Origin of the sequence: Shewanella sp. TB7-MNA-CIBAN-0143, from assembly GCF_040310065.1 — a bacterium.
Lineage (GTDB): Bacteria > Pseudomonadota > Gammaproteobacteria > Enterobacterales > Shewanellaceae > Shewanella.
In genome coordinates this window covers 57,672-115,342 of sequence record NZ_JBEOPL010000011.1, presented here as the reverse complement: position 1 = coordinate 115,342, position 57,671 = coordinate 57,672, and the positions used below count along the sequence as shown (strand labels likewise).

General features: G+C 42.5%; 45 protein-coding genes and 1 pseudogene (2 of these 46 cut by a window edge). 18 read left to right on the top strand and 28 right to left on the bottom strand.

The window, feature by feature from the left end:
• Positions 1–359 carry the final stretch of an SDR family NAD(P)-dependent oxidoreductase gene (locus AAEY97_RS10875; protein ID WP_101086686.1) on the top strand. 385 nt of this gene lie to the left of the window's left edge, so only the last 359 of its 744 coding nucleotides appear in the window; its start codon lies beyond the left edge, outside the window; it ends in the stop codon at positions 357–359.
• Positions 360–435: 76 nt separating this feature from the next.
• On the opposite strand, the gene ompW is transcribed toward AAEY97_RS10875, so the two are convergent.
• From ompW to phhA, 7 genes are all read right to left on the bottom strand, one after another.
• Complete coding sequence (gene ompW, locus AAEY97_RS10870) at positions 436–1,083, bottom strand: outer membrane protein OmpW (RefSeq protein WP_101086685.1); 648 nt, start codon at positions 1,081–1,083, stop codon at positions 436–438.
• A gap of 246 nt (positions 1,084–1,329) precedes the next feature.
• Positions 1,330–1,995 (bottom strand): nucleotidyltransferase family protein, encoded by a 666-nt coding sequence (locus AAEY97_RS10865; RefSeq protein ID WP_350998804.1) that lies wholly within the window; start codon positions 1,993–1,995, stop codon positions 1,330–1,332.
• A complete protein-coding gene (gene maiA, locus AAEY97_RS10860; protein ID WP_350998801.1) occupies positions 1,982–2,632 on the bottom strand; it encodes a maleylacetoacetate isomerase in 651 nt (216 codons plus the stop codon). Before maiA ends, AAEY97_RS10865 begins: the two co-directional genes overlap by 14 nt.
• Before the next feature lie 98 nt (positions 2,633–2,730).
• The gene (locus AAEY97_RS10855; RefSeq protein ID WP_102037636.1) at positions 2,731–3,717 is read right to left on the bottom strand and encodes a fumarylacetoacetate hydrolase family protein; all 987 of its coding nucleotides are present in this window, start codon (positions 3,715–3,717) and stop codon (positions 2,731–2,733) included.
• Positions 3,718–3,954: 237 nt separating this feature from the next.
• A complete protein-coding gene (tyrR, locus tag AAEY97_RS10850) occupies positions 3,955–5,493 on the bottom strand; it encodes a transcriptional regulator TyrR (protein WP_011636804.1) in 1,539 nt (512 codons plus the stop codon).
• Between the two features lie 164 nt (positions 5,494–5,657).
• Positions 5,658–5,996 carry a 4a-hydroxytetrahydrobiopterin dehydratase gene (locus tag AAEY97_RS10845; protein ID WP_059747329.1) on the bottom strand — a complete coding sequence of 113 codons (339 nt, stop codon included), beginning with the start codon at positions 5,994–5,996 and terminating at the stop codon, positions 5,658–5,660.
• 82 nt (positions 5,997–6,078) lie between these two features.
• The gene (phhA, locus tag AAEY97_RS10840; RefSeq protein ID WP_101086680.1) at positions 6,079–6,876 is read right to left on the bottom strand and encodes a phenylalanine 4-monooxygenase; all 798 of its coding nucleotides are present in this window, start codon (positions 6,874–6,876) and stop codon (positions 6,079–6,081) included.
• A 353-nt stretch (positions 6,877–7,229) separates the two neighbouring features.
• Between phhA and galE the strand changes: the two genes are divergently transcribed.
• The 3 genes from galE (at position 7,230) to AAEY97_RS10825 (ending at position 9,672) form a co-directional block, all read left to right on the top strand.
• A complete protein-coding gene (galE, locus tag AAEY97_RS10835) occupies positions 7,230–8,255 on the top strand; it encodes a UDP-glucose 4-epimerase GalE (protein ID WP_162023469.1) in 1,026 nt (341 codons plus the stop codon).
• Between the two features lie 460 nt (positions 8,256–8,715).
• Positions 8,716–9,201, top strand: a complete 486-nt coding sequence (napF, locus tag AAEY97_RS10830) for a ferredoxin-type protein NapF (RefSeq protein ID WP_335691403.1) — start codon at positions 8,716–8,718, stop codon at positions 9,199–9,201.
• A 111-nt stretch (positions 9,202–9,312) separates the two neighbouring features.
• Positions 9,313–9,672, top strand: coding sequence for a bactofilin family protein (locus tag AAEY97_RS10825; RefSeq protein ID WP_335691401.1), 360 nt, complete (start codon positions 9,313–9,315; stop codon positions 9,670–9,672).
• On the opposite strand, the pseudogene AAEY97_RS10820 reads toward AAEY97_RS10825, so the two are convergent.
• The 8 genes and pseudogenes from AAEY97_RS10820 to AAEY97_RS10785 form a co-directional block, all read right to left on the bottom strand.
• Positions 9,669–10,082: pseudogene (locus tag AAEY97_RS10820) on the bottom strand (GFA family protein). The gene AAEY97_RS10825 and the pseudogene AAEY97_RS10820 overlap by 4 nt on opposite strands.
• Positions 10,083–10,113: 31 nt before the next feature.
• Positions 10,114–10,821 (bottom strand): DUF2982 domain-containing protein, encoded by a 708-nt coding sequence (locus tag AAEY97_RS10815; protein ID WP_350998798.1) that lies wholly within the window; start codon positions 10,819–10,821, stop codon positions 10,114–10,116.
• Positions 10,822–10,891: 70 nt separating this feature from the next.
• A complete protein-coding gene (locus tag AAEY97_RS10810) occupies positions 10,892–11,650 on the bottom strand; it encodes an ElyC/SanA/YdcF family protein (protein ID WP_350998795.1) in 759 nt (252 codons plus the stop codon).
• A 142-nt stretch (positions 11,651–11,792) separates the two neighbouring features.
• On the bottom strand, positions 11,793–12,698 hold the full coding sequence (mak, locus tag AAEY97_RS10805; protein WP_101086673.1) for a fructokinase: 906 nt from the start codon (positions 12,696–12,698) through the stop codon (positions 11,793–11,795).
• Positions 12,699–12,771: 73 nt separating this feature from the next.
• Positions 12,772–13,572, bottom strand: a complete 801-nt coding sequence (gene cysQ, locus AAEY97_RS10800; protein WP_182744530.1) for a 3'(2'),5'-bisphosphate nucleotidase CysQ — start codon at positions 13,570–13,572, stop codon at positions 12,772–12,774.
• A gap of 344 nt (positions 13,573–13,916) precedes the next feature.
• On the bottom strand, positions 13,917–15,008 hold the full coding sequence (locus tag AAEY97_RS10795) for a glycoside hydrolase family 16 protein (RefSeq protein ID WP_350998791.1): 1,092 nt from the start codon (positions 15,006–15,008) through the stop codon (positions 13,917–13,919).
• A 136-nt stretch (positions 15,009–15,144) separates the two neighbouring features.
• Positions 15,145–17,763, bottom strand: coding sequence for a glycoside hydrolase family 3 protein (locus AAEY97_RS10790; protein ID WP_502959455.1), 2,619 nt, complete (start codon positions 17,761–17,763; stop codon positions 15,145–15,147).
• A gap of 33 nt (positions 17,764–17,796) precedes the next feature.
• Entirely contained in the window at positions 17,797–19,104 is a 1,308-nt protein-coding gene (locus AAEY97_RS10785) for a sugar MFS transporter (RefSeq protein WP_350998785.1), read from the bottom strand.
• 382 nt (positions 19,105–19,486) lie between these two features.
• On the opposite strand from AAEY97_RS10785, the gene AAEY97_RS10780 reads away from it, so the two are divergent.
• The 10 genes from AAEY97_RS10780 (at position 19,487) to AAEY97_RS10735 (ending at position 35,819) form a co-directional block, all read left to right on the top strand.
• Positions 19,487–20,818: a GH1 family beta-glucosidase gene (locus AAEY97_RS10780; RefSeq protein WP_101086668.1), complete on the top strand. Its 1,332-nt coding sequence runs from the start codon at positions 19,487–19,489 to the stop codon at positions 20,816–20,818.
• Positions 20,819–20,909: 91 nt separating this feature from the next.
• Positions 20,910–22,238, top strand: a complete 1,329-nt coding sequence (locus AAEY97_RS10775; RefSeq protein WP_350979061.1) for a glycoside-pentoside-hexuronide (GPH):cation symporter — start codon at positions 20,910–20,912, stop codon at positions 22,236–22,238.
• Positions 22,239–22,293: 55 nt separating this feature from the next.
• Positions 22,294–23,307: a LacI family DNA-binding transcriptional regulator gene (locus AAEY97_RS10770; RefSeq protein WP_350998781.1), complete on the top strand. Its 1,014-nt coding sequence runs from the start codon at positions 22,294–22,296 to the stop codon at positions 23,305–23,307.
• Positions 23,308–24,181: 874 nt separating this feature from the next.
• Positions 24,182–27,118 (top strand): TonB-dependent receptor, encoded by a 2,937-nt coding sequence (locus tag AAEY97_RS10765; RefSeq protein WP_162023478.1) that lies wholly within the window; start codon positions 24,182–24,184, stop codon positions 27,116–27,118.
• A 315-nt stretch (positions 27,119–27,433) separates the two neighbouring features.
• A complete protein-coding gene (locus AAEY97_RS10760; RefSeq protein ID WP_350998778.1) occupies positions 27,434–29,011 on the top strand; it encodes a tryptophan halogenase family protein in 1,578 nt (525 codons plus the stop codon).
• 110 nt (positions 29,012–29,121) lie between these two features.
• Entirely contained in the window at positions 29,122–29,844 is a 723-nt protein-coding gene (locus AAEY97_RS10755; RefSeq protein WP_011636785.1) for a SapC family protein, read from the top strand.
• 5 nt (positions 29,845–29,849) lie between these two features.
• Positions 29,850–30,869 carry a cupin-like domain-containing protein gene (locus tag AAEY97_RS10750; protein WP_350979064.1) on the top strand — a complete coding sequence of 340 codons (1,020 nt, stop codon included), beginning with the start codon at positions 29,850–29,852 and terminating at the stop codon, positions 30,867–30,869.
• A 42-nt stretch (positions 30,870–30,911) separates the two neighbouring features.
• Complete coding sequence (locus AAEY97_RS10745; protein ID WP_350998775.1) at positions 30,912–32,399, top strand: tryptophan halogenase family protein; 1,488 nt, start codon at positions 30,912–30,914, stop codon at positions 32,397–32,399.
• Between the two features lie 9 nt (positions 32,400–32,408).
• Positions 32,409–33,170 carry a DUF6445 family protein gene (locus tag AAEY97_RS10740; RefSeq protein WP_162023482.1) on the top strand — a complete coding sequence of 254 codons (762 nt, stop codon included), beginning with the start codon at positions 32,409–32,411 and terminating at the stop codon, positions 33,168–33,170.
• 15 nt (positions 33,171–33,185) lie between these two features.
• Complete coding sequence (locus AAEY97_RS10735) at positions 33,186–35,819, top strand: glycoside hydrolase family 3 C-terminal domain-containing protein (RefSeq protein ID WP_350998771.1); 2,634 nt, start codon at positions 33,186–33,188, stop codon at positions 35,817–35,819.
• Between the two features lie 75 nt (positions 35,820–35,894).
• Here the strand turns inward: AAEY97_RS10735 and AAEY97_RS10730 are convergent, their stop codons facing one another.
• A complete protein-coding gene (locus tag AAEY97_RS10730) occupies positions 35,895–36,365 on the bottom strand; it encodes a DTW domain-containing protein (protein WP_350998768.1) in 471 nt (156 codons plus the stop codon).
• Between the two features lie 242 nt (positions 36,366–36,607).
• Between AAEY97_RS10730 and AAEY97_RS10725 the strand changes: the two genes are divergently transcribed.
• Both AAEY97_RS10725 and AAEY97_RS10720 read left to right on the top strand, forming a co-directional pair.
• Positions 36,608–37,222 (top strand): LysE family translocator, encoded by a 615-nt coding sequence (locus tag AAEY97_RS10725; RefSeq protein WP_350998766.1) that lies wholly within the window; start codon positions 36,608–36,610, stop codon positions 37,220–37,222.
• Between the two features lie 9 nt (positions 37,223–37,231).
• Positions 37,232–38,236: an oxidoreductase gene (locus AAEY97_RS10720; RefSeq protein ID WP_192115272.1), complete on the top strand. Its 1,005-nt coding sequence runs from the start codon at positions 37,232–37,234 to the stop codon at positions 38,234–38,236.
• A gap of 150 nt (positions 38,237–38,386) precedes the next feature.
• Here the strand turns inward: AAEY97_RS10720 and mdoH are convergent, their stop codons facing one another.
• The 3 genes from mdoH to AAEY97_RS10705 all read right to left on the bottom strand — a co-directional run bounded on the left by mdoH (position 38,387) and on the right by AAEY97_RS10705 (position 43,178).
• Positions 38,387–40,507, bottom strand: a complete 2,121-nt coding sequence (gene mdoH / locus AAEY97_RS10715) for a glucans biosynthesis glucosyltransferase MdoH (protein WP_350998763.1) — start codon at positions 40,505–40,507, stop codon at positions 38,387–38,389.
• Complete coding sequence (locus tag AAEY97_RS10710; RefSeq protein WP_502959454.1) at positions 40,504–42,051, bottom strand: glucan biosynthesis protein G; 1,548 nt, start codon at positions 42,049–42,051, stop codon at positions 40,504–40,506. Before AAEY97_RS10710 ends, mdoH begins: the two co-directional genes overlap by 4 nt.
• A 779-nt stretch (positions 42,052–42,830) precedes the next feature.
• Complete coding sequence (locus tag AAEY97_RS10705) at positions 42,831–43,178, bottom strand: hypothetical protein (RefSeq protein ID WP_174839643.1); 348 nt, start codon at positions 43,176–43,178, stop codon at positions 42,831–42,833.
• A gap of 120 nt (positions 43,179–43,298) precedes the next feature.
• On the opposite strand from AAEY97_RS10705, the gene AAEY97_RS10700 reads away from it, so the two are divergent.
• Positions 43,299–43,571 carry a hypothetical protein gene (locus tag AAEY97_RS10700; RefSeq protein ID WP_350998757.1) on the top strand — a complete coding sequence of 91 codons (273 nt, stop codon included), beginning with the start codon at positions 43,299–43,301 and terminating at the stop codon, positions 43,569–43,571.
• Positions 43,572–43,701: 130 nt separating this feature from the next.
• Here AAEY97_RS10700 and AAEY97_RS10695 read toward each other — a convergent pair whose 3' ends face one another.
• The 8 genes from AAEY97_RS10695 to AAEY97_RS10660 all read right to left on the bottom strand — a co-directional run bounded on the left by AAEY97_RS10695 (position 43,702) and on the right by AAEY97_RS10660 (position 55,797).
• On the bottom strand, positions 43,702–46,914 hold the full coding sequence (locus AAEY97_RS10695) for a DEAD/DEAH box helicase (protein ID WP_335691368.1): 3,213 nt from the start codon (positions 46,912–46,914) through the stop codon (positions 43,702–43,704).
• A 480-nt stretch (positions 46,915–47,394) separates the two neighbouring features.
• Entirely contained in the window at positions 47,395–48,519 is a 1,125-nt protein-coding gene (locus AAEY97_RS10690) for a HupE/UreJ family protein (RefSeq protein ID WP_350998754.1), read from the bottom strand.
• Between the two features lie 10 nt (positions 48,520–48,529).
• Positions 48,530–49,696, bottom strand: a complete 1,167-nt coding sequence (locus tag AAEY97_RS10685; RefSeq protein ID WP_162023491.1) for a tetratricopeptide repeat protein — start codon at positions 49,694–49,696, stop codon at positions 48,530–48,532.
• Between the two features lie 144 nt (positions 49,697–49,840).
• Positions 49,841–50,383 (bottom strand): Ig-like domain-containing protein, encoded by a 543-nt coding sequence (locus tag AAEY97_RS10680; protein ID WP_350998750.1) that lies wholly within the window; start codon positions 50,381–50,383, stop codon positions 49,841–49,843.
• A gap of 10 nt (positions 50,384–50,393) precedes the next feature.
• A complete protein-coding gene (locus AAEY97_RS10675) occupies positions 50,394–51,980 on the bottom strand; it encodes a DUF4331 domain-containing protein (RefSeq protein ID WP_011636770.1) in 1,587 nt (528 codons plus the stop codon).
• Between the two features lie 418 nt (positions 51,981–52,398).
• Positions 52,399–53,112 carry an anti-sigma factor gene (locus AAEY97_RS10670; protein ID WP_101086650.1) on the bottom strand — a complete coding sequence of 238 codons (714 nt, stop codon included), beginning with the start codon at positions 53,110–53,112 and terminating at the stop codon, positions 52,399–52,401.
• Entirely contained in the window at positions 53,109–53,645 is a 537-nt protein-coding gene (locus AAEY97_RS10665) for a sigma-70 family RNA polymerase sigma factor (protein WP_350998747.1), read from the bottom strand. The genes AAEY97_RS10670 and AAEY97_RS10665 overlap by 4 nt, the downstream gene beginning before the upstream one ends.
• Positions 53,646–53,844: 199 nt before the next feature.
• Positions 53,845–55,797, bottom strand: coding sequence for a monovalent cation:proton antiporter family protein (locus AAEY97_RS10660; protein WP_101086649.1), 1,953 nt, complete (start codon positions 55,795–55,797; stop codon positions 53,845–53,847).
• A gap of 162 nt (positions 55,798–55,959) precedes the next feature.
• Between AAEY97_RS10660 and dgcS the strand changes: the two genes are divergently transcribed.
• On the top strand, positions 55,960–56,841 hold the full coding sequence (gene dgcS / locus AAEY97_RS10655; protein WP_101086648.1) for a diguanylate cyclase DgcS: 882 nt from the start codon (positions 55,960–55,962) through the stop codon (positions 56,839–56,841).
• 86 nt (positions 56,842–56,927) lie between these two features.
• On the opposite strand, the gene AAEY97_RS10650 is transcribed toward dgcS, so the two are convergent.
• A protein-coding gene (locus AAEY97_RS10650) for a RimK family ATP-grasp domain-containing protein (RefSeq protein ID WP_101086647.1) crosses the window boundary here: on the bottom strand, positions 56,928–57,671 show its 3' portion. 708 nt of this gene lie beyond the right edge of the window; the window shows 744 of its 1,452 coding nt (coding positions 709–1,452); the start codon falls outside the window, past its right edge; its stop codon occupies positions 56,928–56,930.

The following is a 57,671-nucleotide window of genomic DNA, read 5'->3' as shown; positions in this document are numbered from 1 at the left end:
TAGCCGCCATTAACTCAATAGCCGGTCAACGTGGAGGGCCTAATGTGGCTTATCATGCCTCCAAAGCCTTTGCTGAAAATTACCTGCAAGGCTTGAGTATGCATGCACAACGATTAAAGCTGCCTATTACCATTAGTGATATTCAATTAGGGTTATTTGATAAAGCCGTTCATTTGAATACACAATTGCTGTTGTCGCCTCTCGATAAAGTGGCTACACAAATCATCTCAGCCTTGCAAAAAGGTAAACGCCGAGTGTATGTCACTAAACGCTGGCGCATTGTCGCGTGGATAAATCGTTTATTACCAGAGTACATTTACAATACTCGCCATTGGAAACCGCGTAAAAAGTCTCCATAAGTGCCATCAACAAAAACAGGAACCCGTAGGTTCCTGTTTAATATGTTCGTTTTTCGCTAACGTATTCTACCCTAGCTTAATAAGTATAACCGACGCTGATCATGTAAACCCAAGGATCAATGTCTGTATCAACCACAACATGATCTGCCCCCATATCAAAGCTCACATCCGTTGCAATTTGAGCATACCAAACAGACGCATTAACCAACCATTTCTTATCAATTTGATAATCAAGCCCAACTTGAGCCGCCACGCCCCAAGAGTTCGATAGGCTCAAATTATCTAAGCCAAGATCTTTCGCCTCTTGAGTAAATTCACTGTCATAAAAGTTGGTAAAGTTAATCCCTAAACCAATATAGGGACGTAAAGCAGACTGTGAATCGCCAAAGTAATATTGTGCGACCAGTGTTGGAGGTAATTGCTTTGAGTCAGCAATTTTACCGAGTTCACCCAGTGACACATCGTGACTAAAAGGCGATGCCGCTAATAATTCAATGCCGATATTATCAGTTAGCATATAACCAAAATTTAGCCCTAATTGGACATCGTTATCTACGCTAAATTCAGCAATATTTGCGACTACAGGGCTTGACTCATTTGGAGCAACCATTGCCACACCAGCACGAACAATAATATCTCCTGCTTGATGGGCCGCAGCACCAAATGAAAAACCAGCAGTTAATAAAGAAGCAGCAACTAAACTTAGGGTAATTTTCTTATTCATTTTTTAACACTCCTTGGCAATGACAACTAGATGCAATTCTGTGCATCCTTAACATTTGCGGTTAACCTACTGAAGTTAATCGTTAACATCATTGATTCAGATCAACAAAACAGCAGTACCCCTATAGAGGTACCTAATTAGATCTCAGACACATGATTTAGATCACAAAGTGAGGCGGTAAAGAGATGAAAGATGTATTTAACAGTTAGGTTTTGTGAGGTTGAACAGGTGAATTATTATTGATGATTAATCTGTTACAGATAGTTTGCAGTAATGCATTAACCATCCCTTTTGGGACACGCGATGGTTAAAAATAGCTTTGTCACGCTTTGGGTTTGGACTTAATGACAAGTCAAACAAACAGCCTAAACCAAACACACTCGTCACCTGTAATTGAAACTCAGCTATTGTATGGTCATCAGAGGGGACTAATTTAACCCCAATAGCCGTTTGTTTTTCTGGCCAAAATGACATGGCATCAACACAAGAACTATAGGGCATATCACCATTTCTAAGATGCATTCTGGCTTGGTTTTTCGCCGACCATGGCAGACCTATCTGCTTAACGAGTAAAGCTTCAATCGCCTGGTCTTCTGCAGAAGATGGGGTGTTATCACACCAGTAAATGACATCAATGTCGTTTAAGGGCTGTGAGGTCATGCTGTGCAAATTATCCCAGATCAAATTGCGTATAAAACCCGCACTAATTAACCAATCTGTGATCCCTTGTTGTTGCATCACTTTCTGACACGTCATTAAGGCTGCCATTCTAAGTTCATCTTGTTGTAACCACTGCCACAACAAGAACAATGGCTTAGCCTGCCCATGTTGCAACTGATCAATGGCCACTTGGTTTAACAGGGGCGGATTTAACTGGTGCTGATTAAACAAGGTTTGATTACGTCGCGTCATGCTGTTGTTCTGGCGCGGCATCAGCAAATGCAGGTAACTTATGGCACTCATCCCAAATTCTGACAATATTAGGATACGCAGCAAGCTCTAAATTAAAGCGTTTGGCATTATACACTTGCGGGATCAGACAAATATCGGCCAGCGAAGGCGTATCACCAAAGCAGAAACGTCCAGAATATCGGCTTAACTGCTGTTCTAAAGCAGCAAAACCAAGGTGTATCCAATGGTGATACCAACGCATCTTATCAGCTTCTGATACACCCATTTCCTTAACTAAATATTGTAATACTCGAAGATTATCTAAAGGATGAATTTCACATGCTATGGCTTGAGCCATGCTGCGAACAATAGCTCGCTGCTCAACATTGCTGGGAAGTAGCGGTTGCTGAGGGTGTTTTTCGTCGAGGTATTCTATAATGGCTAACGATTGCGATAAGTTAATCTCGCCTGACTCATTATTGTCGATAAACGTCGGCACAAGATCCGAGGGGTTGAGTTGATGGTAAGCCTCAGAATGTTGCTCACCACCATTATTAACCAAATGAACTGAAATATGTTCAGCCGTTAACTGCTTTAAATTTAACGCAATACGCACGCGATATGCCGCACTTGAACGCCAGTAGCCATAGAGTTTCATGTCAATTCCCTTACTTTTGTTTTATTCAGCCTAATAAAAAAGCAATAACGATTTACCGCTATTGCCTTTATATTTCGATTTACATCGCTTTCAAAATATTAAGCTTTGTATTCAACCACTTTTTGATCGATAGAACCAAAGATGCTCACACCGTTATCATCAAACATTTCAATGCGAACAGTGTCGCCAAAATGCATAAAGGGTGTTGAGGCTTTACCGTCGGCAATGATTTCAAGCATGCGCTTTTCCGCTAAACAGCTTGAACCTGCACTGCGATCGTAGTTAGAAATAGTACCAGAACCAATAATTGCACCTGCGCCTAATGGACGTGTTTTAGCCACGTGCTCTACTAACTGGCTAAAGTTAAACGTCATGTCGACGCCGGCATTCGGGCGACCAAATAGTTCACTGTTTAAATGAGTCACTAACGGCAAATGTACTTTGCTGTCTTGCCATTTATCACCTAACTCGTCTGGGGTAATCGCAATGGGCGAAAATGCACTAGATGGCTTAGATTGGAAAAAACCAAACCCTTTACCTAATTCACCAGGGATTAAGTTACGCAGTGATACGTCGTTAACTAACATCAATAATTTGATGTGCTTAGTTGCATCTTCGCTGTTAACACCCATGGCAACATCATCAGTCACAATAGCAATTTCTGATTCGAAATCGATACCGTATTCTTCGCTGGCCATTTGAATATCCGCTTTAGGGGCGATAAAGCTGTCAGAACCACCTTGATACACTAAAGGATCAGTCCAAAACGATGCAGGCATTTCAGCGCCACGTGCTTTGCGTACTAACTCAACATGGTTAACATACGCACTGCCATCGGCCCATTGGTAGGCTCGTGGTAAAGGTGATAAACAACGTGCTTCATCAAAATCTACTGCATTGTCCATCTGACCGGCGTTTAGTGCTTCATACAACTCATTGAGTTGTGGGTATAACAAATCCCAAGCATCTAATAATTGCTGCATAGTATGGGCAATAGCGGGTACCGCGACTGTTTTGGTCAAATCTTTACTGACTAACATCAATTGGCCGTCGCGACGTCCGTTGTGATAACTTGCAAGTTTCATTACTGCTCCTAAATTCTGGGTGAGATCTGCGTCCTACTTGAGACAAGACTCTCAATCTAACCATAGAAATAACCGATCGAGACGGAAAATCCTATAGTAGGTACCAAATCACATTTTTGTGGTGCTAATCGTGATTTGTAAATTATTCGTTACAAAACATAAAAGGCCACGTCAGCACTGATTGTCAGCGTTAAAATGACCAAAATGCCAGCGCTTGGCTGGCATTAAATCGTTACATTACTTTTTCTTACTAATACTGTAATCACGCAACTTGTTAGCAATAGCGGTGTGAGACACACCTAACTTTTTGGCTAATTGGCGTGTACTTGGGTACGCGGGATATAACCGACGTAATAAACTGGCTTCATACTCTTTCATCGCCTCGTCTAACGTGCCCTCAAACTCTTCATCGAAATAACCAAATCCTTCGGCATATGAAGGTAATTTAAGTTGTTCCACAGTCAATTCTGTTGAGCCATCCCACATTGATACCGCTCTAAAAATTGCATTTTTCAATTGGCGCACATTACCCGGCCATGCGTAGGTAAATAGGTAATCGCGACAACTTGCCGATATACGCCTTAAGGGACTCGATAACTGCTGACTATAATGCTCTAAAAACATCTCAGTTAATGGAATCACATCCACACGACGCTCACGCAGTGATGGCATGTGATAACTTAAAACATGGATTCGATAATACAAATCTTCTCTAAACTCACCAGATTGGCAAAGTTCAGCTAAGTGTTTTTGGGTTGAACAAATAATTCGTACATCGGCGCGCACTTCTTCATCGCCACCAATCCGTCTAAAAGTCCCGTCTTGTAATAAACGCAATAATTTAACTTGTGCGGTTTTAGACATCTCGGCTATTTCATCAAGAAACACCGTACCGCCTTTTGCTTCTTCAAACAGACCACGTTTAACGACTGTGCCATTACTGACAAAGCCAAACAACTCTTCTTCAGCAACACTATCAGGCAAAGCGGCACAGTTAATCGCGATAAAAGGATGTTCGCGGCGCATGCTGGCGTCATGACTAGCACGAGCCATCAACTCTTTACCTGTTCCCGTTTCACCGGTGATGAGTAACGGTGCATCAAGTTGCGCCATACGTTTGGCTTGCTTGAGTATGTCTTTCATTTTGTCGCTGATAGCCAATACATTATCAAAGCCAGTAGTTTGATTTTGCAGGGCATTAAACTGTTTACCCACTCTAGCGGGTGATTTTAGCGAAATAACCGCACCCGCTAAAATGGTTTTATCATCATCATCGGGTAAGTAAATTGGCAGCATTTCAGCCAAATACTCGCTCGAGTTAATTTGTACTCGTGTGGCTTGCGCCAACACAGGTATTTCACTCATCCAACGAGCAAAGTTAAATCCTTGCACCCAATGATTAAGTGACTCACCCACCACTTCATGCTCAGCCATACCAAGCGTCAATAAAGCCGACTCATTGGCTATGCGGATCCGCCCTTTCGCGTCTGTTGAAAACACCGAATCGGGTAAGGTTTTTAGTAAGGTTTTTAGGGCGTAATGTTCTTGCTCTGAAGGCATAAAAGATACGGTACGGACATCATGCACACTTTCGACTTTACGAATTTGTGGCATAAGCTCACGTAAGGTTTCGAAACTGATTTCTGCAAACTGCAAAAACAGGAAACCTTTATTACTGGCATCAATGGCAATTAAGTTAATACCATGTTTTTCAAGCACGACGAGGATGTCTTTCGCTAAACCCACGCGATCGATACAGCTGACTTCCAAACGCATAATGTAACGATTCCCTATTTATTAATGTTTTATTGCGGAAATTTGGCATTACGTTAGAGGGATATAGCTTCGGTGGCAAGTGAAGTTTACAGTAGAATTGTAACAGAGAAACTATTTCAGCACATTACGTTAACGTAACATGCTGAAATGGATGGCGATAGTAACTAGTCTAACAACTGGTCGGTCTTGGCAGCCATAATGAAATCGTTTTTGTGTAACCCTTTAATTGAGTGTGACCACCACGTCACTGTGACTTTGCCCCATTCGGTTAAGATACCTGGGTGATGGAACTCTGCTTCAGCTAAATCGGCCAACTTATTGGTAAAGGCCATCGCTAACTTAAAGTTTTTAAATTTATATACCCGCTCTAACTGCATAATGCCGTCACGAACTTCAACGCCCCAATCAGGGATCATACCGACAAGCTCTGCTAACTCTGCATCCGTTACTTTTGGTGCATCTGCTTGGCATGCTTCACACTTCATCTCGGTTAATGCGTTCATTTGTACTCCTTGGCTTAATTAAATAGTGTCTCACTTGCAGGTTGTTGAGCTAACTTATTGGTTGCTCATCTGCAATAAATCGTTAACTGGCTTTGACTTTTAGAGCAAATTTAGGCTCAAACATGCCTAAATGACGTGCTTTTGTCACCATGCTCATAATATCCATACGGGCAATTTCGTCTAAATAGTCAATATGATCGATAACATAATAAATAGGTTGCATGATATCAATACGATACGGTGTGCGCAGTACGTCGAGTAAATCAAACGGCTTACGTTCAGGGCTGTCACTTAATGCATACATGGTTTCACCCGGTGAACTTAAAATGCCGCCGCCGTATATTTGCAGTGATTCATTTTTCGCCTGAACCAAACCGAACTCAATAGTAAACCAATATAATCGCGCCAGAAACACGCGCTCTTCTTTTGATGCCGCCAGCCCTAACTGGCCATACATATGTGAAAAATGCCCAAATGATGGATTGGTTAATAACGGACAATGGCCAAATATCTCATGAAAAATGTCAGGTTCTTGCAGGTAATCAAACTCTTCTTTGCTGCGAATAAACGTCGCGACTGGAAACTCTTTATTGGCCAGTAACTCAAAGAAACGCCCAAATGAAATCAGTGCAGGCACTGCAGCAGTTTTCCAACCCGTTGCATCAAGTAACACTTTATCGATTTCAGGCAATTGTGGAATGCGATCAACTGACATGCCTAATGCATCTAAGCCTTGTAAATAGGCTTGGCATGCGCGGCCCGGCATATTCGTCACTTGGCGCTGATACAATTGTTGCCATAATTGATTCTCATGCTCTGAGTAATCAATGTAACCTTGGGCATCAGGTTGGTGTGCAATATACTTTGTTGCTGTACTCATAGGTTCCACTTTACGTCAACTTCACTCCCTACATAGTGTGCTAAGGGTGATGTTTTGTTAACTCCTTCACAGTTTATTGTCTTGCCATAATGTAGTGCTAATCGTAAACAAATAAATACAACTACTGATTTAGCTTTCACTCAGCGCCCATTTTTATAACTACTTTTGACTCACTTTATAGGAAAGCTGACCGGTATTAATTTGAACGTGCCATCAATAATTTAAATGGCAATTGAACTGTGATAATTTACAATACATGAGAGGCTATTTATCTAACTGATCGGATAAAAGTTGATCGCCAAAAATCAACCAGCCCTATAACTTGACTCATTAATTCACAGGACGATTAAACTATGACAATTTTGGTAACCGGCGGCGCAGGCTATATTGGTACACATACCGTAGTAGAGCTATTAAAGGCCGGACAGAAAGTGGTCATCGTAGACAATCTATCAAACTCAAGTGTTGAAGCGTTGGCTCGAGTTAGAACCATTACCGGTAAAGATGTCACATTTTATCAAGGCGACATTCTAAACAAAGCCTTACTGCAAAAAGTTTTTGCAGATCACAGCATCGAATCCGTCATTCATTTTGCAGGATTAAAAGCTGTCGGTGAATCGGTCGAAAAACCATTGAAATATTACGAAAACAACGTCACCGGTTCCATCATTTTATGCCAAGTCATGGCTGAAAATAACGTCAAAAACTTAGTTTTTAGCTCATCTGCCACGGTTTACGGCGATCCCGCTAGCTTACCCATTAAAGAAGATTTTCCTACTGGCGCAACCAACCCTTATGGCCAGTCAAAATTGATGGTTGAGAATATTTTAGCTGACTTGCATAACTCGGATAACAGTTGGAATATAGCTCGTTTACGTTACTTTAATCCAGTCGGCGCTCACGAAAGTGGCTTGATTGGCGAAGACCCTAACGATATTCCTAATAACTTGATGCCATTTATTGCCCAAGTTGCTGTTGGTAAACGCCAACAATTAAGCGTTTTTGGTGATGATTACAACACACCAGATGGCACAGGCGTACGTGATTATATTCATGTTGTTGATTTAGCTATGGGTCACTTGCAAGCACTTAAAAAGCTGCAAACTAAACCTGGGCTGGTGACTTATAACCTCGGAACGGGCATAGGCTACAGCGTGTTAGACATGGTCAAGGCATTTGAAAAAGCTTGTGGCAAAACCATTGCTTATCAAATTAGTCCTCGCCGCCCTGGTGATATTGCAGCCTGTTATGCCGACCCAAGCTTTGCCGCTACAGAATTGGATTGGCGTGCAACCCATACCGTTGAAGATATGGCAAATAGCAGTTGGAAATGGCAATCAAATAATCCTGATGGTTACAATACCAACGCCATTAATTAGGTGATCTATCAGAGTCACTCAGTTTTTTCAGTTTGAGGCGCATTGTTGAAAGAATGGTTATTCCCTTATGGAACAATGTAACAAAAAATGGAAAGCCTGAGTGGCTCCCGCAGGACGAGTTTATGCACCTACTATGCTGCTTAATAGTATTTTGACGTACGACTGCATGGTCTATTTTTTTCTATAAAAAATAAGACATTGCAACCATCCATGGCGGCAAGATGCACGAGATAGAGCAACGTAGGAGCTGTTGCCGAGAGCAACTATGCCTACAATCCTATTGCTCGCCTAGAAGAATTGCTTGCCTAGAAGAATTACTTGCCTAGAAGATGCCGATTCTCTTTGAATGACCAGATAATTATTGGAATTGGTATGAATTGCCAAGCGCTTAACAATTTTGTGCTGCAGTTAATGCTAATATTGATTGCAGCAAATATATTTAAGCTCAATTGGAACCGAAATGAACCAAGGTATTAATCAAAGTCGCCGTAATCTATTTAGTCGCAGAAAATCCAATGTTACCCGCCCGCCGTGGAGCAAAACGGATCAGGAATTTACTGACAATTGCACACGCTGTGACAAGTGTATTACCGCCTGCGAAACCCAAATAATTAAACGCGGTGAAGGTGGTTTTCCTGAAATAGATTTCACTAAAGATGAATGTACCTTCTGTAAGCAATGCGTTGATGTGTGCCCAGAGCCTGTATTTGATCGCGACCAATCCTTACCTTGGTCAATTACGGCTACGATAAAAGATAACTGTTTAACCCATGAAGGGGTTTGGTGTCAGAGCTGTAAAGATGCCTGCGACCCTCGCGCAATTAGCTTTATTATGGCAATAGGACAAGTGCCTAAACCCATGATAGATACTGAGGCCTGTACTGGTTGTGGTGCTTGTGTGTCTCCTTGCCCCGCGGATGCGATACTCATTGGCAATTCAAACTGATTTATCCTCCAAAATGTAGAAAGATGTTATAAATACAGTCAGCGATTTTAGTGTTGTTTATCAACCTATCACGTTATATTACCGACATAATACCAACTTAAGAGCACTAAGATGTTTCGTCAAAAGCAACCGGCTAATCCACTCAGTTTTATCGCCCAAGAATGCCATTTAACCGGTAAACTCATTTTTAGTGGTGATGTCCTAATTGCAGGTCATGTGAGTGGTGACATCAAAGCGCAGGGCAATGTAACCATTGAAACTAATGGCACTGTCGATGGTGATATTTTATGTCGCGAGTTAATGATTGCTGGCCAATTAGCAGGTAAAGCGCGTTGTAAAAAAATCACCCTCCATGAGCAAGGGATTTTTGAAGGCGATGCTTATTGTGAAAATATTGAAATTTTAGATGGTGGCCAGTTTTTAGGTTATCGTCACAGAGAGCCTCTTACGAGTACTTCCTCAGAAAGTTAATCTGGTTTTTTAGCTGCTGTTTTACCTGCCTTATAGCGCGGGCAAGAATCATCTATCTTTAACCAACTAACCTGCTCGTCAGTGTGTATATGATAAGTCGGTCGTACTAGGTTTGGTTGGTCTAAAGAGGTTATCGACAATGAAGTGTATTATGGATAATCTAAATGTCGGTAAGTCAATGAACAGCCAAAGCACTGACAAAAACCACGTCGACTGTTATCTGAAGAGGCAAATTCAGTCACCGGTCCTTGTAACCACTGCACTTTGTCTGTATGAAAATCCATCCAGCTCATGACTACCGCACCAACGCTTTTACGACATTGATTACAATGGCAATGATCGGCTTCAAATGGCATACCGTTAACGTGATAACGTATCGCTCCACATAAACAACCGCCTTGTAATGCCATTTGAACACCTGCTACTTGATTGTTAGTCGTGTCATTCGATATCTGTCGCAGATGTTGTGTGCTGCTGAGTTTGTAGTTGGGCTTGCTGTTGCCATTGACGCAACAAAGTCACAAACTCTTTCGGTTCTCGATCTAAATTATCAATCGATAAATACACATGGTAACCCAATTGCTCGTTTAACGTTTGACAGCGATGACCAAACATTGCCAATACCCCACGGTAACGTTCACCATTGACCACTAGCGGCGTAAATTCAGCCCCCAAATAACCTTCTAAACTTTGTAAATCTTCATCTTGGGTGGCCGCAGTCATGAGTAATGGCCGCTGTTCGGTCAGTAAACCAGTGGCAAGACGGGGTGAAATACAGTCTAAAATGGGATTAATCTGTTTAAGCTTAACGCCAATATAAGGTAGCTCAATCAACTGCAAGTTTTGATTTACTCGGGCACAATCGACTCGTTGAATGTTATGCCATTCAATAAACACTTGGCCGCGGCGATGAAAAAATGCCACACCTGCAGCAGTTAGCTTAAAACTAACCGCCGGCTGATGCACTTTAGCGACACCTAAAATGAGTGCCACTGAGCCTAATGCAAAGAACAACATTCCTACGGCAAAAAAACCGTTAAGGCCGATAAAAATAATCAAGCTAGCCGTTAAACTAATGGCACCAACCACCGTTAAGGTTATGCCATTTCGTTTGGCAAAAGGGCTAATTAGTAACTCATCATTGACCACGGTTTGTCCTTTAAACTAAATATAATAAATAAGGTTTTTAATATCGCTTTACGTCTTTTAGCTAATACATTTAATCAGCAGTCATACCTTTAATATTAAGCCACAGCATGCCAACATATTCATGGATAGATTTTTGCGAAGCTAGCAGTTGATCTGCATCTAAACGCCACCAGAAACCTTGATGTGCAATAAAATCACTCGGTGCAGGCTGGGGTTGCATCCCTAATGAGGTGAATATCATCATCGCCCGCGGCATATGAGTTGCTGAAGTGACTAATCGAAATGGCTGCTGACCAATTCGCTGTTGTAAAGCATAGGCCTCTTCAATGGTGTCTTTGGGTTCATTAAAAGCCACAATACTGGCTTTGGGGATCCCTAACTCTTCTGCAGCTTGAGCCATAATGGTCGCATGAGCTGTCTTCAGATATCCGCCACTCCAACCACTCACAATTAAAGTGCATTGCTGTCCCAACCTAAACTGACGAACGCCTTCGGTTAAACGAGCCAGTGCTGTTGATGATAGTTGCTGCACTGCAGTATGGCCTTGTTGCTCACGATTGCCTGAACCTAATACCATCACAACACAAGAACCAGCAATCGGTTGATGATTAACGTTATGCTGTGATTCTAATGAATCTGCTAAAAAATAGCTCACTTGCGATTGGCTTGTTAATGTTAGCACCACGATAGCGGTAACCAAGAGCACTCGGCCAAATTGCAGTAACGTTACACGATTCGTTCGCCATAAAATGGCAGCCAGAACGAACAACATTATGCTAAAAGGAATTGGCATCACCAATTGTGACAACAGTTTTTTAAGCCAAAACATTAATTATTCACTTCGTTTATCATTATTGCGGCTAGTTTATCGTTATCGAGCACTAAAACAAACTCAAAACAAAAACGGCACCTTTAAGTGCCGTTTAATCTACTGTAATACTTAATGTATTTGCATATCGAGTAAGAAGTGATTACTTCTCGTCTTTGCCCCACAACCATGCTGCACCGCGAACACCAGATGATGCACCAAACTTATTTTTAACCACTTGGGTACCACATTCACGGCCAACAACATATTTGGGTAACACTTTAGGTAATTCAGTATAAATAGCTTCAATATTAGAGACGCCGCCGCCAAGTACAATCATGTCTGGGTCCATCATATTAATCACGTGTGCGAGTGAACGCGCTAAGCGATCGATATAACGTTCAAATGCGGCTGTGGCTAACGGATCGCCTTGTTGCATCATCTCAGAAATTTGAATACCGCTAGTGGCATCACCACCCGCTTCACGAAAATCACGAACAAAGCCTGTGCCAGAAATAAAGGTTTCAATACAGTCACGATTACCACAAAAACAAGTAGTGGTATTAAACTCATCTGCTGTCATCCACGGTAATGGGTTATGTCCCCACTCTCCGCCAATGCCATTACCGCCGCCATGGACACGACCGTTAATCGCAACACCTGCACCACAACCGGTACCAATAATGCCGCCAAATACAACCCCTTTACCAGCAGCTGCGCCATCAACGGCTTCTGATACTGCAAAACAGTTCGCATCATTAGCTACACGTACTTCACGGCTTAATACTTCACTTAAATCTTTATCCAGCGGATGACCGTTAATCCAGGTTGAATTAGAGTTTTTTACCAAGCCAGTAAACGGTGACACAACACCTGGAATGCCAACCCCAACAGAGCCGGTTTGGCCCGTTGCTGATTCTGCATCAGCCACTAAGCTGACAATGGCTTCAATGGTACCAGGATAGTTTTTTGGCGTTGGAATGCGCTTTCTGAAAATTTCAGATCCATCATCGGCTAAAGCCACTATTTCAATTTTTGTACCACCGAGATCGACGCCCATGCGCATCATAACTTGTCACTCCATTTGCTTATTATTAATTGGGGTTCCATATTGGGCTTGCAAGAGCTGATAACGATTAGCGCTATTTGCGTGCAAACCATGCCGATGAAGCAGCAATAAAATACGGATTTAAAATATTTTCTTTTTGGTTGTATTGCAGCGGTGTAAGCGCTGGATATTCAACAACCTGACCACCAGCACTTTCTAATACTGCTTGCGCTGCGGCGGTATCCCATTCACTGGTTAGGCCTAATCTTGGATACACATCTGCTTGCCCTTCGGCCACCATACAAAATTTTAATGAACTGCCGACACTTAACATTTGGTGTTCGCCAATAGTCTGTAAATAAGCGGCAACATCAGGGCTTACGTGAGAGCGGCTTCCGACTACAATAGGTGGCGATTGCAATGCTCTGTCACGAATATCTAATAACGATATTTGTCCGTTATATTCAAGCCATGCCCCTTGATCAACAATGCCGCTATAACATTTGTCTAATACTGGTGCATATACCACACCGGCAATGGCTTTACCTTGGTGAATAAGGGCGATGTTGACGGTAAATTCGCCATTGCGTTTAATAAATTCTTTGGTGCCATCTAGCGGATCGATCAACCAATACGTTTGCCACGTTTGTCGCTCTGCCCAGCTGATATCAGCCGCTTCTTCACTCATTACAGCAATATCAGCAAAATGCTGTTTAAGGCCAGCGACAATCACATTATGGCTGGCAATATCGGCTGCAGTAACAGGGCTATCGTCTTGTTTAACCTCAATCTGCAAATCAGTTTGAGCATAAACCTGCATAATCGCAGTACCTGCATCTTTAGCAATGGCGACTACCTGTTCTAGCTCAGCTAGAGAAAATGTAATGTTCGACAAATCAATTCCTTAAAATCTATAACGGCTTCAATACCATTAAGGTGCATTTGCTCCATTATGCCATTGTTGACATCATAAATTTATATAATCATTTGATCGCACTTAAACCAAAACACTCTGATCATGCCATTACATGCTTACAACATACTGACAACACCTCTAAACTTGCTCGATACTAAGCTAAACCACTCACCACTCAAAGCAAACAGTGCATCTTTGCATTCGTATTCAGTTAAAAATCAACATCATAAAATGACACTATTAGCTGGGATATCACAGTAAAAAACCATCGTCACTCACAGTGCTAGCTGATGATTATTGACTACATAAAACAAAATCCACTGTTAAAGCGCTGAGTCTAGTGACATAATTTCTGGTGCTATTTTGCCTAAGGTAACGTCAACACTGCCATCAATTGTTTCGCATCCAGCACCTGTTTTAGGTGATTTAGCACATTCATATACACGCACGTAATCCACTAACATCGACTGCGGAAAAATCGACTCATCGATACCGGTTTTATTCACGTTCGCGGCCCATGCGCCACCCACAGCAAGATTAAGTAACATGTGAAATGGCTGATTAAACGGTGCATCATAAGGTGCGTTGACCACATCACCATTATCATCGACATACTGGCTAAACCAACCCGATGCTCGTTGAGTGGCAAAATGAACATCATCGACATACCAACGGATTTCACCTTGTTGCCATTCAACAGCATACACATGGAAGTCGTCTGCAGGATTGAGGTCATGTGGTAAACGATATTCTGTGCCCGTATAAACATTGTTGGGCCATTGTTTACCGTAATGTAATGTGCCATGTACTGCAGACTCTGGCGCCTTATCGTCGGTAACAACCTTAAGGTTTACGGCCTCCATAATGTCTATTTCACCTGATCCAGCCCAAGGACCGTATACCCAATCTGTCGGTAACATCCATATCGCCGGCCAAGTCCCCTGACCTTGCGGTAATTTGGCGCGAATTTCAAAACGGCCGTATTTCCAATCACCTTTGTTTTTCGATACTAAACGAGCAGAGGTGTAATCTAATGTTTTCGATGTATCGTTTACGTCATAGCTTGGATCAGAATCATTTACTGCAGGCCCAGAAAAAGTTTCTCTTAATGCCGTAATCGCTAACAAACCATCACTAACTGCAGTATTTTCAGGCCGTGCGGTATAACACTGAGCCTCATCATTGCCACCACCATAACAATCAACGGCAAAGCTCCACCTAGCAGTGTCTATTTGGTTACCCTCAAACTCATCTTGCCAAACCAGTTGCCAACCTGATCCTGCGGTATTGGGTATCACTGTATCTGTTGCTTGTTCTGTTACATCATCAGCATTACAGCCAGACAGAAATATGACCGACAAAGTTAACGCAGTTAAGCAGGATACAAATGAATGATGCTTATTGAGCTTGTTCATTTTTGTCCTTATCCATTTATCGTTCTCTCTTTGCCGCACGCAGTAGTAAAACAACAAGCGTCGACAACCATTACTATTTAAAATTGAGTTTAACTAGCCCTATCTAATGACTCAGATAGGGCTAATTCGCTTTTAATTAGTTACATTGTATGGTGTTTTCTGCTGATGCTGCTTGAATGACCACATCACTAAAACGAATTTCCACTGCCGCGTCGGTGGCAAGGTAAAATGGCATCACAATTTTAGCAAAATCCATTGGTTCATCAGCAAAACATGCCAATGAAAAGCTTAAACGTTGCCATTCACCTAATTGAGTATTCACCTGCTTGGCAATATCTATTTGCTTACGACAATCACCTTCACATGCCATACCTAGCCATAACGGCTTTTGCAGTGCTTGTGTTGCATTAATACTCACTGATAACGTGGCATCACTATTACTGTAAGCCCTTAAATCACGAGGGAAATTACTAATTAACCCGACAGTGCCCAGCTCATTACCATTAAAAGATACCAAGCGCGCATCTTCTTGAACCACACGATCCATAGTACGAATGGTTAATGCGCTATTTTGCGCTACGCTACTGGTTAACCCTTGGCGCTCAGAAGCGTTAGCGATGAACATTGACCAAGGCGATTTCACTGCGCGCTCAAATAAAGGTAAATCTTCTAGTGTTTGAGTTGCAGCTAAATTGTCTTCCGACAAATTATCTAACACAACCGCATCACTGGCAGTAGATTGGTAAGTTAAGCCATAGCCATAAGGTATAAGCGGCTGATAATCAGCTTGTGCTTGTTTAGTGTTGTATTGGGCTAATGGCACATTAATCTGAGTTTGCTGAGGTGTCGCAGGCCATGAGAATGACAATTTACCGACAAAATCATGAGCAACTTTGCCATCAGCCTGAGTAAATAACACATCTGCAACGCCTTGCCCTTCAGAACCCGGTAACCAGGCTGCGACAAATGCATCAGAGCTGTTGAACTCAGCATTAACCCACATAGGACGGCCACTAATAAACACAGATACCACTGGAATACCTTGCGCTGTTAACTTCTGCAATAAAGCAAGATCACGCTTGTCTCCACGTTGATATTCTAAGTTATCAATGTCGCCGTTACCTTCTGCATACGGCTCTTCACCAAACACAACAATCGCAACATCTGGCTTTTGCTGTGGTTCAAATTCACCCGCAACACTTAATGTTGTTGTACCACCAGCTTGAGTGACCAATTTATCAATACCAGCGTAAATTGACGTAGCACCAGGAAAATCACTATTTTGGTTATCAGTACCCTGCCACGTAATGGTCCAGCCACCCGATTGTTTACCGATATTATCCGCGGCATCACCTGCAACCAACACCTTTGCATTAGGCGCTAAAGGTAATAAACCTTGATTGTTTTTAAGCAGTACTAAAGATTCACGAACGGCTTGACGTGCCACCTCACGGTGACTTGCTTGGCCAATTAATTCAGTTTTACCCGATAACGGCCGATTGGCAGGGCTAGGTTTGTCAAACAAACCTGCACGGAACTTAACCCGTAAAATACGTTTAACCGCATCATCAATACGCGCTTGGCTTATTTCACCATTATTCACCTGTGCAATGGTGTTTTCATATAACGGTTTCCAAGCGGCAGTTGGCACCATAAAGATATCTAAACCGGCATTGACGGCTTGCGCACACGACTCATTAGTACAATTTTCGATTTGTCCGTGACCGTTCCAATCACCCACAACAAAACCATCGAAATTTAATTTATCTTTAAGTACATCGGTTAACAGATATTTATTGCCATGATTTTTAACCCCATGCCAGCTATTAAATGATGCCATAACACTTTGTGCCCCAGCATTGAGTCCCCCCACATAGCCTTGTGCATGTATGTCATATAAGTCTTGTTCGCTGGCAATATTATCGCCTTGATCGATGCCATTTTCAGTGCCGCCATCGCCTAAAAAGTGCTTAACGGTTGAAATTACATGTTGATCAGATAAAAAGTCACCATTAACAGAACCTTGCAGGCCCTCAACGATGGCGTAAGAATAGGCTTTGACGATTTGTGGGTCTTCTGAATAACCTTCATAAGTTCGACCCCAGCGATCGTCTCTCACTACGGCAACTGTGGGTGCAAATACCCAATCGATACCGGTCACCATCACTTCTTTTGCCGTGATAGCGGCTATCTTTTCAATTAACTTAGGGTTATTAGCCGCCCCTAAACCAATGTTATGCGGGAACAAAGTCGCGCCGATAACATTGTTATGACCGTGTACGGCATCGGTGCCCCACATGGTTGGAATATTAATCCCATCAACACTGTCATCGACCGATGCTTGATACAAAGATTCCGCCAGTGCAATCCAATCTGCAGGCGTAGCATGTTTGTCATTGTTAGGGTATGCACCACCACCATTGAGATACGAGCCAAAACCATATTTACGCATATCTTCAACGGTAATATCGCGAATTTCAGGTTGGATCATTTGCGCGACTTTTTGATCTATAGTCATTTTAGCCACTAACGCATCAATTTTGGCTTCTAAAGCATCATCTTTGGCGATAGCAGGCTTAAGATCCGGCCAAATGGCTAATGACGACTTAGCTGCTGTATCACCAACCATGGCTGGGGTAACTGCAGTTTTTTTATCTTGTTGAGTGGCGTTGTTGTTCTCGCCGCACCCACTTAAGCCAAGCAATACGCCTAAGGCTATCAAGCTTGTTTTTGTCGGTGTGCTGACTTTATGCATGCACTGTAATTGAGTTAATCTCATGGTCTTCCCTTATACCTTATCTGCGAATGCTGGACGTTTTGCAGCACATCCAATCAAACCGTAATAACCAATAAATACATAACATAACAAAGGTAGAATAAAGGCTAATTGAATGCCTAAACTGTCAGCTAACATGCCTTGTAATAATGGTAAAACAGCACCTCCGACAATGGCTAAGCATAAAATACCCGAACCTTGACTGGTGTGCTGTTTTAAATCTTGTAGCGCTAAACTGAAAATGGTTGGGAACATGATTGAATTACACAAGCCGACTAGCAACAATGCCCACATGGCAACGGTACCGACACTCAACATGGCTGCTGCCACTAAAACACACGCACACAGCGCATTAAACGCGAGTACTTTGCCTGCGTTAATTTTTTGCATGACTGCAGCACCAATAAAGCGCCCAACCATCGCGCCACCAAAGTAGTAAGCAATGTAATGCGCAGCCTCCGATTCAGACACCCCGCCAATATCATCTTGAGTTAAAAAACTAATTAAAAAGCTGCCAATCCCTACTTCGGCGCCCACATAAACAAAAATACCCACGGCACCCAGCACCAAATGCGGGTATTGCCATGCGCTACCTTTTACAGCGGCATTAGACTGAGTGTCTCGTTTGCCCAGTAAAGGCAGTTTTAACAACATAAAAATGAATGCTAATACAAACAACGCACCCGCTAAAATAAGGTAAGGCGTTTGTACTGCAGAGGCTTGTTGCTGAATCGATAGCTGGCCAATCACTTCGCCAACCTCAGTGACTTTGCTGTCATGTTCAACGGTCGATAAAATTAACCAACTACCAAAAAATGGCGCCACCGTGGTGCCTAATGAATTAAATGCTTGGGTTAAGGTTAAACGAGACGATGCGGTTTCGGCTGGGCCTAATACGCTCACATATGGATTTGCTGATACTTGCAAGATGGTAATGCCCGAAGCCAGTACAAAAAAAGCAAATAAAAACATATTGTAAGAGCCATAACTGGCCGATGGATAGAACAGTAAACACCCTACACAAGCAATAACCAATCCGGTAATAATACCTTTTTGATAACCAATTTTACCGACTAGGGCTCCTGCCGGAATAGACACAATAAAATAGGCTCCGAAAAAGCAGAACTGTACCAGCATTGCTTGGGTGTAATTAAGGTCGAACATGTTTTTTAAATAAGGGATTAAAATATCATTTAAACAGGTTAAAAAGCCCCACATAAAAAATAACGAGGTTAACGCTATCAAAGCAAAACGAAAGTTGCCTTGCTGGTGAGTCGAATCGGCATTTGCCAACTCAGGTTGAAGCGGTGAAGTCGCCATGACATTCCCTTATTGTTGTTAATAGTTATCTTGGGTTGCAGTACATAACGCCATTGAATGGATACCAATAATCTCACGCCAAGAGTTAATTCCCCGTAAACCCTAGACATTTGACTGGTGATCATTTCCACACTTGAGCAAGCAGATAAGCATTCAATAATTAACCAAATCAATTATTGACCTTTGGATAATTAATCACTAATCTCAATGTAAGCGCTTTCATTTTTAACATATCGATAACTGATGTCAACGATTTTTAAACGCGAGAGCTTATTTTTTACTGCGTATCTATCACGGCGCAAGGCCTTTTATCAGGGTATTTCAACGTAATAAGTTAGTCATAAAAATAGACACAATTAAATAATACTAAGTGAATTTAAATATGAAAATTATGTTACCAGCCGATTCTAAAATGCATTCAAAAGCGTTCACCTTTGGTGTGGCGACTGCTTCTTTTCAAATTGAAGGCGCAGTGGATTCTCGTCTTCCTTGTATATGGGATACCTTTTGTGCGACTCCAGGCAAAATTCGTGATGGTTCTGACGGTTCGCAAGCATGCGAGCATGTAAAGTTATGGCGTGAAGATGTCGATCTAATTGAATCGCTAGGCGTTGACGCCTACCGTTTATCGATTTCATGGCCACGCGTAATGCATAAAGATGGCAGCCTCAATCCGCAAGGTGTGACGTTTTATACCGACTTACTCGATGAATTAAATCGTCGTGGTATTAAAACCTTTGTGACCTTATACCATTGGGATTTACCACAACATATTGAAGATAATGGTGGTTGGTTAAATCGCGAAACGGCCTATTTATTTGCAGACTACGCCGACAAAATCACTCAGGCATTCGGTGACAGAGTCTATTCATATGCAACCTTTAACGAACCATTTTGCAGTTCCTACTTAGGTTACGAAATTGGCGTTCATGCGCCTGGATTAGCAACCAAAGCGTTCGGTCGTCAATCTGCACACCATTTATTATTGGCTCATGGTTTAGCCATGAAAGTATTGCAAAAAAATAGTCCTAATAGCCAAAATGGTATCGTACTTAACTTCACGCCTTGCTATAGCGCGACAGACTCTGCAGCAGATGTTAACGCCGCAAGTAAAGCCGATCAGTACTTTAATCAATGGTACATCAAACCACTGTTTGACCGTTGTTACCCTGACATTATTAATGACTTCGCCGCTGAAGATATGCCCGTTATTGAACAAGGCGACTTTGATATTATTGCTCAACCTATCGACTTCTTAGGCATTAACTTTTACACCCGTGCGGTCTATAAAGCCGACCCAGTAAATGGCTTTAGCCAAATCGATATGGTCGACAAACCTAAAACAGATATTGGCTGGGAAATATACCCACAATCCTTCACCGACTTATTAACCTCTTTGCATGCACTTTATCCTTTACCGCCGATCTACATTACCGAAAACGGTGCGGCAATGGATGATAAATTGCAAGACGGTAAAGTGGATGATCAAGACAGACTCGAATACTATAACGCTCACTTAAATGCAGTAAATAATGCCATTGAACAAGGCGTTAATGTTGTAGGATATTTTGCGTGGAGTTTAATGGATAATTTTGAATGGGCTGAAGGCTATTTAAAACGTTTTGGGATTGTTTATGTTGATTATACAACTCAACAACGCACCCTGAAAGCCAGCGCCTATGCGTATCGAGAATTTATAAACTTAAGAAAATAATATGTTAACCAGATAAAGCCGTTGTATAAAACGGCTTTGTTCTATTCAAACAGTTGCATCATTTTAACAAATAACAACAATTGAGGCATGTATGATAAGCACCAGAGAAAAAATAGCTTACGGGCTCGGGGACACTGCCAGTAATATTGTTTTCCAAACTGTTATGCTGTTTTTAACCTTTTTCTATACCGACATTTTCGGTATTTCGCCAGCATTTGTCGGCACCATGTTTCTAGCTGTACGCTTAATTGATGCGGTCACCGACCCATTGATGGGCGCGTTGGCAGATAGAACCAATACCCGTTGGGGTAAGTTTAGACCCTACCTATTATGGTTTGCCCTACCCTTTGGTTTTATCAGTGTTTTAGCCTTTACTACTCCTGATTTAACTGAAGACGGCAAAATGATTTATGCCTTCGTTACTTATACCGCACTCATGATGGTCTACACCGCCATTAATATCCCATATTGTGCATTAGGCGGCGTGTTAACAGCCGACCCAAAAGAGCGAGTGTCAGTACAATCTTACCGTTTTGTATTTGCAATGCTCGGTGGTTTATTGGTATCAGGTTTAACCTTACCCCTAGTAGAATTTTTAGGTGAAGGCGATCAAGCCAAAGGTTACCAACTGACTATTGCCGCCATGAGCGTTTTGGGTGTTGCGATGTTTCTTGCCTGTTTTTGGGGTACTAAAGAGCGTTTACACCCGCCAGCGGATCAACAGTCTAGCTTTAAGAAAGACTTTACCGATATGCTCAAAAATGACCAATGGCGTGTGTTAGCTATTGCGGCAGTGTGTTTATTATCAGGCATGGTGTTACGCACTAGCTTAGCGATTTACTACGTTAAATATTTCCTTAACATGCCTGACTCCATCACCCTATTTATCACTCTGGGTATGGTTGGCAATATATTTGGCTGTATTTTAGCAGAACCTTTGGCTAAACGCTTTTGTAAGGTCAAAGCTTATATCACTTTGCAACTGCTTGCGGCAGCGATGTGCGTAGTGAGCTACTTTGTACCTAGCGATCAAGTCGTGCTCGCCTTTGGAATGTTTATTATCTGGGGCTTTACGTTCAACATGGCCACCCCATTACTTTGGGCAAAAATGGCTGATGTTGTCGATTATGGCCAATATAAAAATGGCGTACGCATTACCGGGATGATTTATTCCTCAGTGATTTTCTTTATCAAACTGGGTGTTGCCATTGGTGGTGCTTCTGCGGGGTGGTTATTAGCGGGTTATGGTTATCAGCCTGATACCCTGCAAACGGAGCATACTCAGCAAGGTATATTATTATCATTCACTATTTACCCTGCGATTGGATCTTTAGTCGTGGCTTTTGTAATGCGCTGGTACACTTTAGATAATCAAAAAGTGGACCAAATTCACTTAGAATTAAATAGAGAAGCAAAATAAAAGCATGTTAATCTTGGAGCCATGTGCTCCAAGACGGCTTTTTAATACTCATTATATGGCAACTATTTACGATGTATCAGTGATGGCTGGTGTGTCTCTGGCGACTGTGTCCCGAGTCATGAACAACAACACCAAAGTAAGCGATAAAACCAAACAAAAAGTACTCGATGCAATGAAAGCGTTAGGTTACCGACCTAATACGATTGCACAGTCACTCGCCTCGAACTGTTCAAACAGTGTCGGGGTTTTGGTGTCTCAGCTTGACGGTCCTTTTTACGGTCCCATGATGACCGAAATTGAAACAGCCCTTAGAACAGCTAACAAGCACGTGATTATTGCTGCTGGTCATAGTGACGAGAAACAAGAAAAAGAAGGGGTTGAGTTTTTAATGAGTCGCGGCTGTGATGCATTAATTTTGGATGTTGAAGCGGTATCAGACGATTACCTAATCGAGCTCAGTAAAGGTTCAACGCCGGTGGTATTTATTAACCGCTATATCGATTCGATTAAGGAACGCTGTGTTTATCTTGAAAATGAACAAGGTGGTTTCATGGCAACAGAACACATTTTATCTCTTGGTCATAAACACCTCGCCTATATCTCAGGGCCACTGTTTAAACTCGATGTTCGTGATCGCTTAAAAGGCCATAAAAGAGCATTACAGCAATACCATATTCCGTTTGATGACACACTTTGTTATGAAGGAGACTTTCGTGAGCTTGGTGGGAGTAATGCTATGGAATATTTGTTGTCATTGAACAAACCCATCACAGCTGTAGTGTGTGCTAATGATCAGATGGCCTCAGGCGCTATTGCTGTGTGTTTGGAGCATGGATTGCGTGTTCCGGAAGATATTTCATTTATCGGTTACGATAATATCCCTTTCCCGCAATATATTTCACCTAAATTATCTACCGTCAGTAACCCCATTAACGAGATGGGTAAAATGGCCGCTCGCTGGGTACTTCGACAAGTTTACAACAATAAAGACGTGGTAATTGAACGCTCATTTCAGCCAGAATTATTTATTCGTGATTCAGCCAAAGCGGTTAACCTAAAAAGTCAATAACTTGAATTTACAAGGCAGATAACATGAGCATATATCATTAATTGTTCATGTTATTTAGCAACGGTATTGGCTCATAATGCAGTCGCTATTAGCTAATACAGCAACTATTAACGAGTGTAATAACTATTAACATTTGATTTTTGATACGACCCACTAATAACAAGTAAGCCTCTCACATATTCACCGCTAACATAACACTCAGTATTTAAGGGAAACTCCAATACCTGCTCACGACTGACATTATTACGATTACCTGAGCTAGGTGATTACTGGCATGTTCAAGTCACTTATCAGCTCCCCTTTTCACCAAACAATATAATAGTTCAACGTCTCTAACATTCAATGTAAAACCTTCACCACCATTGTTGCTTTAATAAGGTATCTATATTGAACGAGCCAGCGCTGATGATAGTAATAGGATGAAGTCAAAGGCGAGAGTGTTAACCCTATTGATTGACAACCATGCCACCCAAATACATGACAACACCTTAGCTTATGCCTCTGAGCACACCTTATTCGAGCCCAATAATAAGATAAGTCATAAATATAATTGGTAACAATCTAACCCACAAAAGAAAGCGCTTACATTTTAGTGCGGAAATAAACATTAAATTAAAAACATTTAAAAACAATAGATAACAACATTAAGTATAAATAAATCTACATCTGAGTTAATGAAATGTAATAATTCGAACTTGTTTTTGTTGACTGCGGTCACATTTTACACTAGTTTTATGTAAGCGCTTACATTAGATGTTTTATAACCCTACAATTATAAATAATGATTACTGCGTGGATAGAGAATTAAAAAAACGATTTGCGCCTAACCCGCAATATTGAGAGAAGTAAAATCTAGTCAATGGGGATTTCCTAGATGAAAACAACAAAATTTACAAAAACTAAGCTTGCGACCAGTTTATCGCTAGTGCTTGGTGTGAGCAGTATGTTACCAGCCTATGCTGCTGATGAAGCAAGTGAAGAAAATATCGAAGTAATATCGGTTACTGGTATTCGTGGCAGTTTAATTAAATCAATGGATGTGAAACGTTCATCAAGTGGAGTCGTTGACTCTATTTCAGCTGAAGACATTGGTAAGTTTCCTGATACCAACCTAGCGGAATCGTTACAGCGTATTACTGGTGTATCGATTGACCGTTCTAACGGTGAAGGCAGTAAAGTATCCGTGCGTGGTTTTGGTCCAGACTACAACTTGATCACCCTCAATGGTCGTCAAATGCCTGTGACTACAGGTTCGCGCTCATTTGATTTTGCTAACATCGCTTCTGAAAGTATCAGTGGTGTTGAAGTACACAAAACTAGCCAAGCTTCAGATTCAACCGGTGGTATTGGTTCTACTATTGATATTTTAACGCATAAGCCATTCAGCTCTCCGGGCTTAAAAGCCACATTTGGTGTAAAAGCAGTTGATGATCAATCAACCGATAATGGCTCAGTTACCCCTGAGTTATCAGGTTTATACTCAAACACGTTTGCTGATGATAAATTTGGTATTTCACTCTCGGCCAGTTATCAAGAGCGTGAAAGTGGCAACCAACAAGCACAGGTCGGCACCGGCTGGCGTAGCTTCCCAGGTTCTGCTGACAACAGTGATTGGGGCGGCGTTGCTAAAGACAGCACCCAAGTTAATCGTCCTGGTGATAGCGATATTTATTCAGTTCCGCAAACCACTGTTTATCGTTTTGAAGAACAACAACGTACCCGTACTAACGGCCAGTTAGTATTACAGTACAGCCCTGTTGATAGCGTAGTCGCAAGCTTAGATTATACCTACATGCGTAACGACATCGACACTCAATCGAATGACGTATCAGCATGGTTTAACTTCGTTCCGTCTGAAAACGTATGGTCTGATGGCCCTATCGCCTCACCACTTATTTATTCTGAAACTTATGGTTCACCTGCTGATTTATCTATGGCGGCTGGTGATTATGGCGTACGTAACGAAAGTGGTTCTTTAGGTTTTAACCTTGAGTGGCAAGCAACAGATAACTTAAAGCTGACATTTGATGCGCACAACTCGGTTGCGGAAAACAAACCAAACAACCTTTATGGTTCAAACAACAATTTAAGTACTGCAGCGTTTGTGCGTACCAGCGCGGCAACTGACTTTAGCGGTGACTTACCAGTGCTTGCTGTTGGTGGTGGTAATGCAGTGACGCCTGCAGACATGATGCTTACCGGTTCTGTTTTTGGTAACGCACGTAATAAGTCTGAAATTGATCAATACCAATTTGACGGTGAATACTTATTTGAAGATGCAGGTAGCATCGACTTTGGTGTAGCGCTAACTAACGTTAACAACCACTCACAAAGCGTCAACGTTCAGCGTAACGATTGGGGTGGCGTAGGTTCTGCAGGTGACTTTGAAGATGCATGGTTCCCAGCTGATACCATTCATGACAAATTTGACGCTAATGGCGGCGATTTCTCTCTGTCAGACGGTAACTTCGACGTTTTAGATACCATTTTCATGTGGGATTTTGCATCAGTACGTGATTTTGCAGCAGCAAACTATGCTTCTGCAGTAAGCGGTGATTGTGGTAATGGCTTCTGCCCTTCTACTAATTATGCTGCTGAAACTGACCGTTATACTGAAGAAGAATCACAAGCCGTTTATGTACAGTACAACTACGATAATGAAATTGCCGGCATGCCATATGACGTGCATTTCGGACTTCGTTATGAGCAAACTGATGTCACCTCGACCGCTGCCGTTGCAGGATACGATGGCGCAAATTGGATTGCTGAAACTGAAATTGCATTAGTGGGTACTGGTGAACAAGTATTTGAAACTAAAACCGGTGATTACGACTATTTACTACCAAGCTTCAACTTTAATATTGAAGTAGTAGAAGATGTCATGCTTCGTGCGGCATACAGTGAAACCATTGGTCGTCCTAGCTACACAGATATTCAAGGCGGTACGGTATTAGCGACGCTTGCCAATAGAAGTAATGGTGGTGGTTCTGCAGGTAACCCTACATTATTGCCGCTCGAGTCTGAAAATATCGACTTCTCTGCTGAGTGGTATTACGCCCCATCAAGCTACGTGTCTGTTGGATACTTCCGTAAAGACACTAAAAACTTTATCAGTTCTGAAACAGTTAAAACCACAAACGGCATTTATAACCCAGCATCTGGTGATTTATATAAAGCTGCTGTGGCCGCAACGGGGACAACTGAAGCTGGCGCTGTTCGTGATTATATTTTCGCAAATTATGCTGATAATGCTGCTGTAGATGCCACCAATCAAATTATTAGCGGCAGTGCAGCTAATAATGATGAATTGTTGAACTTTAATATTTCAACGCCATCAAATAGCTCTAATAACTCAGTCATTGATGGTTGGGAGTTTGCGGCTCAACACTTCTTCGGCGAAAGCGGATTTGGTGTAATAGCCAACTACACCTTGGTTGATAGTGATCAGGCTTACGACAACTTCTCATTTGATGCACAGTCAGCATTAATCGGTATCAGTGACACTGCTAATGCGGTATTGGTGTACGAGAATTATGGTTTCCAAGCTCGTATCGCATACAACTGGCGTGATGAGTTCTTAAACTCTACAGGTCAAGGTACTGGCGCTAACCCACAGTACACAGAAGCTTACTCGCAAATCGATTTGTCTGTTAGTTATGATGTCGAATCTGTTGAAGGCTTAACCGTGTTTTTCGAAGGACTTAACATTACTGAAGAGTACATCCGTGTTCACGGTCGTGCAGAAGAGCAAGTGTTAAACCTAACCGAAACCGGCGCTCGTTATAGTTTAGGTGCTCGCTACACTTTCTAGCCTATAGCGTAATGCAATAGTCATTGAGTGATATTTCGGCTAATACCCCAGTGTTAGACGGAATTCACTCAAGTTCCCTTTCAGGTCGTTGAGGTGCCAGCCTTTGTCACCTCCTTTTATTGCAACATATTGAGTAACAAGGACGTTACTATTTTTTACGCCTAGTTGTTTGAAACCATACACGCAAAACATAAAAAAACTATTACTTGAATGTGCTGACATTTTATTGAATGCTAGTTAATGTGTTCTTTAAGCAATCAGATTTTTAGATTCATCAGAATAAAAATAATAATCACGCCAAAAGCGTAGGTAAAGATGATGCAAAAACCAATAACCGAAATAGTCATCGTTGGAGGCGGTACAGCTGGTTGGATAACTGCCGGTTTGTTGGCCGCTGAACATAATGTTGATAACGGTGTTTTAGCTCACTCTCCCAAACTCAATATTACTTTAATCGAATCACCGGATGTGGCCACTATTGGCGTAGGTGAAGGCACTTGGCCTTCAATGCGCTCAACCCTGAGCAAAATTGGTATCGATGAGAACGACTTTATTCGCCAATGTGATGCTAGCTTTAAACAGGGCTCTCGGTTTATCAATTGGTGTGCAGACCCACAAAGCAAGGTCACTGACAGCTATTTACATCCCTTTAGTTTGCCCCACGGTCACCAAAAACTCGACTTATGCCAATATTGGCTGCCTCATGCCGAACAAGTCAGCTTTGCCGAAGCCGTTTGTAGCCAGCAAGTATTAACTCAGCTTGGTTTAGCCCCCAAAAGCATTGCCACTGCTCAGTATCATTTTCAAAATAACTACGGCTACCACCTTAATGCCGCTAAGTTTAGTCAGTTACTCACAGAGCATTGCACTCAAAAACTCGGCGTCACCCATATTCGCGACCATGTCAGTCAAATTATTAATAACGATCATGGCGACATCGACAAGCTGATCACTAAACAACATGGCGAAATCAGTGGCCAGTTATTTATCGACTGCACCGGCGCAAAATCTCTACTGTTAGGTGAACACTTGCAAGTGCCTTTTTTATGTCAAAAATCGGTGCTTTTCAATGATCGCGCACTAGCGATACAAGTCCCCTACACCGATGCAAATAGCCCTATTGCGTCTTGCACACACTCAACTGCACAGTCAAACGGTTGGATTTGGGATATAGGCCTACCAACGCGTAAAGGTGTCGGCTATGTATATTCATCAAGCCATACCAATGACATAGATGCACAGCAAACATTGTTTAATTATCTCGGTGTTGATGGCGCTGCAGCTGACAAATTGGAACCGAGACAACTGACGATTAACCCTGGGTATCGTGCTAAATGCTGGCAAAATAACTGTATTGCTATCGGGATGGCAGCAGGCTTTATCGAACCATTAGAAGCGTCGGCTTTGGCATTAATAGAATGGACTGCATCTACCTTAGCCCAACAATTACCACCCAATCGTATGGTGATGGACACGATTGCTACGCGTGTTAACGAGCGCTATCAACTACACTGGCAACAAATTATCGACTTTTTAAAGCTGCATTATGTGATAAGCCGACGTGAAGCTGATGGTTATTGGCGTGACCATCGTGAGTCAAACTCAATCCCCGACAGCTTACAAGCCATGCTCGAATTATGGCGTTATCAAACACCGAGCCAACAAGATATTAGTTATAAAGAAGCCTTATTTCCGGCAGCCAGTTTTCAATATGTACTTTATGGCATGGGCTATAACACCCAATTGCCCAATCATGTGAAACCGTCAATGCAACAATTGGCACAGCGACTGTTTAATGACAATCAACAGCGCACCCAAGCGCTTGCTAAAAACCTGCCGAGTAATCGCGAGTTACTCGATAAAGTTGCGCAATATGGTTTCCCTAAGCTTTAAGACATGACATAAATAATCACGATAACAACGCAAATAAGATTACAGACAAAATTCACTTACAATAATCATAAAAATACGACGTATTTGAACGAATAAGATAGGACATTAAAATGAGCCAACATGTATTACTAAACAGCATTGAACATAAAGACGTAAAAGTGATGACTCATCGCTCTGCTGCACTAGGCGATAACCTTTGGTATAGCGTGACATTTCCGCAAGAGTTTCGCAGCGTGCAAGCCCACTACCCGATCTTTTTTCATAAAGATACTGCCACAGGTCAGTTTTACGCGGTGGCACTTTTTGGTTTTCAGCAGAATGACAACGTGTTTTTAAGCGATCAAGGTTGGAGCGCATCATACGTGCCGCTTACTGTGCGTCGCCAACCTTTTCTAATTGGCCAACAAACCGTACTAGAAGATGGTGTAGAACGTCAGCAACGCGTTATTCATGTGGACTTAGACCACCCTAGAGTCAGCGAAACCGAGGGTGAAGCCTTGTTTTTACCTTACGGTGGTAACACCCCATTACTCGATGAAGTCGGCGAAATTCTCGAGGTCATCCATCATGGTTTACAAGATGGTCAACGCTTTGTCGATGCCTTGATTGAACATCAATTGCTAGAATCCTTCACTTTAGATATTGAGTTAGACAACGGTCAAAAAAATCAGATGATCGGTTTTTATACCATCAATGAAGAAACCTTAGCCGGGTTGTCTGCTGACGCATTAGCAAAGCTACATCAGCAAGGTTACTTGCAAGCCATTTACATGACATTAGCCTCGCAAAGCAATGTACGAGACTTACTTAATCTCAAGAATGCTCAAGGTTAATAGTGATGACAACGGCCCAGACTCAGCACGTCGAACACATCAATGAATGTACATTAGAGAGTGTCATTGATTTAATCCGTGATGCCGACAAACCTATGGTATTTAAGGGATTGTGTCGCCATTGGCCGTTAGTCCAAGCAGGATTAGAGTCTACAGAAAGCGCAATGACTTACCTGCGCCAGTTTTATCAAGGTATGCCAGTAACAGCGTATTATGTCCCGCCAGAACAACACGGTAGAGTGTTTTACAATGAACAACTTGATGGTTTTAATTATCAAGCTGGCCGATTGGACTTTAATCAACTGCTTGACCGATTAAGCCAAGAAATGATTAAAGACATGCCTGCGGGAATGTACATGGGCTCGACCGACATTCACCAATGTTTACCCGGTTTAGGGGCACAAAACAGTTTAGATTTAGCGCCCATGCAACCCTTAACCAGTATTTGGTTGGGCAATCAAACCAAGGTCGCTGCTCATTATGACTTTCCGCTAAACCTAGCGTGTAACGTGGTCGGAAAACGTACCTTTACCCTATTCCCACCCGAACAAATTAGTAATTTGTATGTTGGCCCAATGGAACTGGCACCCGGTGGCCAAGACATCAGTCTCGTTGATATGGCGAACCCCGACTTTGAACGTTTCCCGCGTTTTCAGCAGGCATTAGACGCCAGCCTAACAGCAGAGCTAAGCCCTGGTGATGTGTTATTTATTCCCAGCATGTGGTGGCACCATGTTCGCGGCGTCGATGATTTTAACGTACTCATTACCCACTGGTGGCGCGATACTCCAGGCTTTTTAGGCCGCCCTAACAATGCCTTATTGCACAGCATATTAAGCTTACGCTCTCTGCCTAAAGCTCAGCGCCAAGCATGGAAATCGATATTCGAACACTACATTTTCGATCATGATGATGTCGATGACAGTCATATTCCCGACAATGTGAAAGGCATGCAAACTAAGCCATTGGACGAATTAACGGCCCGCAAAATACGCGCAGACTTAATCAATAAATTAAAACGATAATGCTGAACACAGCAAGATATCAAGCCAAACAGGATGCCCAAGATGAATAAATCAATCAAAAAAGTTGTCATTGCCGGTGGTGGAACCGCAGGTTGGATGGCCGCAGCCGCCTTTAGCAAACTGTTGGGCAAAAATCTTGAAATTGTATTAGTAGAATCTGACGAAATTGGCACTGTTGGTGTCGGTGAAGCAACCATTCCAACTTTGCATATTTTCCATCGTTTACTGGGCTTAAAAGAACAAGATGTTATGGCGGCCACTAATGCTACCTTCAAGCTCGGTATCCAGTTTGAAAACTGGCATGACGTCAACAAAGACTACCTGCATTCATTTGGCTTTTTAGGTAAAGACTGCTGGGCTTGTGGCTTTCAACACTTTTGGCTTAAGGGCAAACAACAAGGCCTAGTAAGTGACATTGGCGACTATTGCACCGAGCATTTAGCCGCTCGCCAAGGGCGATTTGCCGTGCTACCCAATCAAGATTACAACCATGCTTACCATATGGATGCGAGCCTTTACGCTAAATTTTTACGTAAATTTGCCGAACACCATGGCATGACCCGCATCGAAGGTAAAATCGCCGACGTATTACAACACGACGACACGGGTAATATCCGCGCGTTAAAGCTTGAAAATGGCGCGTTAATTGAAGGCGATTTATTTATCGACTGCACCGGATTTAAAGCGTTGCTTATTGAGCAAACCTTAAACACTGGCTTTGAAGATTGGAGCCACTGGTTACCGTGCGACAGTGCGATAGCAGTACAAACTGAAGCGGTTCAAAAACCAATTCCATATACTCGCTCGATTGCCCGTGAGTCTGGTTGGCAATGGCGTATTCCGTTGCAAACCCGCACCGGCAATGGTTTAGTGTTTTGCAGTAAATACATTTCTGATGCTGATGCGACTGAATTATTGCTCAATAACATTGAAGGCGCGCCGATCAATCAACCTCGGGTGATTAAGTTTAAAACGGGTACTCGTCGTCAACATTGGAACAAAAACTGTATAGCAATAGGGTTAGCTGCCGGCTTTTTAGAGCCATTAGAGTCCACCAGCATTCATATGATCCAACGCAGCATAGTGCGCCTATTACAGCTGTTCCCGTCGCAAGGCATTATAGATACCGATATTGCTGAATTCAATCAACAAACTAAAGTTGAAATGGATAACATTCGCGACTTTATTATTTTGCATTACAAGGTCACTGATCGCGAAGACAGTCGCTTTTGGCGTTACTGTAAAAACATGCCAATTCCAGCTTCATTACAACATCGTATCGACATGTTCAGCCAATCAGGCAAAGTCTATAAATACGGCAATGAATTGTTTGGTGAAAGCTCGTGGATACAAGTGATGATGGGCCAAGGCTTAATGCCAAAAGAATATCATCCTATTGTCGACATGATGGACGAAGCGGAATTAACCAGCTTTTTAAACAGCATTAAAGCAACGGTAAAACGTAAAGTTGATACCTTGCCAGCGCACCATGATTTTGTGCAGCATTACTGTAAATCAGCCAGCATGTAAGGTTGTAACATGACAACCGACTCATCGAACAACCAAACGATATCAAGCAAGAATACTCTATCAAGCAAGAGTATTATCAAGGTGGGGCCATTTACGCCCCACATTGAGTTTATTGGCCTACAGCAAACGCCGGTGATTATCATTGATGACTTTGGAGCTGATCTTTCGCCGCTAATCGATATTGCGATAGATGATAGTCAATTTAATCAAGACCAAGGTTCATACTATCCAGGGCAGCGCGCATCGCTGCCCAAGCAATATGTAATCGACGTGATTAATGCGGTATACCAGTTAATATACGATACCTACAAGGTGTCACACTCGTTACGCTTAAAGCCCCAACAATGCGTGTTTTCGGTTATCGACAAGCCTGCAAAACGTTTATTGCCGCTGCAATGCATGCCACACTTTGACACCCCAGACCCGCACTATTTTGCGATTTTGCACTATCTCAATGATGGTGCTCATGGGGATACTGGATTTTTTCGCCATAACGCCACGCAATATGAACAGATAACACCACACAACATTGACCATTACTTTAATCAGGCACAGCCGGTTGTCGATGCACAACAAGCGCTGACGCCTGATTATGTGGTCGATAGTAATGATCACTACACCCTTTATCATCAGGTTCAATATCGGCCAAATCGTTTAGTCATATATCCCGGTAACCTACTCCACTCGACGTTAGTCAACCCAGCAACCGACATCGACAGCAGTCCTAAAACAGGACGACTAACCGCGAATATCTTTATCAATTTCAAATAACACAGGGACCTCGTTATGGCTAAGCCACAGCACGGCAACATCTCGTCAAATAATAAAAAGAAAGCGCTTACAGCATGTGTTTCATCACTTATATGCTTAGGTGTCAGCCACGCTGCACTGGCGGCACACCCAACGATTACCCCACAAACCTTACATGCATTAACGGTGTTACCAGATAATGAAAAGCTGCGTATTGGCGAGCGTATCAGCCAAGTCGAAGATGACATTAACCGCTTATTGCCTCAATTAACCTTAGAGGAAAAAGTGTCATTAGTGCATGCTGCGGGCAAGTTTCACATACCTGCTATTGAGCGCGTAGGCATACATGAAATGTGGATGTCAGACGGCCCACACGGTGTGCGCTATGAGATCGATCGCAACTCATGGGCACCCGCAGGATGGACTAACGATTACTCAACTTATTTACCGCCATTAACTGCCATCGCCGCCAGTTGGGATCTCAACATGGCCACGCTGCACGGCAATGTGCTTGGCGCCGAAGCACGTCATCGCAATAAAGATCTTATTTTGGGCCCTGGTGTAAACCTCGCGCGCCTACCGTTATATGGGCGTAACTTTGAATACATGGGTGAAGACCCATTTTTAGCAGCTAGCTTAGTAGTGCCCGAAATTAAAGCGATTCAGGCCAATGATGTCGGCGCCACCGTAAAGCATTATGCCCTTAATACCCAAGAGCTAAACCGCACAAAAGTAAATGCCAAACCTGATGAGCGCACCTTGCGTGAAGTGTATTTACCAGCGTTTGAAGCGGCGGTAAAACAAGCCAACGTACATGCCATTATGGGCGCCTATAACGAATTTAGAGGCACTAACGCCAATCAGAGCGAGCACTTAGTCAATACTATCTTAAAAGGCGAATGGGGCTTTCAAGGGGTGTTACTTACCGACTGGAACGTCGACATCAACACTTATGATGCCGCCATGAACGGCCTTGATATCGAAATGGGCACAGATGTCGCTGATTTTGACGATTACTTTATGGCAAAACCGCTACTCGAGATGCTTAACGCTGGTAAAGTACCAGTATCGGTACTTGATGATAAAGTCCGCCGTATTTTACGGGTGCAACTCAGCATCGGCATGATGGATAAACACCGTTTATCCGGCGAGCGTAACACTCAAGCTCACCGTGATGATGCTCGCACACTTGCCACCAATGGCATTGTATTACTTAAAAACGATAACAAGGTATTACCGCTTCACGCTGACAAACTTAAACATGTCTTGGTACTTGGTCCCAATGCCGATAAACGCCATGGATTTGGTGGCGGCTCATCAGAAGTTAAAGCACTCTACGAAATCAGCCCATTAGCGGGTTTAAAAGCCAAACTGGGTGACAAGGTCGACATTCAACTAATGCGTCCAGCCAGCAGCCAGTTTATGCCGATACCCAATGACTATCTCACCACTCGTCATTGGACAGGCACGCCATCGTGGCAAATTAATTATTACAATGACAACAAAATGACCCAGCTCGCCAGTGAATCATGGATAGCCGATCCGCAATTTAATGCCAAAGGCCAAAAACAGTTTGTCGATATTAAAGCCAACATCAAACCTATCGAAACGGGCAGCCACAGTTTTAACATAAAAGCTGACGGCCAAGTGGCATTGTACATTAACGATACACTGCTGATCGCCAGCACCCAAGCAAACCAAGGACATGTTATCAGTAAAGCCATGACCTTAACTGCTGGTGAAACTTACGCGGTGAGCTTACGTTACCAAGGCGACAAGCAAGCCACCTTAGGCTGGGAAACACCCAACAGTTTGTACAATACCGAACAAGAGTATTTAGCGGCAGCTAAAAAAGCCGATGCGGTGATCTACTTTGGCGGCTTAAGTCATGCTGATGACCGCGAGTCTATCGACAGACCTGACATGGTATTGCCTGGCCAACAAGATGAGGTCATCGCCAAACTGCTCAAAGTGAATCCAAATACTGTGGTGTTTATGATTGGCGGTTCTGCGGTAGAAATGCCGTGGGCAGATAACGCTAAAGCGGTTGTGTGGGGCTGGTATGGCGGTATGGAAGCCGGTAATGCTTACGCGGATATGTTATTGGGCAATCAAAACCCTAGCGGTAAAATGCCAATTACCTTACCGAAAAAGCTCACCGACACTGCGCCAATAGCGTTAAACGATTACAACGCCACTGAATCACTTTATAGCGAAGGGGTATTTATTGGTTATCGCTGGTTTGAACAGCAAAATATTGCGCCGTTATTTGCCTTTGGCCATGGCTTGTCTTACAGCCAATTTGATTACAGCAACATCCGTCTTTCAAGCGCTGACATTGCAAATGATGACACTATCACAGTTACTGTCGATGTCACTAACACCAGTAAAGTCGATGGTGCCGAGGTAGTGCAATTGTATTTGCACGACGTTAAAGCCAGCGTACCGCGTCCCGCAAAAGAGCTAAAAGGCTTTGATAAGTTATGGTTAAAGGCAGGTGAAAGCAAAACAGCTAGCTTTACGCTAACCCAACGCGACTTATCGTTTTGGGACGTTAACACTAATAATTGGTTAGCCGAATCAGGCCAGTTTGAAGTGATGATTGGCGCATCGGTTGCCGACATTCGTTTGCGTAAACGCTTTGACTATCAACATAAAGCCAAACCTTAGCGGTTCAACTTAGTCTCTTATAACCCAACAACTGCCTGCGCCACATTATTCTGTTGGCGCAGGCAGCTCCAAACGTTAACGCTCAATAAATGTCATCAGTTGCTCGGTTAACCTTGTCGATAATGCGCTTTCACCCGCATGATTAAGCAGTAATGCCACACATTCTGCTGTGCATAAACCACCTTCAATTTGATTGCGCCTAAGTGGGTATATCGATTTAGGTGGATTCACTAAAGACACTTTAGGCAATTCCTTTAGATAAGGGCTCTGATTAAAAATTTTGCGCGCTTCTTGCCAAGTGGCATCGATAATCACTAAATATTCAGGCGACGCTAATGACAAACCAGCCTCTTGCGTAGTGTCATCACTTGGAAACACTAAGCCTACTTTACCCGCTTCAATCGCAGCCAATAATTCAGCATCGGGCTGTTTGCGGTGCCACTCAACCACCCGCGCGCTATCGCCTAAAACGTGTTTGACTAATTGGCCGGTATTATTAGCACGATCCATTTCTCGTGAATGCGTTAGTAAAATAATTTTCAACATAATTTTAAAAATAACACCTATAAAATGAACCGCTTAACGCCGTAATGACATACCGCAATACCAAAGTAATAAAAACATAACGTCGATAAACACAATTCAATAACCTGAAACGACTGCTTACGATAGACCAATACATTAACGCTATGAAAATACGATATACTCTCGAAAAATCGATTTAGTGTCGCGACCTAATCGATTATAACCACCGTATTCTACCCATAAACCCAAGTTCAGGTTATTTAATGATACTACAGCAAGTTATTGCATTATTTTTCACTATGTTAATTTTGGCGATACTACCGGGACCGGCAGTGTTTGCCGTGGTATCAAGAGCATTTTCAAATGGGTTCAAGCATGGCGCTTTTATTACCCTTGGCGTGCTGATGGGCGACTTTGTTTACATCCTATTAGCCTTGTTTGGTTTAGCTGCCATTGCCAATGCGATGGGGCCAGCGTTTGAAATAATAAAGTACGCCAGTGCGCTTTATTTATGCTGGTTAGGTTTCAGTATGTTGCGTGCAACCGCCAAAGGCGTTCAATTAGCAACCATACCTAAAGTGAGCCAATTTAAAAATTTAATCACAGGCCTGCTTATTGCCCTTGGCAACCCTAAAGCATTGATATTTTACGTCAGCTTTTTTCCTGCTTTTGTGCCTATGGTCCATGTTGACCTTATCGATGTGATAATTATACTCGCCACTGCAACCTTGGCTTTTGGTTCAGTTAACCTCACTTATGCATATTTGGCATCAAGTGCAAAACAGGTATTTACCTCCCCTAAAGCGGCAACGATAATGAATCGTACTGCAGGCAGTATTATGTTGATTGCTGGCATATTGATAGCCATAAATATATAGGATGTTGCAATGACCGCGTTACGCTTTACCCCACTCACACTCACGAACGGACTGACCTTTAAAAACCGTTTAGTGGTGCCGCCAATGGCGTCACAAACCGCAGACCTAAATGGCTTAGCAACTGAAACGACCATCAATCATTACCATCATTTAGCCCAGTCGGGTGCAGGGTTGGTGATGGTAGAATACAGCCATGTAAATTTAGCAGGACGAAGTGAGTCTAATCAGCTTGGGGCGCATGATGATGCTTGCTTACCCGGCTTAAGCCAAATTGCCGCGACGTTACATAATGCAGGGGTAAAAACAGGCTTACAAATTACCCATTGCGGCGGCAAAGACAGTGCAGGTATTAGCGCTGATATTATGGGGCCGTCAGGCATTACCGTGCCAGCATATGATCGTGTATTACCAACCCCTAGAGCCATGACATTGGATGATATCAATCAATGGCAGCAGGATTTTGTTAGTGCTGCCATTCGTGCTGACAAAGCCGGATTTGATTTAGTCGAGCTGCACTGTGCCCACGGTTACGGTATTAATCAATGGTTATCTCCGCTGACGAATCAACGCCAAGACCAATACGGTGGCAGCCTTGAAAATCGCGCCAGAATATTGATCGAAATAGTCAGTAAAATAAAACAAGCGGCGCCAAGATTAGCAGTAATGACCCGCATTCCTGGGCAAGACGGTTACCCTGGTGGTTTGTCTCATGACGATATGGGCCACGTTAGCCAATGGCTAGTTGATGCGGGCGTTGAAATACTTAATGTTTCATCAGGCATTGGGGGCTGGAATCGCCCTAAAGACAAACGCGGCGAGGGCTTTTTAGTTGAAGATGCAGCGCCGCTGACAGGTACAACGAAAGCGGCCGTGATTGGTGTCGGCGGCATTGAAAGTATTGATTACATCGAAACCATTTTAGCCACTGAACAGGTTGATTTAGTGGCTGTGGGCCGGGCTATTTTGGCCGGACCAAGTGAGTTTGCAACCCGAGTGATGGCTCAACATAAATAATGCTGTAACGTCAGCAATGGCTCAGCCTAAATAATGATCTAGAGCCTAAATCTAATCTTAATTGCTGAGTATTAAGTACTAAAAAAGCCGCTCAATAACGCATTATTGAGCGGCTTTTTTAGTACTTGTTACAAAGACGAGTGATAGAAATTAGTTACCGATTGTTTTCAATTTATGTAGATAATCCGCATTGCTTAATAATGCTATCACCTCTGTGGGTTCCAACCATGATTCTAATTGCGATAAGCTTTCAGCATGGTTTAATTTCCATTCCGCAATAATTCTCGGGGCATAAAACGTCGGTTTTTGTTCACCTACGTCTGGTAACTGAGCAAGGTGCCATTTAAATAATAAAGGATTATTAACCAACCGACTGAACGGATGCATGTGTCGTAGATGGGGCAAATTAGCCTCGTTTTCCTTCACTTTAACCAAAATGTTAACTGGTTTTTTTTCTTCAGGCGCTCGCAGTAATCCGACTGTTTTAATCCATTTAGTTCGCCTCGCGCCGCCGCTTAACCAAGACAAAGGGATCGATAGCATCAACCCTATTGTAATCGGTAATAACCAGTAAAAGAGTTCTGTACTGAGCGATAGTGCGGTCAAAGCCAGCGCAACCCCAAACACGGTATGACCAAGATGAGCCCGCATCACTGACATCCAGCTCAATGCACCATCGTCTCGAGATTGCGGCATCCAACCACTGTCTTTGCCTCGAAATATAGACAACACCACGCCAAACTGCGACACCATCAGAATAGGTGCGTACAGAGCAGACATGATCATTTCCAACAAGGTACTCAAGGTTAACAATATTGGCCCGCCAAATCGTAAACACCGCGGAATATTAATCAAGGCAGCAAACCAGCCAAATGCTTTAGGTGCCAGCACAATGGCCATTGACACCACAAACAGGCTTAATGCGCGCTCAGAATCAAACACTGGCCAGGTTGGAAACAGCGATGGATTGGCAAAGTACTCTGGACGTATAAATGCCGCCTGAACCGCAATCGCAAGCCCGACCATAATCAGGGCTAACCAAAAAATGGCGCTCAGGTAAGACATCACCCCAGACAAAAGATGCAACCGCGTCGGCAATGAGAAACCGCGAGCAAACATAAATGCTGAATGCTGTAAATTACCCTGACACCAGCGTCGGTCACGGATCATCACATCAATTAACGACGGTGGAGCTTCTTCAAATGAAGCCTCAATATCGGTATCAAAACGAACTCCCCAGCCTGCACGACGCAGCAACGCCGCTTCGATAAAGTCATGACTTAATACATGGCCGCCAAAAGGTGCTTTACCGGACAGAATAGGCAGATGACAGGACTCAGCAAATGCTTTGGTACGAATAATGGCATTGTGGCCCCAAAAATTTGAGGACAAACCATGCCAAGCCGACAAACCCTCGGCATAAATAGGACCGAAGCATTGATTGGCAAACTGTTGCAAACGGCTGTAAAGCGTATTGGCAAACACCAGTGTCGGTAAGGTTTGAATAAGACCGACGCCAGGTGCGCCAGCTAAACGACGTGATAATGTCACCATCGACTTTGCGCTCATGATACTGTCAGCATCAAGCACTATCATTGCCTCATAATCACCACCCCAACGCTGAACCCAGTCGCCGATATTACCGGCTTTACGTTCACTGTTTTGGTGACGACGACGGTAATAAACCGGACACTGTGGTTGGCTGTTATTGATAAGATCCACAAAAGTCTGTTCCTCAGCAATCCATGCATCAGCTCGATTAGTGTCACTGAGAATAAAGAAAGCATATTTACCCGGTGCGGTAGCGATTAAATCTGCACTCATCGCCTCTATTGTGGCCCGAATACGCAGCGGATCTTCATTATAAATAGGCAGCAATACCGCCGTTTTGAACTCTGGTTCTGTCTCATTCTCTTTAATTAGGCGCGGTTTTAGATGCAACAGAAAACCCAATAGTGCCTGTGAAAAAGCAAAAGTAACCCACAGAAAGTTAATGCTAAACAACAGCAAAAAAACCATTTGCAAACTGGTAATGGCATTGGTGTTAAGCACCAAATACATTTCTCTTATGCCATAAGTCGATAAGCCTGCTGTAACCATAAACACAAATAACTGTGCAACAAATGTGCGCAGCGTAAACCACACGGTTTGTTGACTCTGAGTTAATCTATGACCCGGTTCAGAAACCTCATGACGATGCATTAACAGTGGCGATTCGTCAGGCAATGCACGTTCACCATGATCAGTAATTTTAGCATCATTTGCTATCATAAAGGCCAGTCCTCTGCAGTAAAGCGATACAGCCATGTCATACCAAGCGGTTTATCTTTGTTACTTAGCTGTACACGTAACTCTGCAACCTCAGCATCTTGCGGATCGAACGTGATAAAAACTCTGGCACCATCAACACTGGGATTAGACTCAATACGTGATTCTAAAATAGCGCCACTGCTGATACTGGCATCGACACGAATATGACTGACATCGTTGGCATTAATGTGACTGTAATCGATAACAATCTCATTTTTATCCGTCGATAACTTGCGACCACCAGCAGTTCGAACCACTTTTACTTTGCCTTCGGTTTTAGGGATCTGATCCACCCAGGTCAATTGATATGAATAGGCGAATGGCTGGCCTTTTTTCAAACCTTGTTCTGGCTTCCAATAGGCAACAATATTGTCATTGGCTTCAGAATCAGATGGAATTTCAACCAGTTCAACTCTACCTTTACCCCAATCACCCGTTGGTTCAACCCACGCCGATGGACGAAGATGATAATTTGCTTCAAGGTCCTGATAATAATCTAATTTTCGATGTGGCTGGATCAAACCAAATCCTTTAGGATTCTCATCCATAAAAGAACTCACCTGTAATCCACGAGGATTATTCAGCGGACGCCAGATTTTCTCATTATTACCTTTTTCCATTAGCAGGCCTTCAGAGTCATGCACCGCAGGACGGTAATCAGCAGTATCAGCGCGATCGATGCCGCCATGCATAAACATTGACGTTAACGGAGCCAGACCCACATTCTTAACATCCTGCCTTGGGAAAAGCTTAACATCGACACCCATTCGGGTCGGATCGCCAGGGTAAATAGCAAAACGATAGGCTCCTGTTACACTCACACTGTCTAGTAACGCATGGACCACAATCGCCTCTTGATGACTGGATGGACGTTCAATCCAAAACTTTTTAAATAAAGGATATTCTTCACCTTTAGGATCGGCAACATTGATGGCAAGTCCGCGGGTAGATAACCCATACGCTTGCCCTTTAGAGACCCCACGAAAATAACTGGCGCCCTGAAACACAAGAAATTCATCTTTATAATCATCGCGATTGATCGGGTAATGCAAACGAAACCCTGCATATTTACCGACTTGCTCCAGTAATTTGCCAATTGATTCATCTGGCACTCTGAAGGATGATTCAGATACTGCTACCGGAAATGATTTACCATTCTCGACCACGTCGATATCAATCAACTGTTTATAGATATACCCAGGAGCAAATAGTTGTATCGAGAAAGGTGTGGGCGCATTGCCCCAAATAGCAGCATGTTGTTGGAAATTAATTTGACGATAGGTTGAGTAATCTATTTTAGTCAGGGCTTCGGGGGCTTGTTTGGGTTCAATAAAAGGGGTCTGGGACAGTTTTTGAGCAACTTCTACGACTGTGTCATGGGAGAATGGCTTGCCATCAGTTTTGGATACTGGCGTTTCTGCATAAGCAATACTTACCGATGAAACTAAAAAGAGTGATACCACGAGATGAACCCAAGCTTGCACAGAAAAGCGCTCATCAAGCATATTTTTTAGCGGTGAATCGTAAAACATATTAACAGTCCTTAACATATTGAAACTCCTTATTGAAAATTCACAAAATAGCTCCACAACATCGTACTCACTAACGGTTCTGCCCCTGTACTGTTAATCGAGGTTGGTATTAATCGAGGCTGGTGTTGACCGAAGATAATTTTAGTCAAAGATCATTTAAACGACCTCGTTTAGATAATATTGATCACTATCAGCATAGCTTCAATTATTTAAAAAAATGAACCCCAATCATCTTGAGCATTACGACTTAACTAGTATTACCATTAAACGTAAACATTTTGAGTATTTTATCCACAATATGAATATTGTTTAACGCTCAATCCTATTTCGCTGAAATATATGGCCAATATCTAACCCAATAATGACTATTAGTAATAAATACGACTAAATAAGGGCAAATAAATAAGGGCGAATAAGCAAGGCGTGCCATTTGGTGAATTAATCTAACGACCATTTGAGATAACCACGGTATTGGAGGGAACCACTACAAGCGGTCAAAGGACTCAAGCTAAAAGATACATGACAATAAGGTTATGGCCGAATATAGGTAATCGGTTTAAGTATTGAGTGGCAGCAACATGATTGTTGTTTAATTTGGCGCAGTACACAACATCGATATTGATGATGGCCAAGTTAATGGGAATAGCGCTAAACGGTTTGGCATATCCACTTGTGGAACGTATGACGGTTAGCGTGATTGAACGCCCATAACGATGAGTGCTTATATTTGATAAGGCACTCGCTGAATGAAATTACACAGCATCTGAATCTATTGAAATTATGCCTTTAAATATCAGCGGGTAGCGTCTTACCCGTTGGCCAATATCATCACTCATCACTTGCCTATATAGCAGTTCAATGTCGTTATCGTCTTCAAACACCAACAGTAACCGATCAATTGCCGTGTGCAGGCCTTTTTTCAAATAAGGTTGAGCTTGGAACTCAGCAATATTACGTCTAACTATGGCAATTTTCTCAGGATGAAGCCGAAGAACGGTAAACACCTGTTCAAAATAAGCTGTGTGCTCAGCAGGCGTCGCACGAGACGAACGCCGTTGTCTTGGCGCTGATGAACCACGTTTAAAGTACATTGCAACCAAGGTTCATCTCCATTTTCGAGTTAATGTTTATCGAGCCCATATTTATCGAGCCAAAGTGTATCGAGCCCATATTTATCGAGCCAAAGTGTATCGAGCCCATATTTATCGAGCCAAAGCTTATTGAGTCAAAGTGTATCGAGCCAAAGTGTATCGAGCCAAAGTGTATCGAGCCAAAGTGTATCGAGCCAAAGTGTATCGAGCCAAAGTGTATCGAGTCAAAGTGTATCGAGCCAACGTTTATCGAGTCAACGTGTATCGAGTCCATATTTATCGAGCCAAAGCTTATTGAGCCAAAATGTGTCGAGTCAAAGTGTATCGAGTCAACGTGTATCGAGTCCATATTTATCGAGCCAAAGCTTATTGAGCCAAAATGTGTCGAGTCAACGTTTTTAAGCCAATGTTATCGAGTTCATCTAGGGTAATTGATAACCGCTAAATCACTTGAGTTTCGCGAATCTACACGCTAGTTCAAGTGATTTTAGTGTCATTAACGCAACGATTAACTCAACTATTAACTCAACGATTAACTCAACAATGCTAATAAATCGTTCGCACTGCCCTGCCATGGACCTTGAGTACCATCGGATAAAATACTGTCTGCCAAACCTTGTTTGTGCTGCTGCATTTCTTGAATTTTCTCTTCAACGGTGCCCTGGGCAATGAGTTTATAAACAAACACTGGATTTAACTGGCCAATACGATGAGCGCGATCGGTCGCTTGGCGCTCCGCGGCAGGGTTCCACCACGGGTCAAAATGAATAACCGTGTCCGCAGCAGTAAGGTTAAGTCCGGTTCCACCGGCTTTTAAACTGATCAAAAACACCGAGTTATCACCCTCTTGAAACGAATCAATTTGGGTCTGACGGTCACGAGTTTGGCCTGTCAACTTGCTATAACTGATAGCTAAGCGTTTCAGTTCATCTTCAATGAGTGCCAGCATGCCGGTAAATTGGCTGAAGATAAGGATCTTACGACCTTCTTCAATCATTTCAGGCAGGTTTTGGATTAACCAAGTCATTTTAGCGTTGTCTTTTACCTGTTGAGCTTGTTCAAGCTTAACTAAACGCGGGTCGCAACAGGCTTGACGCAACTTCAACAATGCATCTAAAAACTCAATATGACTACTCGATACTCCTTTCTTGGCAAACAGTTCACGCAATTTTTTCTCCATCACTAAACGGATAGACTCGTACAAATTACGTTGATCTCTTTCAAGTTCCAGAGTTTGAATAATCACGGTTTTTTCAGGTAATTCTGATACCACTTCTTTTTTAGTGCGGCGCAGCATAAAAGGAGCAATACGCTGACTCAGTAACTGCGACTTTTCAACATCAGCTTGCTTCTCAATCGGACCTCGGAACTGTTTATTAAAGTAAGTATGCTGACCTAATAAACCTGGCAAGCAAAAATCCATCAATGATTTTAATTCGCCTAAATGGTTTTCAAGCGGCGTACCCGATAAACATAAGCGAAATCTACCTCTAAGGGTTTTAATCACTTGGGTGACTTTTGCTTGGGCATTTTTAATCTGTTGTGCTTCATCCAAAATAATATGCTCAAACACATATTCACAATAAATGGCTTCATCACGTAACATTAATGGATAGGTTGTCACGACCACATCAAACTGGTTAATTTGATCTAATAACGGCTGGCGTTTATTACCGTGGATCACCACTACATTCAGCGACGGAGCAAACTTATTGGCTTCTTTTAACCAGTTACCCACTAAGCTAGTGGGACAAACAATTAAACTGGTACGACGCTCGGTCGCGTCTTGCTTGGCTTTGAGTAAAAATGCCAACGCTTGAACGGTTTTACCCAGGCCCATGTCATCGGCTAAAATACCACCTAGTTGATATTCTTTAAGAAAACACAACCAGTCAAAACCTTGTTTTTGATAATCACGTAATGTCGCATTTAAGCCATCGGGTAACTCAACCGGAACCACCCCTTTAAACTCTGCGAGTTTGGTGGCTAAATTGCGCACACGTTCGCCATTGAGTAAACGCACGTCACTGGCAGATAAATCATTCAAAATATGCGCACGGTTGCGTGGTATCGAAATGACATCGCCAGAATGACGATTAAATAATTCTTGGATAATACTAATCAGCGGCTTAATGGTTTTGGCTTTGATTTTAATAAAACCACCGTTAGGGCCAGGTAATAGCAATTCATCATCGTCTGCTGGTTCACCATTTTGTTGTAACCAACGGGCAACTAAGGCTAATAACGGTACACTTTGACCATCGATGTCGGCACTGAGCGATAACGAAAACCAGCCAGACTCATCATCGTCAACTAAGTCGACATCTAACTGTGCATCGGTAATTTGTAAGTCGAAGTCATCATCAAAATGAATATCCATACCCAGCGCAGTTAACGCATCAAGACCATTGTCGGTCAATTCAGACCATTCAAAAATCGACTCGGGTAATAAGCCGACACTGACATAGTAGGGTTGTTGTGAACTGGCCAGCGTAGCGTCTGGCTCAAGCGTCACTAAGCCTATATCCGCTAATGACTGTAATGCCGCGAGTTCTTGCTCGACATGTCTATGCACTTGATACTGAACTTGATTTTTTTTGACTAAGCTTATGCGTTCGGGTTTAGTCGATGCATTAAAGGTAATTTCACCGTAACAATGATCAACTCGAATAACCGGTTGCAGAATCGGGTTGTTGGCAATGAGCTCACGCGTAAAGGTTAAGCGTGTTAACAATGAATCTGTTATCTCGCAAAAATCAATTTCACTCGGCACAGGCACGGTTTTAGGCGAAAAATGCTGGAGCATTTTATGACTAATGGCATCCACTTGAGCCAAGGGCACTGGTGGCATGTGTTGCAATAAACTTAACTTTTTAACTGGCAAGTCAGTATCTATTCTACCTAAATGCAAATAGTCTAATTCAACATACAAAGGTGGCTCGGTAGCAATAAACTCCCAATTATCCAGCCCAGGCATGCGCATTTGCATTTGGGTATGTTTTTTATCAATTTCACACCAGACAAACTCAGGCACAACGGCTTTAGCCCATGTTAGGGGGATGCGATTTTCTTCCCAAAAACACACTTCGGCGGTGAGCATTTTAGTCAGTGCTAAAAATGAAATCTCACCTTCAATATAAATTTTAGAACCATGATTATTTGATGACAATAACAAGCTGATAATCTGTTTATCTTCAGGGTCAATCCACCATGGCATGCTATAGCGAATATCGGCTAATGCTAGCTTGCTGCCTTTATTGTATTGACCTTTTTTATTAAATTTACTGCGTTTAAATTCGACAAAAATGCCATGAGGATCGTTAGATAACACATAAATAATGCGGTCTTTTTCTTCGTCCTCTTCTTCAAACTCGGCAACCGTTTTTTGCTCGTCAAGTTGGCGTAACCATTGGTGGATACGCTGCTCTTCAACCGGCTTTTTATCGACCAGTGCCAGCATTGCTGCGGCAACGTGCTTACAATTTGTTCTCACAGGGCAAGTACAATGTGAACGCATCACAATTTTGTGATTCACATTAACTAGGGTGATTTCTTGACGATAGGGTTCAGCAGCAGATCCTTCAACATAGGCCTCAATATCATGATTATTACTGCTGGCAGTAACTTCTAGAACTCGACCTTGGATCAAATAGTTTTGCGCTTTTTGAATTTGGGTGGCCGAAAACAGTTTCGCAATCATCTCTAATGAAAGCTTAATGGGGAGATTAAACAGTTTCGCCGACATCAATATACCTAATAAAACCGCAGCAAAATAAACAATGGCTGCTGATAAAAAAGTTAACTTGCCATTCTATGGAAGAAAGCAGGCAATATCTAGGCTTTGCTGATCTTTCGAACAAAAAACTCGTTCAAACACGCTATATTATTGCGATTACACATATTGGGTGGTCGCTAAAGCTCAGATACAGCAATAATCTGTATCATCATACGAATTAACATACACAAAAGTTTGCTTACCACTAAAGCCAATTTTAACCTTGAGTCGTTGGGAGATATTACCAAGAGGAATTTAAGGTAGGCGAATGTCTGACTAATGGCTACTGACATCGGTTATTTGTACACCGTCTCAAACATAAGTCGAACATATGGCAAATGTAAACCGAGCATAAGTTAGCGACGGTCGAATACAAGGTTACTTAAGCAATACAATCTCAATGAATAACTAGCCACTATCCAAAGCTGACTAGTTATTCATTGGCAAACACTAAAAACGTTCTACAGACCACTGAATCGCCATGAGCCCAATCGCAATTGAACCGAGCTGCATGCCCCAATGTCGATACCAAAGTCTATGGCGTAGAAACATCAATACAGGCAGCACTAGCGCTAAAATCGCCAACTGGCCGATTTCAACGCCAACATTAAACGCAAGAATCGCTAATAGTTTTTGATTTTCAGGCAAACCAAGCTCGCCTAATACTCCAGCAAATCCCATGCCGTGTAACAGGCCAAACGCAAACGTTATCCAGCTTAAACGTAATACAATCGGCCAGACATTATTAAGCGCCGCAAACAACACCGACAATGCAATCCCCAGTTCAACCCAGTGACTACTAAAATTAATCAGCCCCAATGCGGTGGCTGTTAACGTTACCGAATGCGCTAATGTAAATGCAGTAATAATCCATGCTGTGTCTTTAAATATTTGCTTAGGCTTATCTATCGGGTGCCATTTTTGTTGTTCACGCACCAACACACAGGTTAATAACAACGCCAATAAAAATAAGATATGATCAGTGCCCTTCCAAATATGAATAATCCCTTGGTAAACATATTCTGTAAATGTATCGCTGAGCTGACTTTCAGCTAAGTTGATCAATATTATCGGGTTATCGTTACTGATCACTCGAGCGTATTGATGATCGGGCGTTGCAATGGTGGTAATCACTTTATGATCAGTGTCTATATTGAAGAAAGCTTGATAATTAATGGTCAACACTCCAGGGCTATCACATTCAGCCTGAAATGAACTGACTAGATAACCTTCACTAAAGTGTTGGTCAACTTGCTGCGTTGGGTTAAAACTCAGTGGGCAATCTTGCTCTCGGCTGATTGCCAAAGATGAACGTAAATAATCTACTATCGCAATTTGATGAGCTTGCAACTCTCCCCAAGTAAGCTCACCATCTTGGTTATCATCAATAGGGACAACTTGGTTTATGTCAAAAAAACGCACTTGCCAATCACCTTGAATTTGCCCGTGCTTATCGAGGTGAACAGACAAATAACTGGTGCTCATTTGATGGGCTAAACTGCCATGACTAAACAGTAACATTAGCAGTAATAATCCACCTTTCATCACCGAAAAAAAACGTGTAAATGCCTTCACTGGTTTATCCTTAACTTGCTACATGATCGACAACGAGGTTCTGACTGACTTGTACTGACTTTTTATCATTTTTAGTCTTCCTCAACAATGCTTTAGCCTGTTCTAAAAGTATCCGATCATTGTCTTGACGTGCTACCTGCCAGTTGATTTTGGCCCAGTAAAGTGCTTTTTGGGGCTGAATATCAATAGTTAAATAATATTTTGCCAGATCGGATGCATGCAAGCTGTCTTGTCTTTGCTCGCGCAGTTTAACTCTTTGGGCAAAAGTCCATTGCCATTTAACAGTATTGCCAAGGGATTTTTCCGCTATTGCTAAGCGCAATAATAGTGCGTCGTCTTGAACCGCGTTATTATTGACGACACTGGAGAGCATATCGTACACCTGTTGATGTTGATTTAATGCCAACTCAATATCAGACCATAGCGCTAATAAACTAACCGGAGCATTGTCCATATCTAACTGATTTAAATAACTCAATGCTTCTTCTGCCATACCTTGCTTAAATGCCATGTCAGCAAGAATTTGCACTATCCAACGTTTTTCTGGTTCATTATTAGGTTGATACAACTGGTACAACCGAGCTAACTCTTGATAACTTTCGGCCAGTTTGCCATTTTGACTGGTCACTTCTAAAGCACAGGTAGAAATCAACAAAATATCGGCTTTTCCTATTAGGGTTAAACACGCTTGCCTTGCACCGACAATATCCCCCTGTACCAGATGAATATTGGCTTTTAATAACCAACTATTTATCGCAGTCGGTTTTAATTCAATGGAGCGCTCTAACGCCTTTATCGCCCGATCAAATTGGTGTTGATGCTGTAATACTCGAGCATATAAATAATAGGTCTGCGCATCGGGACTGGCATTGGCCATTTTGGCTTGTAACCAAGCTTTTGCACGACCGTAGCGATAGTCAGCTTCACCGGGATATTGTCCTTGTTCAATAAAATCACTGATGTCGTCTAAGCTCATTTGCTTGTCGGTATCATTAAACACTTTCCAGGTCGCAATAACTTCACTGGTATCTTTTGGTGTATATGGCGCCGCAGTACTGTTGCCTACCATCAAAAAACATGCACTGACAACCATTACAATATTGATGTAAAATTGAATATTGAGGCTAAATTGAGGGTACTTAATCATTGGTGTTAATCGCCCTGATATCACTTGCATAACGCCTCCTTAATGCCATCCTTGGCTATGAATATCGATCTAATTAATCATTACTTCTCAGCTGAGATAATCATTCATTGGATGAATAAGATAGATATTTGGTCCTGTGTTATAAACTTAAGCTAGCGAATAGAACTCGCACTATTAATCCAGTAATAAGTCGTCGTAAAAATCAGCCGTTGAAACATCGTTCTCAACCATGCGGCCATTAACACGTAAAGGTGCAGCTTGGCTTGGTTGTAAAAATGCCTGACGACTTAAGCTTGAAAACATCACTTGCTCAGCATCAATGGTAATGTTCACCATTGCCGCTACAGGGTCGTTTACGCCATCACTCACAGCAACAGTAAAACTGTCCATGCCAGTCACTTCATTGGCAGGAGTATAAGTAAACTCGCCGTTTGGCATTAAACTAACCGTACCAAGCGTCGGTTCACTCACCACTGTAAACGTTAATGCATCACCGTCTTTATCGGTGGCTATCACTTGATCTGTCACCGGTGTTTCAGTCACGGTGGATAGCATGACACTGTTCACCATTGGCGCACTGTTTTTAACCATGGTCATCGCATCATCATCTGAGTTACAACCAGCTAAAAAACCGCCACTGAGCACACTGATTAATACCACTGGTTTAGCGAGATTATTAAGCGCTTGACGCGTCGCATATCGAATAGAAATATTCATCTTATGTTCCTTATTTTGAGCCCGAAAGCGGCGTCGCTAAGTAAGGGAAGTGATCCATCATCATGGTCGCGTCAACGGGTGCCCCATCAGTAAATGGCACGTTACCAACACTGGCATCATCACTGGTACAAAGGCCTAAATCCGTGTCAGTACCATTGACTGGGATGGGGTAACATAAACGTCCCATTACCACGCGCAGTGCAATATCAACCACATCATCACCCGGACGACGACCATTTGGGAAACCGGCTAAATCATCACCAGCCACACCAAAAGCTGACTGCATATCACGTGATTTTGCCGGAATGCCGGTATTAAGACGCAACATTTCTGAAGGCGTCACCATCTCAAGTTGGTTAACACCAGCAAAACCAGTGAGAAATGCAGTAACAAGATCGGTACGAGGGAAGTTAGTTGGCGCTAACGTTTCAATGTTTGTTCCCAACGTTTGATTAACCGCGTCTTTGAACAGAATGTTAAGCAACTCTGGTAAGCTCGGGTGCGTCACATAGTCAGCAAACTGAGTGTCATCTTTAGGATGTGAAGTCGAAAAGGTGTCTTTATCCTTTAAGCCAATCACTAACTCGTTAACTAGTGGATTACCCAGACGAGATACCTGAGTTAATGCGCCGCCGTTGACTTCAGTTTTACCCACTTTGGCATTTGGATTTAATATACGCGCTTGCGGTAAACTGGCGGTAGTCCATGCACCAATGGTGCCGTTGCCTTGAGTCGTTAAACAAGACTTTGGCACTTCAATTGAAATGGCTGTGACATTTTTATCCATCAAATCATCATTATCAACAGATTGAGTGATGCCACCTGGAAATCCACCTTGGTCGCCAGCGCCCGGTGCACTATCACCTTCTACAGGCACATAGTTGACCAAATCAAAGGTTTTGCCTAAGTTAACCACGAAAGGGTCTTTACGTTGGCCAACAAACACTTTGCCAGGACTTGCACAACCATCGAGATTAAATTCGTAGATGAATTGACCCGCATAACTTGCATACGCGCTGCTATCACCGAAACTCTTATTACCAATGTAATCCAGTGGCTTATGGAACATCGCCCCTGAAGTATTGGTTAACGCTGTTGCGCTACCACTATTTTGTGGTCCTTTAACAAGTGTTAACTCATACGACTCGCTAAAGTTTGCCGCACTTTGATCCGCAGCAGTAATGCCACCAATATTTTTAAGCGGTACTGACACACTACGTTGATTGTCAGCAGGACCAACCGTTAACGCAATACCTTGATTATTATTGGCAAGCTCATTGGTAAAGTTAAATTGGAAGGTTAAATCTTCTATAGCATCACCATCATTATCGATATGAATGCTGTATACCGCAGCAGGATCCATCGCATAATAGTTAGGTCCGCCGTAGGCATCTTGCAGTGGAATATAGTTGGCGATAAGAGTGACGTAATCTTCACGTCCAGCTTCGTAGCTATTAAAAGCGTAGAAGTCGGTAGAGTCTAATGTTGGAAAACGAGTGATATTGGGTGCTTCTCGGTGACTTGACGCAAATGCATTAGCGCCTAATAAAGTGCTGCATACGATACTGGCGATTAGGGATATTTTTAGTACTTTCATGACCATTTCCTTGTTATGTAGTAGAGTCATATCAGTAAACGGCTCAGGTTCCATTTTGGATGCAGGTTTTAGCAATTATTGTTGAAATAAATTAAATAAAAAATTAACACACTGAATTTAAATGAATTTATAAAAAAACTATTTTTACTAATTTAATGAAAATGTTAATTTTCGCATAATGAACTATCAATATGGTCCTTTCAATACAGCCCCCTCTATACAATTTCTTCAATACAATCCTTTAGTATGTGAATGCTCAGAAATGAGTCGTTAACAATTTCCCGTTAACCGGTGATTCATCGATCGCCAATAGATAGTTGCAACCATAAAAAAGCGGCCAATAGTCTCACTATTGGCCGCTTAAATGTTAGCGTGGTAACACATCAATGCTTTGAAGCATCACCCTATCATCAAGGCTTTATAAAATTGCTAGCTCTGCGGTATACAATACCTCTGTTGGTAAGCCATTTGGTGAGCCGTTCAAAGGCTCTAAACTCACCGCCAGAGCCACAATATCCATGTCATCAAATTGACTGTTTTTCACCAATGTTAACTTGCCTGACTTAGGCAGTAAGCCTAATGAAATTGGATTTTCGACACCTTTAGCCACCATCCATAACTCATAGTCTTTATTCGCCAGTGGCTTAAGGTTACTAGTAGAGCGCACTTCAATCGTATTGGAGGTGACTTCAATCAGCCATAATGCTTTAGATTGTGCACTTTGCACTACCGCAACTTGCTGCGATGTAGCAACTGGTACAGGCTGATTATTCACAACTAAAACAGCCATAACAATGGCTGCTGCGCTTGCCATTGAAGCCAATCCCTTCCATAAACGGTTACGTGTTGCCATAGGCACCACATTTGAGGTTTCTGGCGATGGTGCTTGGGCCACATTATCAACAAACCCTAGCGACATACTGATTTGTTGCCAAACCCGTTCATCTGGGGTTATCGGCGTTAACAATTGATTCATGCCATGTAAATGTTGCTCCCATAACCAAGTGCTTTCACGCAGACTGGGAATTTGCATCATTAATTTTTGAAACCGACGTCTAGCTTGGCCACGCAATGTACCCAGCACATATTCTGCTGCTAATGCGTCTTTTAATTGAGGATCACGATAATTCATAACGATAAACACCTCTGTAATTGTTGTAAACCACGACGGATCCAACTCTTAATAGTGCCTAATGGTAAATCTAAGTGCCCCACAACTTCGTGATGCGATAAACCATTATAATAAGCGAGATGAATTGCTTGTTTCTGCTGAGGCTCGAGTTCTCCCATACACTGGTCGAGTTTATTTTTATGAACTTGAGGCCCGTCATCATTGATATGCTCTTCAAAAATGGCTTCTTGGCCATCTTCAAGTGGATCTTCCTTTCTGACCTTTTGATAACGCAACATGTCTAAGGCTCGGTAACGAACAATACTGATCATCCACGTGAGAACCGATCCTTTTCCGTGTTGATATTCTGTCGCGTTATGCCAAATTTTTACGTAGGCTTCTTGTAATGCCTCTTCGGCTAACTCACGTCGACCGAGCATTTTTAAGCTAACTGCGAATAACTGGCCACTGGTAGATTGGTATAAATCAGCAAATGCTTGTTTATCTCCATCTGCACTAGCACTTAATAAGTTAAGTAAGGTGTCTTGATCCATAATCTGCCACGTTTCCCTATGATGGTTCGATATAGTTGATACAGGCTAATTGCGCATATATTGATAAAAAAGCCCCAATAGCGTGTATACGAACCAAAGTTAATATTGGATGCAAAATAAATAAAATAAAATAAAATAAAATAAAAAAGCACCATCACTTTTCAGCATGGTGCTTGGTAGCAATAATATGAAGCTATATTTAACCTTGCAGTAAATACTCTTCAGCTTTCTCGATACTGCGCGGTTTACCCACCAGCATTAAAATATCGTTACGCCTTAATATCCACTCAGGGGGGGGGGGATCGATCTCCTCGCCTTTACGCCGCACCGCTCTAAGCTCAACATCCAAAGCTTGCCATGGAATATCTGCAACGGTTTTACCCACCGCACTAGCACCTGAAGCCAGTGACACAGCATGGAGTAAATCTAAGGTAAAATCAGTTTCTGTGCCGGAAAAGAAACCGTGTAAATATTGATAATGATTACGACGTTCAGATTCCAAGCGTTTAATAATCCGCGCTAAGGGGACGCCACATTTAAACAACACTTGCGACACCAGCATTAAGCTGCCCTCAAGTGATTCAGGGATAACTTGGGTCGCCCCCGCTTCTTTAAGCTCATGTAGATTCGCATCATCGCGAGTGCGCACCAATATTTTTACATCGGGAGCCAGTTTACGCGCCACGGCTAAACACTCTTCAGATTGCCTTGGTTCGCAAAATGTCACCACCACTAAGCTCGCTTGACGAATGCCCATCTTCTTCAATAGCGCCATTCTGCAAGCATCACCAAAATGAATATTTTCGCCTGCGGCTCTCGCTTCTGTCACTCTGGTGGGATCTAAATCAAGCACCATATAAGGCACCGCTTCTGTTTTCAAAAAGCGTGCAATCGTTTGCCCTACGCGGCCGTAACCTAAAATCAGTACCACATCACTTTCGTCAGAATGAGGCAATACAATTTCTATCGGTTCATTTTTAGGTGGCAGCTTATTGCCGCTAACCTTTTTGGCAATATCAACACTGTGACGGATCAGCCAAGGCGCCATTGACATAGATATCACCGCCACGGCGACTAACACAGTGCTTACTTCGGTATCGAGTAATTGATAATTTACTGCTAATGCCAGTAACACAAAACTAAACTCACCGACTTGACCTAAACTAATTGCGGTACTGAGTGATACCTTAGTATTTTCACCCACAAGTTTGAGCAAACCGTGCACGATTAATATTTTGGTGAGCACCACACCTGCCAAAATCAATAACACTTGCCACCAATATTGCATCACTAAATCGAAATTCAGTAGCATGCCGATGGAAATAAAAAACAAACCCATTAATAAATCACGAAATGGCCTTATGTCAGCCTCTAACTGGCGCCGATACTGGCTTTCGCCAAGTAACATCCCAGCAATAAATGCCCCTAACGCCATCGATAATCCAAGCCATTGAGTAAACGCGCCCGTCACTAAAGCAACAACTAAGGTAGATAATACAAATAATTCATTTGAACGTGAGCGAGCTACTTCGTCAAAAATACGTGGCAATATCCATTTACCAAATGACATTAATCCTAAAAAGGCCAAAATACCGGTGAGTAATCCCCACGCGATACTATTGAAGCTCATTTCAGCACCGCCTTTGGCTAATAGCGGCATTAAAATCAATAGCGGCACCACCGCTAAATCTTGAAATAACAATACACTGACCGACAGCTCGCCGTGTCTGCGCCTTAACCAGTTTTGTTCATTAAGCAGCTTTAACACTATGGCCGTTGACGACAGCGCAATAGCCGAACCAATCACCACCGCAGCCACTAAGTTTTGCCCAACCAACATAGCAATGCCGCCAGCCACAAAGGCTGTTACCAGCATTTGGGCGCTACCCAGGCCAAAAACCGTTCGGCGCATTGCCCACAACCTCGGTACCGAAAACTCAAGTCCTAAGGTAAACATCAGTAGCACTACGCCTAACTCAGCCACAGATTGCATTTGTAATTGGGTAAACCAATGAAAACCGCTGGGGCCGCTAACAACCCCGGTGAGTAAATAAGCTAAAATGGCCGGTAAGCCGAGTCGACGTAACAATGCAATCGCCACAATAGCAATCACAAGCATCAACAAAATATGGATAAAAATACTGTGTTCCATTGTGGCTTTGGCTCCTTGTCAAAAAACTGTCGAAAGGGAAATAAAACGTTTTGTTAGCACTACAGTAAAACAACAACCAATTAATAACTATAGAAAATTTTTCATAGGCACGATTATTGCTAACAATATGGTAATTAGTTGTAACGTACTGGAACCAATATTATGGATTTTTCAATAGCGACAGAATTATATCCTGAAGATTACTGGTACCGTTCAGACGCTTACTTGAATATGGAACCCGAACTGGACCTTATTCAAGTGATTCAACAACTACATGGAAGTTTAGATCCTCGGACAGTTTTTGCCTGCTTCGGCAAGATCCTAGGACAACATTTGCCGATTAAAGGACTACAATTGAACCTAGACAAACAAAAGTTTGTTTGGGGACGTCACTACGGTATTGAACTGCAACGTACTATTAACGATAACCAAGATACGTTTATCATAACCTATCAGTTGTCTGTAGCACTTAGTTCGGCGCAAAAACACACTTTAGAGCAACTTGAAGGCATATTAATTCAACCGTTGAATAATGCGTTGAAGTATCAAAATATGTCTAATCAAGCCATGTTTGATGCACTAACCCAACTAGGTAATCGTTATTATTACCGCCAGGCAATCGACATCGCATTAGCACGAGCTAATCGCCAGCAAGGCCAAGTGTCTTTAATTGTATTAGATTTAGATAAATTTAAACAACTTAACGATGCGCATGGCCATAAAGTAGGTGATTTTGTATTAGTAGGCTTTGCCGCATTAATTAATGAAGCCATTCGTAATACAGACCAAGCCTTTAGAATTGGCGGTGATGAGTTTGTGATCGTTACCCAAGGGGATGCCCAGGCCGCTGCAATAGTATGCCAACGTATCATTGATATGATGCCAAAACATTCAGAGCTTACCGAATATAACATTCAGTGCAGTTTAGGTATTGCGGAGTCAAAACCGCAGCAACAAGCAGAAAATATATATGAGCGTGCCGATAAAGCCATGTATTCCGCGAAAGCTGCCGGACGTAATTGCTACCGAATTTGCGCTAATTAGCACAACCTTATACTTATGTAGTAACAACTAATTAATAAAAAAAGACCTTAACAGGTCTTTTTTATTGGTTGATTATTGCCTGGTAATTACATACCGCGAAGCTGAATACGCCTTAAAAACTCAGTCATCACTCGGTCATAGACTAAATCACCTAAAAACAAATCCTCGACGCCATGGTCGATACTCGGATTGTCATTCACTTCAATCACATAAGCCTTACCGTCGATTTCTTTTAAGTCGACGCCATACAAGCCTGCACCAATTAAATTAGACGCTTTAACCGCAGCATCGACAATATTTTGTGGCACCATTTTCAAGTCAATACAGTCAAAATCACCACTGCTAACACGGCCACTTTGATGATGTTGGTAAATCTGCCAATGACCGCGACTCATAAAGTAACGACAGGCATAAATCGGTTGACGATTTAGCACGCCGATACGCCAATCATAATCGGTTGGCATAAACGCCTGCGCTAAAATTAGCGCGCTGTGCTCAAAGATTATCGCTGCTTGTTCAAGTAAAGTTTCACGGTCTTTAACTTTAACAACCCCGAGCGAAAATGCGCCGTCGGGTACTTTAAGTACAATCGGTAACCCTATGGTGTTAATAACATTATCGGCCCAGTTTTTATCTGAGGCTTTAAAGATTAAACTCTTGGGTACGGGCACTTTATGCTTGTTTAATAGTTCGGTTAAAAACACCTTATTAGTGCACTTCATAATGGATTCAGGATCATCCATTACCACTAGCCCAAGTTGCTCAGCCGCTTTAGCAAACCGATAGGTAAAGTTGCTGATATTAGTGGTTGAGCGAATAAACAAACCATC

What these genes read in the sequence shown, in the direction of transcription:
- phhA (WP_101086680.1), bottom strand. Translation starts at nt 6,876, where the DNA reads ATGAGTACAGCAACAAAGTATATTGCACACCAACCTGATGCCCAAGGT.
- AAEY97_RS10810 (WP_350998795.1), bottom strand. Translation starts at nt 11,650, where the DNA reads ATGTTTTGGCTTAAAAAACTGTTGTCACAATTGGTGATGCCAATTCCT.
- AAEY97_RS10685 (WP_162023491.1), bottom strand. Translation starts at nt 49,696, where the DNA reads ATGCAAGTGATATCAGGGCGATTAACACCAATGATTAAGTACCCTCAA.
- AAEY97_RS10680 (WP_350998750.1), bottom strand. Translation starts at nt 50,383, where the DNA reads ATGAATATTTCTATTCGATATGCGACGCGTCAAGCGCTTAATAATCTC.
- tyrR (WP_011636804.1), bottom strand. Translation starts at nt 5,493, where the DNA reads ATGCGTTTGGAAGTCAGCTGTATCGATCGCGTGGGTTTAGCGAAAGAC.
- AAEY97_RS10665 (WP_350998747.1), bottom strand. Translation starts at nt 53,645, where the DNA reads ATGGATCAAGACACCTTACTTAACTTATTAAGTGCTAGTGCAGATGGA.
- AAEY97_RS10755 (WP_011636785.1), top strand. Translation starts at nt 29,122, where the DNA reads ATGAGCCAACATGTATTACTAAACAGCATTGAACATAAAGACGTAAAA.
- mak (WP_101086673.1), bottom strand. Translation starts at nt 12,698, where the DNA reads ATGATGCGCATGGGCGTCGATCTCGGTGGTACAAAAATTGAAATAGTG.
- AAEY97_RS10670 (WP_101086650.1), bottom strand. Translation starts at nt 53,112, where the DNA reads ATGAATTATCGTGATCCTCAATTAAAAGACGCATTAGCAGCAGAATAT.
- maiA (WP_350998801.1), bottom strand. Translation starts at nt 2,632, where the DNA reads ATGAAACTCTATGGCTACTGGCGTTCAAGTGCGGCATATCGCGTGCGT.
- ompW (WP_101086685.1), bottom strand. Translation starts at nt 1,083, where the DNA reads ATGAATAAGAAAATTACCCTAAGTTTAGTTGCTGCTTCTTTATTAACT.
- AAEY97_RS10855 (WP_102037636.1), bottom strand. Translation starts at nt 3,717, where the DNA reads ATGAAACTTGCAAGTTATCACAACGGACGTCGCGACGGCCAATTGATG.
- AAEY97_RS10730 (WP_350998768.1), bottom strand. Translation starts at nt 36,365, where the DNA reads ATGTTGAAAATTATTTTACTAACGCATTCACGAGAAATGGATCGTGCT.
- AAEY97_RS10775 (WP_350979061.1), top strand. Translation starts at nt 20,910, where the DNA reads ATGATAAGCACCAGAGAAAAAATAGCTTACGGGCTCGGGGACACTGCC.
- AAEY97_RS10735 (WP_350998771.1), top strand. Translation starts at nt 33,186, where the DNA reads ATGGCTAAGCCACAGCACGGCAACATCTCGTCAAATAATAAAAAGAAA.
- AAEY97_RS10720 (WP_192115272.1), top strand. Translation starts at nt 37,232, where the DNA reads ATGACCGCGTTACGCTTTACCCCACTCACACTCACGAACGGACTGACC.
- AAEY97_RS10785 (WP_350998785.1), bottom strand. Translation starts at nt 19,104, where the DNA reads ATGGCGACTTCACCGCTTCAACCTGAGTTGGCAAATGCCGATTCGACT.
- galE (WP_162023469.1), top strand. Translation starts at nt 7,230, where the DNA reads ATGACAATTTTGGTAACCGGCGGCGCAGGCTATATTGGTACACATACC.
- AAEY97_RS10710 (WP_502959454.1), bottom strand. Translation starts at nt 42,051, where the DNA reads ATGCTTGATGAGCGCTTTTCTGTGCAAGCTTGGGTTCATCTCGTGGTA.
- AAEY97_RS10765 (WP_162023478.1), top strand. Translation starts at nt 24,182, where the DNA reads ATGAAAACAACAAAATTTACAAAAACTAAGCTTGCGACCAGTTTATCG.
- AAEY97_RS10825 (WP_335691401.1), top strand. Translation starts at nt 9,313, where the DNA reads ATGTTTCGTCAAAAGCAACCGGCTAATCCACTCAGTTTTATCGCCCAA.
- dgcS (WP_101086648.1), top strand. Translation starts at nt 55,960, where the DNA reads ATGGATTTTTCAATAGCGACAGAATTATATCCTGAAGATTACTGGTAC.
- AAEY97_RS10845 (WP_059747329.1), bottom strand. Translation starts at nt 5,996, where the DNA reads ATGAACGCATTAACCGAGATGAAGTGTGAAGCATGCCAAGCAGATGCA.
- AAEY97_RS10780 (WP_101086668.1), top strand. Translation starts at nt 19,487, where the DNA reads ATGAAAATTATGTTACCAGCCGATTCTAAAATGCATTCAAAAGCGTTC.
- napF (WP_335691403.1), top strand. Translation starts at nt 8,716, where the DNA reads ATGAACCAAGGTATTAATCAAAGTCGCCGTAATCTATTTAGTCGCAGA.
- AAEY97_RS10790 (WP_502959455.1), bottom strand. Translation starts at nt 17,763, where the DNA reads ATGCATAAAGTCAGCACACCGACAAAAACAAGCTTGATAGCCTTAGGC.
- AAEY97_RS10660 (WP_101086649.1), bottom strand. Translation starts at nt 55,797, where the DNA reads ATGGAACACAGTATTTTTATCCATATTTTGTTGATGCTTGTGATTGCT.
- AAEY97_RS10675 (WP_011636770.1), bottom strand. Translation starts at nt 51,980, where the DNA reads ATGAAAGTACTAAAAATATCCCTAATCGCCAGTATCGTATGCAGCACT.
- AAEY97_RS10695 (WP_335691368.1), bottom strand. Translation starts at nt 46,914, where the DNA reads ATGTCGGCGAAACTGTTTAATCTCCCCATTAAGCTTTCATTAGAGATG.
- AAEY97_RS10750 (WP_350979064.1), top strand. Translation starts at nt 29,850, where the DNA reads ATGACAACGGCCCAGACTCAGCACGTCGAACACATCAATGAATGTACA.
- AAEY97_RS10865 (WP_350998804.1), bottom strand. Translation starts at nt 1,995, where the DNA reads ATGACGCGACGTAATCAAACCTTGTTTAATCAGCACCAGTTAAATCCG.
- AAEY97_RS10795 (WP_350998791.1), bottom strand. Translation starts at nt 15,008, where the DNA reads ATGAACAAGCTCAATAAGCATCATTCATTTGTATCCTGCTTAACTGCG.
- AAEY97_RS10725 (WP_350998766.1), top strand. Translation starts at nt 36,608, where the DNA reads ATGATACTACAGCAAGTTATTGCATTATTTTTCACTATGTTAATTTTG.
- AAEY97_RS10770 (WP_350998781.1), top strand. Translation starts at nt 22,294, where the DNA reads ATGGCAACTATTTACGATGTATCAGTGATGGCTGGTGTGTCTCTGGCG.
- mdoH (WP_350998763.1), bottom strand. Translation starts at nt 40,507, where the DNA reads ATGATAGCAAATGATGCTAAAATTACTGATCATGGTGAACGTGCATTG.
- AAEY97_RS10760 (WP_350998778.1), top strand. Translation starts at nt 27,434, where the DNA reads ATGATGCAAAAACCAATAACCGAAATAGTCATCGTTGGAGGCGGTACA.
- AAEY97_RS10745 (WP_350998775.1), top strand. Translation starts at nt 30,912, where the DNA reads ATGAATAAATCAATCAAAAAAGTTGTCATTGCCGGTGGTGGAACCGCA.
- AAEY97_RS10740 (WP_162023482.1), top strand. Translation starts at nt 32,409, where the DNA reads ATGACAACCGACTCATCGAACAACCAAACGATATCAAGCAAGAATACT.